48 protein-coding genes and 1 tRNA gene (1 of these 49 running past the window's edge) are annotated in these 57,671 nt (G+C 72.6%); 38 read left to right on the forward strand and 11 right to left on the reverse strand.

Annotated elements, in window-relative coordinates:
• Positions 1 to 75 precede the first annotated feature (75 nt).
• The 5 genes from Y09_RS18225 to Y09_RS09985 form a co-directional block, all read right to left on the reverse strand.
• Positions 76 to 150 carry a 50S ribosomal protein bL37 gene (locus tag Y09_RS18225; protein ID WP_369801468.1) on the reverse strand — a complete coding sequence of 25 codons (75 nt, stop codon included), beginning with the start codon at positions 148 to 150 and terminating at the stop codon, positions 76 to 78.
• Between the two features lie 249 nt (positions 151 to 399).
• The gene (locus tag Y09_RS09970; protein ID WP_010549618.1) at positions 400 to 1,044 is read right to left on the reverse strand and encodes a GDSL-type esterase/lipase family protein; all 645 of its coding nucleotides are present in this window, start codon (positions 1,042 to 1,044) and stop codon (positions 400 to 402) included.
• 86 nt (positions 1,045 to 1,130) lie between these two features.
• The gene (locus tag Y09_RS09975; protein WP_053917574.1) at positions 1,131 to 4,973 is read right to left on the reverse strand and encodes a multifunctional oxoglutarate decarboxylase/oxoglutarate dehydrogenase thiamine pyrophosphate-binding subunit/dihydrolipoyllysine-residue succinyltransferase subunit; all 3,843 of its coding nucleotides are present in this window, start codon (positions 4,971 to 4,973) and stop codon (positions 1,131 to 1,133) included.
• Positions 4,974 to 5,096: 123 nt separating this feature from the next.
• Positions 5,097 to 6,206, reverse strand: a complete 1,110-nt coding sequence (locus tag Y09_RS09980) for a HAMP domain-containing sensor histidine kinase (protein WP_053917575.1) — start codon at positions 6,204 to 6,206, stop codon at positions 5,097 to 5,099.
• Positions 6,203 to 7,024, reverse strand: a complete 822-nt coding sequence (locus tag Y09_RS09985; RefSeq protein ID WP_053917576.1) for a response regulator transcription factor — start codon at positions 7,022 to 7,024, stop codon at positions 6,203 to 6,205. The genes Y09_RS09980 and Y09_RS09985 overlap by 4 nt, the downstream gene beginning before the upstream one ends.
• Before the next feature lie 396 nt (positions 7,025 to 7,420).
• Here Y09_RS09985 and Y09_RS09990 point away from each other — a divergent pair, with 396 nt between their 5' ends.
• From Y09_RS09990 to Y09_RS10000, 3 genes are all read left to right on the forward strand, one after another.
• A complete protein-coding gene (locus Y09_RS09990) occupies positions 7,421 to 8,347 on the forward strand; it encodes a M23 family metallopeptidase (protein ID WP_234695695.1) in 927 nt (308 codons plus the stop codon).
• On the forward strand, positions 8,344 to 9,402 hold the full coding sequence (gene tsaD, locus Y09_RS09995) for a tRNA (adenosine(37)-N6)-threonylcarbamoyltransferase complex transferase subunit TsaD (protein ID WP_053917578.1): 1,059 nt from the start codon (positions 8,344 to 8,346) through the stop codon (positions 9,400 to 9,402). Before Y09_RS09990 ends, tsaD begins: the two co-directional genes overlap by 4 nt.
• 78 nt (positions 9,403 to 9,480) lie before the next feature.
• Positions 9,481 to 9,553, forward strand: a tRNA-Arg gene (locus Y09_RS10000).
• 55 nt (positions 9,554 to 9,608) lie between these two features.
• On the opposite strand, the gene Y09_RS10005 is transcribed toward Y09_RS10000, so the two are convergent.
• Positions 9,609 to 11,885 carry a bifunctional alpha,alpha-trehalose-phosphate synthase (UDP-forming)/trehalose-phosphatase gene (locus Y09_RS10005; RefSeq protein WP_053917579.1) on the reverse strand — a complete coding sequence of 759 codons (2,277 nt, stop codon included), beginning with the start codon at positions 11,883 to 11,885 and terminating at the stop codon, positions 9,609 to 9,611.
• A 332-nt stretch (positions 11,886 to 12,217) separates the two neighbouring features.
• Between Y09_RS10005 and lysA the strand changes: the two genes are divergently transcribed.
• The 22 genes from lysA to Y09_RS10115 all read left to right on the forward strand — a co-directional run bounded on the left by lysA (position 12,218) and on the right by Y09_RS10115 (position 35,901).
• Positions 12,218 to 13,630 (forward strand): diaminopimelate decarboxylase, encoded by a 1,413-nt coding sequence (lysA, locus tag Y09_RS10010; RefSeq protein WP_053917580.1) that lies wholly within the window; start codon positions 12,218 to 12,220, stop codon positions 13,628 to 13,630.
• 151 nt (positions 13,631 to 13,781) lie between these two features.
• On the forward strand, positions 13,782 to 15,137 hold the full coding sequence (locus Y09_RS10015) for a homoserine dehydrogenase (RefSeq protein WP_053917581.1): 1,356 nt from the start codon (positions 13,782 to 13,784) through the stop codon (positions 15,135 to 15,137).
• A 4-nt stretch (positions 15,138 to 15,141) separates the two neighbouring features.
• Positions 15,142 to 16,200: a threonine synthase gene (thrC, locus tag Y09_RS10020; RefSeq protein ID WP_053917582.1), complete on the forward strand. Its 1,059-nt coding sequence runs from the start codon at positions 15,142 to 15,144 to the stop codon at positions 16,198 to 16,200.
• Positions 16,197 to 17,111: a homoserine kinase gene (thrB, locus tag Y09_RS10025; protein WP_053917583.1), complete on the forward strand. Its 915-nt coding sequence runs from the start codon at positions 16,197 to 16,199 to the stop codon at positions 17,109 to 17,111. The genes thrC and thrB overlap by 4 nt, the downstream gene beginning before the upstream one ends.
• Before the next feature lie 342 nt (positions 17,112 to 17,453).
• Positions 17,454 to 19,613, forward strand: coding sequence for a transcription termination factor Rho (gene rho / locus Y09_RS10030; protein WP_053917584.1), 2,160 nt, complete (start codon positions 17,454 to 17,456; stop codon positions 19,611 to 19,613).
• A gap of 272 nt (positions 19,614 to 19,885) precedes the next feature.
• Positions 19,886 to 21,904: an aldo/keto reductase gene (locus Y09_RS10035; RefSeq protein ID WP_053917585.1), complete on the forward strand. Its 2,019-nt coding sequence runs from the start codon at positions 19,886 to 19,888 to the stop codon at positions 21,902 to 21,904.
• On the forward strand, positions 21,901 to 22,881 hold the full coding sequence (locus Y09_RS10040) for a LacI family DNA-binding transcriptional regulator (protein ID WP_053917586.1): 981 nt from the start codon (positions 21,901 to 21,903) through the stop codon (positions 22,879 to 22,881). The genes Y09_RS10035 and Y09_RS10040 overlap by 4 nt, the downstream gene beginning before the upstream one ends.
• A gap of 192 nt (positions 22,882 to 23,073) precedes the next feature.
• Entirely contained in the window at positions 23,074 to 23,286 is a 213-nt protein-coding gene (gene rpmE / locus Y09_RS10045; RefSeq protein WP_010549604.1) for a 50S ribosomal protein L31, read from the forward strand.
• Positions 23,287 to 23,429: 143 nt separating this feature from the next.
• On the forward strand, positions 23,430 to 24,566 hold the full coding sequence (prfA, locus tag Y09_RS10050; RefSeq protein WP_053917587.1) for a peptide chain release factor 1: 1,137 nt from the start codon (positions 23,430 to 23,432) through the stop codon (positions 24,564 to 24,566).
• On the forward strand, positions 24,563 to 25,561 hold the full coding sequence (gene prmC, locus Y09_RS10055; protein WP_082358750.1) for a peptide chain release factor N(5)-glutamine methyltransferase: 999 nt from the start codon (positions 24,563 to 24,565) through the stop codon (positions 25,559 to 25,561). Before prfA ends, prmC begins: the two co-directional genes overlap by 4 nt.
• Positions 25,558 to 26,595 (forward strand): L-threonylcarbamoyladenylate synthase, encoded by a 1,038-nt coding sequence (locus Y09_RS10060; protein ID WP_053917588.1) that lies wholly within the window; start codon positions 25,558 to 25,560, stop codon positions 26,593 to 26,595. The genes prmC and Y09_RS10060 overlap by 4 nt, the downstream gene beginning before the upstream one ends.
• Positions 26,592 to 27,716, forward strand: a complete 1,125-nt coding sequence (locus Y09_RS10065; RefSeq protein ID WP_010549600.1) for a glycosyltransferase family 4 protein — start codon at positions 26,592 to 26,594, stop codon at positions 27,714 to 27,716. Before Y09_RS10060 ends, Y09_RS10065 begins: the two co-directional genes overlap by 4 nt.
• Positions 27,700 to 28,179, forward strand: a complete 480-nt coding sequence (locus Y09_RS10070; protein ID WP_053917589.1) for a hypothetical protein — start codon at positions 27,700 to 27,702, stop codon at positions 28,177 to 28,179. The genes Y09_RS10065 and Y09_RS10070 overlap by 17 nt, the downstream gene beginning before the upstream one ends.
• Before the next feature lie 133 nt (positions 28,180 to 28,312).
• Entirely contained in the window at positions 28,313 to 29,209 is an 897-nt protein-coding gene (gene atpB / locus Y09_RS10075) for a F0F1 ATP synthase subunit A (protein WP_082358751.1), read from the forward strand.
• A 110-nt stretch (positions 29,210 to 29,319) separates the two neighbouring features.
• Positions 29,320 to 29,547 (forward strand): ATP synthase F0 subunit C, encoded by a 228-nt coding sequence (gene atpE / locus Y09_RS10080; RefSeq protein WP_010549597.1) that lies wholly within the window; start codon positions 29,320 to 29,322, stop codon positions 29,545 to 29,547.
• A 10-nt stretch (positions 29,548 to 29,557) separates the two neighbouring features.
• Complete coding sequence (locus Y09_RS10085) at positions 29,558 to 30,103, forward strand: F0F1 ATP synthase subunit B (protein ID WP_010549596.1); 546 nt, start codon at positions 29,558 to 29,560, stop codon at positions 30,101 to 30,103.
• Between the two features lie 9 nt (positions 30,104 to 30,112).
• A complete protein-coding gene (locus Y09_RS10090) occupies positions 30,113 to 30,925 on the forward strand; it encodes a F0F1 ATP synthase subunit delta (protein WP_053917590.1) in 813 nt (270 codons plus the stop codon).
• A gap of 83 nt (positions 30,926 to 31,008) precedes the next feature.
• Positions 31,009 to 32,634, forward strand: coding sequence for a F0F1 ATP synthase subunit alpha (atpA, locus tag Y09_RS10095; RefSeq protein ID WP_053917591.1), 1,626 nt, complete (start codon positions 31,009 to 31,011; stop codon positions 32,632 to 32,634).
• Between the two features lie 72 nt (positions 32,635 to 32,706).
• A complete protein-coding gene (locus tag Y09_RS10100; protein ID WP_029360186.1) occupies positions 32,707 to 33,621 on the forward strand; it encodes a F0F1 ATP synthase subunit gamma in 915 nt (304 codons plus the stop codon).
• A 62-nt stretch (positions 33,622 to 33,683) separates the two neighbouring features.
• A complete protein-coding gene (gene atpD, locus Y09_RS10105) occupies positions 33,684 to 35,156 on the forward strand; it encodes a F0F1 ATP synthase subunit beta (protein ID WP_053917592.1) in 1,473 nt (490 codons plus the stop codon).
• Entirely contained in the window at positions 35,153 to 35,434 is a 282-nt protein-coding gene (locus Y09_RS10110; RefSeq protein WP_053917593.1) for a F0F1 ATP synthase subunit epsilon, read from the forward strand. Before atpD ends, Y09_RS10110 begins: the two co-directional genes overlap by 4 nt.
• Positions 35,435 to 35,451: 17 nt before the next feature.
• Complete coding sequence (locus Y09_RS10115) at positions 35,452 to 35,901, forward strand: DUF2550 family protein (RefSeq protein ID WP_053917594.1); 450 nt, start codon at positions 35,452 to 35,454, stop codon at positions 35,899 to 35,901.
• An 87-nt stretch (positions 35,902 to 35,988) separates the two neighbouring features.
• Here Y09_RS10115 and Y09_RS10120 read toward each other — a convergent pair whose 3' ends face one another.
• A complete protein-coding gene (locus Y09_RS10120) occupies positions 35,989 to 37,227 on the reverse strand; it encodes an N-acetylglucosamine-6-phosphate deacetylase (RefSeq protein WP_053917595.1) in 1,239 nt (412 codons plus the stop codon).
• Positions 37,228 to 37,261: 34 nt separating this feature from the next.
• Complete coding sequence (gene nucS / locus Y09_RS10125; RefSeq protein ID WP_010549588.1) at positions 37,262 to 37,969, reverse strand: endonuclease NucS; 708 nt, start codon at positions 37,967 to 37,969, stop codon at positions 37,262 to 37,264.
• Positions 37,970 to 38,201: 232 nt separating this feature from the next.
• On the opposite strand from nucS, the gene Y09_RS10130 reads away from it, so the two are divergent.
• The 3 genes from Y09_RS10130 (at position 38,202) to Y09_RS10140 (ending at position 41,307) form a co-directional block, all read left to right on the forward strand.
• Complete coding sequence (locus Y09_RS10130; RefSeq protein WP_053917596.1) at positions 38,202 to 39,179, forward strand: hypothetical protein; 978 nt, start codon at positions 38,202 to 38,204, stop codon at positions 39,177 to 39,179.
• Positions 39,176 to 40,264, forward strand: a complete 1,089-nt coding sequence (locus Y09_RS10135; RefSeq protein ID WP_053917597.1) for a hypothetical protein — start codon at positions 39,176 to 39,178, stop codon at positions 40,262 to 40,264. Before Y09_RS10130 ends, Y09_RS10135 begins: the two co-directional genes overlap by 4 nt.
• A 149-nt stretch (positions 40,265 to 40,413) precedes the next feature.
• Complete coding sequence (locus tag Y09_RS10140) at positions 40,414 to 41,307, forward strand: co-chaperone YbbN (protein WP_053917598.1); 894 nt, start codon at positions 40,414 to 40,416, stop codon at positions 41,305 to 41,307.
• 112 nt (positions 41,308 to 41,419) lie between these two features.
• Here the strand turns inward: Y09_RS10140 and glgB are convergent, their stop codons facing one another.
• The 3 genes from glgB to glgX all read right to left on the reverse strand — a co-directional run bounded on the left by glgB (position 41,420) and on the right by glgX (position 47,978).
• Complete coding sequence (gene glgB / locus Y09_RS10145) at positions 41,420 to 43,642, reverse strand: 1,4-alpha-glucan branching protein GlgB (RefSeq protein ID WP_053917599.1); 2,223 nt, start codon at positions 43,640 to 43,642, stop codon at positions 41,420 to 41,422.
• Position 43,643: 1 nt separating this feature from the next.
• Positions 43,644 to 45,671, reverse strand: coding sequence for a maltotransferase domain-containing protein (locus tag Y09_RS10150; protein WP_053917600.1), 2,028 nt, complete (start codon positions 45,669 to 45,671; stop codon positions 43,644 to 43,646).
• Positions 45,672 to 45,767: 96 nt separating this feature from the next.
• Positions 45,768 to 47,978, reverse strand: a complete 2,211-nt coding sequence (glgX, locus tag Y09_RS10155) for a glycogen debranching protein GlgX (protein WP_053917601.1) — start codon at positions 47,976 to 47,978, stop codon at positions 45,768 to 45,770.
• 320 nt (positions 47,979 to 48,298) lie between these two features.
• On the opposite strand from glgX, the gene Y09_RS10160 reads away from it, so the two are divergent.
• The 10 genes from Y09_RS10160 to Y09_RS10205 form a co-directional block, all read left to right on the forward strand.
• Positions 48,299 to 49,489: a MoxR family ATPase gene (locus Y09_RS10160; RefSeq protein WP_234695696.1), complete on the forward strand. Its 1,191-nt coding sequence runs from the start codon at positions 48,299 to 48,301 to the stop codon at positions 49,487 to 49,489.
• Between the two features lie 24 nt (positions 49,490 to 49,513).
• Entirely contained in the window at positions 49,514 to 50,410 is an 897-nt protein-coding gene (locus tag Y09_RS10165; RefSeq protein WP_053917603.1) for a DUF58 domain-containing protein, read from the forward strand.
• Positions 50,397 to 50,912 (forward strand): hypothetical protein, encoded by a 516-nt coding sequence (locus Y09_RS10170; RefSeq protein ID WP_053917604.1) that lies wholly within the window; start codon positions 50,397 to 50,399, stop codon positions 50,910 to 50,912. The genes Y09_RS10165 and Y09_RS10170 overlap by 14 nt, the downstream gene beginning before the upstream one ends.
• Positions 50,909 to 51,925, forward strand: coding sequence for a VWA domain-containing protein (locus Y09_RS10175; RefSeq protein ID WP_234695697.1), 1,017 nt, complete (start codon positions 50,909 to 50,911; stop codon positions 51,923 to 51,925). Before Y09_RS10170 ends, Y09_RS10175 begins: the two co-directional genes overlap by 4 nt.
• Complete coding sequence (locus tag Y09_RS10180; protein WP_053917606.1) at positions 51,925 to 52,920, forward strand: VWA domain-containing protein; 996 nt, start codon at positions 51,925 to 51,927, stop codon at positions 52,918 to 52,920. The genes Y09_RS10175 and Y09_RS10180 overlap by 1 nt, the downstream gene beginning before the upstream one ends.
• Positions 52,917 to 53,876 (forward strand): hypothetical protein, encoded by a 960-nt coding sequence (locus Y09_RS10185; protein WP_053917607.1) that lies wholly within the window; start codon positions 52,917 to 52,919, stop codon positions 53,874 to 53,876. Before Y09_RS10180 ends, Y09_RS10185 begins: the two co-directional genes overlap by 4 nt.
• Positions 53,873 to 55,066 (forward strand): cysteine desulfurase family protein, encoded by a 1,194-nt coding sequence (locus Y09_RS10190; RefSeq protein WP_053917608.1) that lies wholly within the window; start codon positions 53,873 to 53,875, stop codon positions 55,064 to 55,066. The genes Y09_RS10185 and Y09_RS10190 overlap by 4 nt, the downstream gene beginning before the upstream one ends.
• Before the next feature lie 113 nt (positions 55,067 to 55,179).
• A complete protein-coding gene (gene mnmA / locus Y09_RS10195; RefSeq protein WP_053917609.1) occupies positions 55,180 to 56,295 on the forward strand; it encodes a tRNA 2-thiouridine(34) synthase MnmA in 1,116 nt (371 codons plus the stop codon).
• Positions 56,292 to 57,416, forward strand: coding sequence for a hypothetical protein (locus Y09_RS10200; RefSeq protein WP_053917610.1), 1,125 nt, complete (start codon positions 56,292 to 56,294; stop codon positions 57,414 to 57,416). The genes mnmA and Y09_RS10200 overlap by 4 nt, the downstream gene beginning before the upstream one ends.
• Positions 57,417 to 57,467: 51 nt before the next feature.
• Positions 57,468 to 57,671 carry the 5' portion of an NAD-dependent DNA ligase LigA gene (locus tag Y09_RS10205; RefSeq protein ID WP_082358753.1) on the forward strand. 2,367 nt of this gene lie beyond the right edge of the window, so 204 of the gene's 2,571 nt are visible here — the first part of the coding sequence; the start codon lies at positions 57,468 to 57,470; the stop codon falls past the right edge of the window.

Consider the following 57,671-nt stretch of genomic DNA (forward strand, 5'->3'; position numbering starts at 1 on the left):
CCCCCCCCGGACATGACGAAGGGCTCCTCCCATCGGGAGGAGCCCTTCGACATGTCGCCATCGGCGACGGCGCGGTCAGCTGTTGGGCCGCTTGCCGCGATTCGCGCTGTTCTTGCGGCGAGCCTTGCGCTTGCGTCCTCGCTTGCTCATCACGCTCTCCTTCCTTCACCCGGAATGAACCCGTCGATCATGCCATATCGGAGGCTCCGCGCGGAGCCTCATCCGAGCCCCTCGCAGCACCTGAGTCGGACCTCACCCGCCCGCGCCCCGAGCCGGCCGGCTGCTTCCTCGCGCAGAGATCTGCCACTCGATGGGGGAGGAGGCTGGCAGGGCCGTCCGAGGCGCCCTGGGCGGACGAGCGGTGTGCGGGCGGCCGGAGAGCCGACCCACCCGACGAGGTCAGCGGGAGGTGCCGAGCCAGGAGCCGAAGCCGCTGTGCAGCACCAGCCAGGCGATGAGGCCGTAGCCGGTCTGCCCGGGGTGGTCGCCGGCGGAGCGGGCGAGGTCGCTCTCCCACTGGTCGTGGCCCACCAGCCCGCCGACGGTGTCGACGTAGGGGATGCGGCGCCGCGCGCAGACGTCCTCGAAGGCACCGGAGAGCTCGCGCACGCCCGCGGTGGTGGCCGGGTCCCGGCTCGGGGCGGGGCCCACCACGAAGGCGGGGATGCGCAGACGCTCGAGGCCGTCGAGGATCTTGGCGAGGTTCAGGCGCGAACGGGCCAGGGAGATCCCGGCCTCGACGTCGGCGCGGCCCATCGCGAGCACCACCCGGTGGTCGACGGAGCCGTCGGCGCGGCCCTGCTCGGAGAAGCGACGCTTGACGTCGGCGTCCCAGCGCTCGGCCAGCTCCGCGGAGGTCTCGCCCGGCAGCGCCGCGGAGAACACGTCGATGCGGCAGTCGGCACCCTGCTCGCTGGCCACGGCCCGGCCCAGCCAGCCCAGCGCTCGGGCGTCGCCGATCCCGGCGAGGAGCTCGTCGCCGAGCGCGATGATCCGGATCCGGGAGCCCGGATCCGGGACGGGCGAAGTGGGCACGGTCTGCACCGGGACCTCCTGGAAGGGGACGGGGTCGGTTCACTCTAACGGCGGCGCGGGCCACGGGCGAACCAGTGCCCCGCGCCGAGGGTCGCTCAGGCCTCGAACGCGCGGGTGAGCAGATCCTCCTGCTCGGCCTTGTGCGCGGAGGTCGAGCCGGTGGCCGGGGAGGCCGAGGCCGGACGGGCCACGACCCGCAGGGTGCGCCCCACCTCGACGGCGAAGTTCATCGCCATGAAGCTCCAGGCGCCCTGGTTCTGCGGCTCCTCCTGGACCCATACCAGCGGCGCATCGGGGTAGACGTCCAGCGCGGTGCGCAGCTGCGCCTCGGGCAGCGGGTAGAGCTGCTCGACGCGGACGATCGCGGTGTCGGTCGCGTCGAGCTTCTCGCGGCGCGCCACGAGGTCCCAGTACACCTTGCCCGAGGCGAGCAGCACGCGGCGCACGCCGGCCCGGTCCACGGTCGTGTCCGGCAGGACCGGCTCGAAGGTGCCGGAGGTGAAGTCCTCGACCGCGCTGACGGCCGCCTTGTTGCGCAGCATCGACTTCGGGGTGAAGACGATGAGCGGCTTGCGCGGCTCGGTGAGCGCCTGCTTGCGCAGCAGGTGGAAGTAGCTCGCCGGGGTGGACGGCGCCGCGACCCGCATGTTCTCCTCCGCGCACAGCTGCAGGAAGCGCTCGATGCGGGCGGAGGAGTGGTCGGGCCCCTGGCCCTCGTAGCCGTGCGGCAGCAGCATGACCACGCTCGAGTTCTGGCCCCACTTCTGCTCGGAGGCGGAGATGAACTCGTCGATGATCGTCTGGGCGCCGTTGACGAAGTCGCCGAACTGCGCCTCCCACAGCACCAGCGAGTTCGGGCTCTCCACGGAGTAGCCGTACTCGAAGCCCAGCGCCGCGAACTCCGAGAGCGAGGAGTCGTAGACGTTGAAGCGTGCCTGGTCGTCGCTGAGATAGGACAGCGGGGTCCAGGTGTCTCCGCTCTCGTGGTCGATCAGCACGCTGTGGCGCTGCACGAAGGTGCCGCGGCGCGAGTCCTGGCCGGCCAGGCGCACCCGGCGGCCCTGCATCAGCAGCGAGCCGAAGGCGAGCAGCTCGCCGTAGGCCCAGTCGATCCCGCCCCGCGAGGACATCTGCGTGCGGCGCTCGAGCACCTGGCGCAGCTTGGGGTGGACGGTGAAGGACTCGGGGACCTCCGCATGCGCCTGCCCGATCCGCGCCACGACCGACGCGTCGACCGCGGTGACGGCCTGCTCGGGCGCGTCGCCGCCCTGCTGCGCCTCCGGCAGGTCCAGGCCCTGCACGTTGGCCTCCGCGGGCTTCGCGGAGCCGGCGTCGGAACGGGTCGAGGCGAAGGCCTCGTCGAGGTGCTCCTGGAAGTTGCGCACCAGGCTCTCGGTCTCCTCCTCGGTGAGGTCGCCGCGCTCGACGAGGGTCTCCATGTACTGCTTGCGGGTGGAGACCTTCTCGTTGATGAGCTTGTACATCTCCGGCTGGGTCATCGAGGGGTCGTCGCCCTCGTTGTGGCCGCGGCGGCGGTAGCAGACCATGTCGATGACCACGTCGCGGTGGAACTTCTGGCGGTACTCGAAGGCGATCTCGGCGACCCGCACGCAGGCCTCGGGATCGTCGCCGTTGACGTGGAAGATCGGCAGCTGGGTCGACTTCGCGACGTCCGTGGAGTAGAAGGACGAGCGTGAGGAGTCCGGCAGCGTGGTGAAGCCGATCTGGTTGTTGATGATCACGTGGATCGTGCCGCCGGTGCGGTAGCCGCGCAGCTCGGAGAGGTTCAGCGTCTCCGTGACCACGCCCTGGCCGGCGAAGGCCGCGTCGCCGTGGACGAGCACCGGCAGCACCGGGAACTCCTCGGGGCGCTCGAGGCGGTCCTGCTTGGCGCGGACGATGCCCTCGAGGACGGGGTTGACGGCCTCGAGGTGCGAGGGGTTGGCCGCGAGGTACACCTTGGTCGACTTCCCGTCGTGGGAGGTGTAGGTGCCCTCGGTGCCCAGGTGGTACTTCACATCGCCCGAGCCGAGCTTCTCGCCGTAGTTGCCCTCGAACTCCTGGAAGATCTGGCCGTAGCTCTTGCCGGCGAGGTTGGAGAGGACGTTCAGGCGCCCGCGGTGCGACATGCCGATGGCCACCTCGTCCAGACCCTCATGGGCGGCGCCGTGCAGCACCGTGTCGAGCATCGGGATGACGGCCTCGCCGCCTTCGAGGGAGAACCGCTTCTGGCCGACGAACTTCGTCTGCAGGAAGGTCTCGAACGCCTCGGCGGCGTTGAGGCGCTCCATGATGTGGGTCAGCTCTGCCTTGTCGAAGGGCTCGCGCGGGGCCTCCATCCTGTGCTGGATCCAGGCGCGCTCCTCCGGGTCGGAGATGTGCATGTACTCCACGCCGATGGTGCGGCAGTACGCGTCTCGCAGCACGCCGAGGATGTCCCGCAGCGTCATCTGGTCCTTGCTGCCCAGGCCGCGGGTCGGGAAGGTGCGGTCGAGGTCCCACAGCGTCAAGCCGTAGGTCTCCACGTCGAGGTCCGGATGGTTGCGGACCTTGTACTGCAGCGGATCGGTGTCCGCCATGAGGTGCCCGCGCACGCGGAAGGAGTGGATCAGGTCCATCACCCGGGCGAGGCGCTCCGAGGTGGTGAGGCGGAAGGGGTTGTCCGGCACCCAGCGCACGGGCTGGTAGGGCAGGCGCAGCGAGGCGAAGACGCGGTCGTAGAAGCCGTCCTTGCCCAGCAGCTTGTCCGCCATCCGCTTGAGGAACTCGCCCGAGGCGGCGCCCTGGATGATGCGGTGGTCGTAGGTCGAGGTCATCGTCATGACCTTCGAGACGGCGAGCTCGGCGAGGGTCGCCGGGCTCGCGCCCTGGAACTGGGCGGAGTAGTCCATCGCGCCGACGCCCACGATCACGCCCTGGCCCTTCATCAGGCGCGGGATCGAGTGGACGGTGCCGATGCCGCCGGGGTTGGTCAGCGAGACGGTGGTGCCGGTGAAGTCGTCCATCGTCAGCTTGCCGGCGCGGGCCTTCTTGACGACCTCCTCGTAGGCCCTCCAGAAGCCGCGGAAGTCGAAGCGCTGCGCCGCCTTGATGTTCGGCACCACGAGGCCGCGGGAGCCGTCGGGGCGGGGCATGTCGATGGCGAGGCCGAAGTTGACGTCCTCGCGCTTGAGCAGGAGCGGCTTGCCCTTCTCGTCGACGTCGAAGCCGTTGTTCATGTCGTTGATCTCGGTGACCGCCTCGACCATCGCCCAGCCGATCAGGTGGGTGAAGGAGACCTTGCCGGCGCGGTGGCGCTTGAGGTGGTTGTTGATCACGATGCGGTTGTCGAACAGGAGCTTGACCGGCACGTCGCGCACCGAGGTCGCGGTCGGGACGGTGAGGGACTCGTCCATGTTCCTCACGACGGCGGCGGCCGGTCCACGCAGCTTCGTGGGCTCCGGCTCGTGCAGCTCGACCGCGGGGATCTGCGCGGTGGTCGTGGGGACCTTGGCCGGACGGTCGGAGGTCGTGGAGACCGCGGGAGTCCTCGGGGCGGGCGTCGAGGTGGGTTCGTTCACGGCAGGGGATTCCTTCGCGGGCGTCGAGGCGGCCGACGGGGCGGCCGGGGAGGAGGGAGCGGGCGTCGGCGACGCGGCCGGAGCAGGGGCGGGAGCCTCGTGGCCGGTGTCGTCAGGGACGGCCGCGGCGGCGGGCGCCGCATCGGGGGTCGAGGGAGGAGCCGCCGCGGGCGGCGTCGTCGCCGCCTCGGAGGTCTCCGGGGTCGGGCCGGGAGCGTCGGGGGCCTCGGTGCGTGCCGAGCTGGTGGAGGCGAAGTGCTCCGCCCAGCTGGGGTCGACGCTCGAGGGGTCCTCCCGCCACTGCTCGCGGAGCGCGTCCACGAGCCACTGATTGGGGCCGAACTCCGCGGAATCGGAGTCCTGTGTCTGCTGTGACACTCTGAGATCGCCAGCCTTCTCACAATCGAGAGATACGGATGGCTCCAGCGTAACGGCCCGCGGATCCCAGCGCGCGCCGCGGCGCAGGTCGCGCGCGGCTCGGGACGCCGGTGGTGGGGGACATCACGCCTCCGGTCCGGGATCGGGGATCACGACCCGGATCAGGGAGGAGCGCCCCTCCTGCGCTCCGGTGCTGCGGGGGTCGTCCAGCACCTCGATCGTGCCTCCATGCAGGCCCACCGCCCAGCGCGCGATCGCCAGGCCCAGGCCCGTCCCGCCGGAGGAGTCCGCGGCTCCGCCGCGCTGGAAGCGCTCGAAGACCCGGTCACGGTCCTCGCGCGCGATGCCGGGCCCCTCGTCGTCGACGTCGATCCGCACCCCGTCGTCCTCCCCGGTGCGGGAGGCGCTGATGTGGATGCGTCCGCCGGCGGGGGAGTGGCGGGCGGCGTTCTCCAGCAGGTTGTGGATCACCTGGTGGAGCCGGGCGGCGTCGGCCGCGACGGAGAGGTCGGGCGGGTCGACGTCGACGATCCAGCGCACGTCCCGCCCTCCGGCGGCGAGGGCGGCGGCGTCGACGACCTCGTGGAGGAAGGGGGTCAGCTCGACCTCCTCGAGGTCGAGGTGGATCACCCCGGCGTCCAGCCGAGAGAGGTCCAGGAGGTGGTCGACGAGCTGGGAGAGCCGCTCGGTCTCGGTCAGGGCCACCTCGAGCGCGGCGGGATCGGGCTCGGTGACGCCGTCGACGAGGTTCTCCAGCTGGGCGCGCAGGCCCGCGACGGGCGTGCGCAGCTCGTGGGAGACGTTCGCGACGAGGTCCCGGCGGGTGCGGTCGGTCTGCTCGAGCTCGGCGGCCATGACGGAGAAGGCCTCGGCCAGCTGCCCCACCTCGTCGCGGCTCGTGGTGCGCACCGGTCCGCTGTAGTCCCCGCGCGCCATCGCCTGGGCGGCCGCGGTCATCTGCCGCAGTGGAGAGGTCATGCCCCGGGCGAGCAGCTGGGTGGAGACCAGCGCGGCGATCACGACCAGCGGCAGGGACAGCAGCGGCTCGATCCCGGCGCGGATGCTCACCTGCGTCAGCAGCGCCGCGACGGTCACGCTCACGCCCACCAGGATCCCGAGCTTGACCTTGAAGGAGCGGAAGCGGTCCAGCGGGCGCACGTCGAGCCGCTCGGGGACCCGGCGGCGGGCGTGCGCGGCGGGGGCCTCCACGCCTCCGGGGCGGGGCCCGCTCACGAGTCCGAGGTCGGCTCGTGCGGGGTGGGCATCGAGTGCAGGTCCGTCACGGCGCTCTCGGAGCCGGCGGCCGGGGCGTCCTCCTCGGGATCCTCCGGGATCTCGAGCGCGTAGCCGACGCCGTGCACGGTGCGCACGAGATCCGCGCCGAGCTTGCGGCGCAGCGCCTTGACATGGGAGTCGACGGTGCGGGTGCCGGTCGCGTCGACCCAGTCCCATACGTCGGCGAGCAGCTGCTCGCGGGTGAGCACGGTGCCGGGGGCGTTGGCCAGGCACAGCAGCAGGTCGAACTCGGTGGGCGTGAGGTGGGCGGGCACCCCGGCGCGCATCACCCGTCGGCCGGCGCGGTCGATCACGAGGTCCCCGAACTGCAGCGCCTCCTGCTTCTCCGTCTCGCCCGGTGCGGGCGGGCCCGCGCGGCGCACCCGGCGCAGCAGCGCCTTCAGCCGGGCGACGAGCTCGCGGATGGAGAAGGGCTTGGTCATGTAGTCGTCGGCGCCGACGCCGAGGCCGACGAGCATGTCGGTCTCGTCGTCGCGCGCGGTGAGCATGAGCACCGGGACCGGCTCGTCGGCCTGGATCCGACGGCACACCTCGAGCCCGTCGAAGCCGGGGAGCATCACGTCGAGCACGACGAGGTCCGGGCGCACCTCGGCGACGGTGCGCACGCCGGAGGGGCCGTCGAGGGCGGTGGAGACCTCCCAGCCCTCGGCGGTGAGCCGGTCGGCGATCGCGCGGGTGATCGTGGGCTCGTCCTCGATCACCACCACGCGCACGGGCGAGGAGTCGGCGGCTGAGCTGCGGTCCGGGGTCGACATGGGGCTCACTCTAGACGGCGTCCCCCGGGCGATCCCGGAGGCGGAGGGCACCCCACGACTCCTGCACAGGACCCCCACGGCGCCTGCCGGAACGCTCCGCGGAGGGCCGCGCGCACCCCGGGGCGTCCGCATCGCGGACCCCGAACGACCCGCAGGAGTGACACGCGCCCCTCCCGGAAGGCCCTCCCGTCAAGATCTCCCCACCTTTCAGCCGACATGGCAAAAACTTGGCAATGACCCGGTCGCCTCGCTCGCTCAACGCGCTGACCTGCACATAGGTTGGTCGACGTTGTTCAGCGACGCGTACTTCCCCGTCCGGCGTCGCGCACGGGACAGCTGCCGTGCCCGAACGGATACACGGACGAGACTCGCAGTCGAAACGGAAGAGGATCTCAGGTGGCGAATCATCGCGCTGATGGACGCGCCGCGGTGCGCAAGCACCGTACGGTCGGAGGAACGCACCGCGACCACGCGCTGCCCACGGGTGCCGTGAAGGCGGGCGTCCTCGGCGTCCTCGCCACCGCCACCATCGCCGCTCCTCTCGCCGCCGCCGCCGCGGGCATCGACGAGGCCGCCCTGGCCGAGCCGATCGCTCAGGCCCCCGCCGCCGCACCGCAGGCCGCCGCCGCGATCTCCCCCGTGGCCCTGCCCGGCGCGACCGACGCCGCGGCCGCGACCACCGAGGCCGCCGTCGAGGCGCGCGCCGCCGAGGGCGACGCCGCGAGCCGCTCCGAGGAGCGCACCGCCCCCGCCGCCGCGGAGGACGAGGCCGAGAGCACCGGCATCGAGGTCTCCGTGCCCGAGCCCGAGCCCGAGCCCGTCGTCACCGAGGCCGCCGCGGGCGCGGAGGGCGCCGCCGGCACCGCCTCCTCCGAGGGGACCGACTCCGTCGAGGGCTCCGACTCCGCTGAGGGCGAGGCCGTCGTCGGCAGCGACTCCGGCTACATCCGCCCCTCCTCCGGCCCCATCACCTCCGGCTACGGGGGCCGCATCCACCCCGTGCTCGGCTACTACAAGGGCCACGACGGCGTCGACTTCGGCGCCGCCTGCGGCGCCCCGGTCAAGGCCGCCAAGTCCGGCACCGTCGTCGCCGTCGAGTACCACCACGCCTCCGGCAACCGCGTGAAGATCGACCACGGCAACGGGGTCGTCACCGGCTACTACCACCTCCAGGGCTTCAACACCTCGGTCGGCGCGACCGTCGCCCAGGGCGACACCGTCGGCTACGTCGGCTCGACCGGCCGCTCCACCGGCTGCCACCTCCACTTCGCGAAGATGGACGAGGCGGGAAACTACTCCGACCCGATGTCGCTGCTGCGGTGACCTCCTCCGGCGCGCCCGTCGTCCTCGGGGTCGAGTCCTCCTGCGACGAGACCGGCTTCGGGATCGTCTCGGACGGGATCCTGCTGGGCCAGGGCCTCGCCTCGAGCGCCTCCCAGCACGCGATGTTCGGCGGCGTCGTCCCCGAGATCGCGGCCCGCGCGCACCTCGACGCGGTCGTCCCGACGCTGCAGATCGCCCTCGACGACGCCGGCGTGCAGGCGCGGGACATCACCCATGTCGCCGTGACCTCCGGTCCCGGCCTCGCCACCGCCGTCCACGTGGGGCTCGCCGCCGCGAAGTCCATCGCCTGGGCGCTGGACAAGCCTCTGTACGGGGTGCACCACCTCGCCGGCCATGCCGCCGCCGACACCCTCGAGCACGGCCCCCTGCCCGAGCAGTCCATCGTCCTGATCGTCTCCGGCGGGCACACCTCGATCCTCGCTGTCGGCGACCTCGTGCGCGATCCGATCGAGCACCTCGGCGACACCCTCGACGATGCCGCGGGGGAGGCCTTCGACAAGGTCTCCCGCCTGCTGGGTCTCGGCTACCCGGGCGGGCCTGCGATCTCCCGCGCCGCGGTCGGCGGCGATCCCGCCGCCTTCGCCTTCCCGCGCGCCATGCTGCGGCCCGGGGATGCGCCCTTCACCTTCTCCTTCTCCGGGCTCAAGACCTCCGTGGCCCGCACCGTGGAGACCCTCGAGCGCGCCGGCGAGCCCGTGCCCGTCGCGGACATCGCCGCCTCCTTCGAGCAGGCCGTCGTCGACGTGCTGGTCACCAAGTCGCTGCGCGCCGTGCAGGAGCGCGGGCTGGACACCCTCGTCATCGTCGGCGGGGTCGCCGCGAACGCCCGCCTGCGGGCTGTCGCCCAGGAGCGCTGCGACGCCGCCGGGGTCGAGCTGCGCATCCCGCCGCCGCGGCTGTGCACCGACAACGGCGCGATGATCGCCGCGGTCGGCGACCTGCTGGTGCGCTCCGGCGCCGCGCCCAGCGGCCTCTCCATCGCCGCGGACCCCTCCGCCGTGCTCCACGGGGCCCAGCTCCCGCTGCTGCGGTGAGGTCCCTCTCACACCCTCGGTCGCTCGCGCTGCCGGCGTGCTCGATCGCCCCCAGGTGTTGCTAGACTCCTGGAGTCCGCCCGCGTAGCTCAGTGGATAGAGCGTCTGCCTCCGGAGCAGAAGGTCGTAGGTTCGAATCCTGTCGCGGGCACCGAGTTCCGAGCCGCGTCCCCGATCGGGGACGCGGCTCGAGTCGTCCCGGGGGCTCAGCGCTGCTCGCCGCGCAGCTCCCGCAGGCGCTGCAGCACCTCGCGCGCCGCGACGGTGTCCGCGATGCGCAGGGCCGCCGCGGAGTCGCCGCCGCCCACCTTCAGCGTGACGTCCTGCTCCTCGGCCGCGGCGAAGACGGACTCGTCGGTCACGTCGTCGCCGAGGTAGAGCCAGGCGTCGGAGGCGCTGGCCCGGGCGAGCGCATCGACGGCGACGCCCTTGGACGTGTGCACCACCGAGAACTCCACGACCTCCTTGCCGGGGGTGACGGTCACGTCCGGCAGGGTGGTGGCGTACTCCAGCGCGGACTCGGTGGCGTTGATGCCGCCTCGGCCCCGGGCGCTGCGGGTGTGCAGCACCGCGGCGGTGGGCTTGGTCTCCACCTCGGTGCCCGGATGCGCTCGTGCGATGCGGCGCAGAGTCGCCGTGATCGTCGCGAGCAGCTCCTCCTTCTCCGGTGTCATCGACAGCGCCGAGCGGTCCAGCACCTCGGCCTGCATCCACGGCGGCAGCGCACCGACCTCCGCGCCGTGCGAGCCGACGAGCACCACCGAGCTCGGCATCTGCGTGTGCCGGTCCAGATCCTCCAGTGCGCGGCCGGAGACGAGCGCCACCGCGACGCCGGGCATCTCGGCCAGGTCCCGCAGCGCGCCGAGCGCCTCGGCATCGGGCTGGACCGCATCGCGGTCCTCGACGATCGGGGCGAGCACACCGTCGAAGTCCGAGGCGATCAGCAGACGCGGAACGTCGGCGAAGGCGCGCAGCGCCTCGTCGATCTCCTCGGGCGCGCTGGGCTCGTCGCCGCGCAGCCTCACCACGGGCACCGCGGCCTGCGCTTCGCGCCCGGCGTGCTCGAGGTTCTCGAGGAAGTCGTGCGCCCAGGACTGCACGTCGTTCTCCATCACCTGATGGCGCAGGGAGCGCATCGCCTCCTCCTGCTCCTCCTCGGGCATCGCCAGGGCGCGCAGGATCGCGGACTTCAGCTCGTCGATGTCATGGGGGTTCACCAGGACCGCCGCGCGCAGCTCGTCCGCGGCGCCGGCGAACTCGCTCAGCACCAGCACACCCTGCAGGTCCGGACGGGAGGCGACGTACTCCTTGGCGACGAGGTTCATGCCGTCCCGCAGGGCGGTGACGAGCACCACGTCGGCGGCCATGAACAGCGCGGTCATCTCTCGGCGATCGAAGGAGTGGTGCTGGTAGGACACGGCCGGCCGGCCCAGCGGTGCGTGCTCGCCGTTGATGCGGCCGACGGTCAGCTCGACCTCGTCCCGCAGCTGCCGGTAGGCCTCCACCCGCTCCCGCGACGGCGTCGCGACCTGGATCATCACCGTGTCGTGGGGATCGATCAGACCGTCGTCCAGCAGCTCCCCCCAGGCCTTGAGCCGGTGGCGGATGCCCTTGGTGTAGTCGAGCCGGTCCACCCCGAGCACCACCTTCGCCGGGTCGCCCAGGTCGTGGCGCAGGGCCCGCGCACGCTCGCGGATCTCCTCGTCCTCGGTGAGCGCGGAGACGGCGGAGGAGTCGATCGAGATCGGGAAGGTGCGCACCTCGACCTCCCGCATCGGGGCGGCGCCGACGCCCGGCACCGAGATCGTCAACCCGTCCACGTGGTAGCCCAGCAGCTTCCGCACCGCGGCGACGAAGTTCAGCGAGTCGCTCTCGCGCTGGAAGCCGATCAGGTCCGCGCCGAGCAGCCCGCGCAGGATCGAGTTGCGCTTGGGCAGCTGGGAGAACAGCTCGACGGAGGGGAAGGGGATGTGGTTGAAGAAGCCGATCCGCGCGTCGGAGCGCTTCTCCCGGATCATCCGGGGCACGAGCTGCAGCTGGTAGTCGTGCACCCAGATCGTGCCGCCGGGGGCGGCGACGGGTGCGGCGGAGTCGGCGAAGCGGCGGTTCGTCGCGAGATAGGAGTCCCACCAGCCGCGGTGGAACTCGGGATCGACGATCACGTCGTGGTAGAGCGGCCACAGGGTCGCGTTGGAGTAGCCCTCGTAGTAGCGCTCCACGTCCTCCTGTTCGAGCCGCACCGGGTACAGGCTCATCCCGTCGGCCTCGAAGGGGGCGGGCGGCTCGCCCGGCGATCCGGCCCAGCCCACCCAGGCGCCGGAGTCCACCGTGCGCATCACCGACTCCATCGCGGTGACCAGGCCGCCGGGGCTGGTGACCCATTCGGTGGCCCCGTCGGGGAGGGTGCGGGAGTCGACGGGCAGGCGATTGGCGACGACGACCAGCTCGTGCGAGCGGTCCTGGGGGGTGGGGGTGGTGGGCACCGGTACTCCTTCACGGGTCGAGCACTGAGGCGGCGGAGCGTCGCGTCGGGCTCTCATGAACGGGCCCCCGCGGCACCCGCGTCGATGCTGCGAGCCTATCAAGTGCGATCGCTCACGCGCCGTCCGCCCCGGACTGTGCACTGGGTCCTCACCAGGCCCTTCATGCGCCCGCGACCAGTGCGGACGATGTCCGACCGAACGGTGGGCGGGCCGGCGCGAGCTGTTCGCGGTGCGGACCCGCGCCCGCTCGGGCGGGCCGGGCTCGTACGATTCCGGGGCGCCGACGGCGCGGCCCGCCCGTGCGGCGGGCTCGAGCGAGACCAGGAGCCCCCATGCGCGCCCACGAAGCCGGTGCCCTCCACGGCAACGACGCGGCCCCCACGTGGCTGCCCTATCCCAGCGACGTCAACACCCTGATCGACGGCCTGTGGTCCCGCACCGCCCGCCGCACCGAGGACGGCGCGGTCGAGGTGGGCGGGGTGAGCGTCGCCCGGATCGCCGAGGAGGTCGGCACCCCCGCCTTCGTGCTCGACGAGGACGACTTCCGCCACCGCGCCCGCGCCTTCCGTGACGCCTTCGCCGAGGCCTTCCGCCCCCATGCCGGGGCCGACGTCTACTACGCGGGCAAGGCCTTCCTGTGCGGCGCCGTCGCCCGCTGGGTCGAGGAGGACGGGCTGGGACTGGACGTGTGCACCGGCGGCGAGCTCGCCGTCGCCCTGCGCGCCGGCTTCCCCGGCGAGCGGATCGCGCTGCACGGCAACAACAAGTCCCTCGCCGAGATCCGCCGCGCCCTCGAGGCGGGGGTGGGCCGGATCGTCGTGGACTCCCTGGACGAGATCGACCTGGTCGACGCGGTCGCCGCCGAGCTCGGCCTGCGCGCCGCCGTGATGCTGCGGGTGACCACGGGCGTGGAGGCGCACACCCACGAGTTCATCGCGACCGCACACGAGGACCAGAAGTTCGGTCTCTCCCTCACCGGCGGCACGGCCTTCGAGGCCGTGCGGCGGGTCCTGGAGGCCGAGCACCTCGAGCTCGTCGGCCTGCACTCCCACATCGGCTCCCAGATCTTCGACACCGGCGGATTCGAGGTCGCGGCCCGGCGCGTGCTGGACCTGGTCGCGCAGGTGCGCGACGAGCTCGGGCACACGATCACCCAGCTCGACCTCGGCGGCGGCTTCGGCGTCATGTACAACACCCAGCACACGCCCTCGACCCCGGAGGCCCTCGCCAGCGGGATCGCGGGGATCGTGGAGAAGCAGTGCCACGAGCTCGAGCTCGAGGTCCCTCACGTCTCCTTCGAGCCCGGCCGCGCGATCGCGGGCCCCTCCACCCAGACGCTCTACACCGTCGGCACCGTCAAGGACGTGCGGCTGGGCGGCCCGCACCACCGCGTCTACGTCTCCGTCGACGGCGGCATGAGCGACAACGTCCGCACCGCCCTGTACGACGCGGACTACTCCTGCCTGCTCTCGGGCCGCGTCTCCGAGGAGCAGCCCGAGGTGGTGCGCGTGGTCGGAAAGCACTGCGAGAGCGGCGACATCGTGGTCAAGGACGAGTACCTCCCCGCCGACGTGCGCCGCGGCGACCTGGTCTCCGTCCCGGTCACCGGCGCGTACTGCTACTCGCTCGCCTCGAACTACAACCACGTCCCGCGCCCGCCCGTGATCGCGGTGAAGGACGGGGAGATCCGCACCCTGATCCGTCGCGAGACGGAGGAGGACCTGCTCGGCCTCGATGTCGGCTGAGCCCGCCCCTCCCGCGAACCGCCCGCCCGGCCGGCCCGCCGTGACCAGGACGCCCGCGTTCATACGCGGTCACGCGGGCGCGGCCACCTCGGCTACAGTGCACACGCCCGCCCCTCCCGCCCGTCGGCCCCTGTGGAAGGACCCTTCGCAGATGTCACAGACCGTCCCGCAGCCTCCGGCGAGCCCGGACAGCTCCTCCCTCCCCGCCCTGCGCGTGGCCGTGCTCGGCGCGGGCACGGTCGGCACCGAGGTGCTGCGCCTGATCGCGCAGCAGGGGGACGAGCTCGCCCACCGCATCGGCGCCCGCCTCGAGGTCACCGGGGTGGCCGTGCGCGACCGGATCAAGGACCGCGGCGAGCACGTGCCCGCCGCGCTGCTCACCGACGACCCCAGCGCCCTGGTGCGCGAGGCCGACCTCGTGATCGAGGTGATGGGCGGCATCGAGCCGGCCCGTGCCCTGCTGCTGGAGGCGATGGAGCACGGCGCGAGCGTGGTCACCGCGAACAAGGCGCTGCTCGCCCAGGACGGCGCCTCCCTCTACGAGGCCGCGGACGTGCACGGCGTGGACCTCTCCTTCGAGGCCGCCGTCGCCGGCGCCATCCCGCTGGTCCGTCCGGTGCGGGAGTCCCTCGCCGGGGACCGGATCCAGCGCGTGATGGGCATCGTCAACGGCACCACGAACTACATCCTCGACGCCATGACGCGCACCGGCGCCGACTTCGGCGACGCGCTCGCGAGCGCGCAGGAGCTCGGCTACGCCGAGGCCGACCCGACGGCCGACGTCGAGGGCCACGACGCCGCGGCGAAAGCATCGATCCTCGCGTCGCTGGCCTTCCACTCCCGGGTGCGCCTGGCCGACGTGCACTGCGAGGGCATCACCTCCGTCTCCGCGCAGGACATCGCCGCCGCCGGGCGGATGGGCCGCACGATCAAGCTGCTGTCGATCGTCGAGCGGGTCGAGGAGGAGAACGGGGAGCGGATCTCCGCCCGCGTCTACCCGGCGCTGATCCCCGACTCCCACCCGCTGGCCTCCGTCTCCGAGGCGTACAACGCGGTGTTCATCGAGGCCGAGGCGGCCGGCTCCCTGATGTTCTACGGCCAGGGCGCCGGCGGCGCGCCGACCGCCTCCGCGATCCTCGGCGACGTCGTCTCCGCGGCACGCTCCCGCGTGCACGGGGGAGTGGGGCCGCGCGAGTCCCGCTACGCAGAGCTCGAGTCGATCCCGCTCGAGGAGCTGCGCAGCGCCTTCTACATCTCGCTGACCGTGCAGGACCGTCCCGGCGTGCTCGCCGAGATCGCCGGGACCCTCTCGGGCTACGGCATCTCGATCTCGACGATCCACCAGGAGCTCCTCCACTCGCGGGAGGAGGGCTCCCAGGCCCTCGCCCACATCGGGATCAGCACCCACCGGGCGCTCGAGAGCGCGATGACCGCGTCGCTGGACATGTTCTCCGCGACCGCGACCGTGCTCAGCATCGACTCCGTCCTCCGCATCGAAGGAGATTGACCCCATGGCCCATCAGTGGCGCGGCGTCCTCGCCGAGTACCGCGAGCACCTGCCCTTCGAGGACGGTGACACCCTGCTGACCCTCGGGGAGGGCGGCACCCCGCTGGTCCCCGCCCCTGCGCTCTCCGAGCGCGTCGGCGCCGAGGTGCACGTGAAGGTCGAGGGTATGAACCCGACCGGCTCCTTCAAGGATCGCGGCATGGTCTCGGCGATGTCGCGGGCCGTCAGCGACGGCGCGACCGCGGTGGTGTGCGCCTCGACCGGCAACACCTCCGCCTCCGCCGCGGCCTACGCGACCGCGGCCGGGATCACCTGCGCGGTGCTGATCCCGCAGGGCAAGATCGCCGCGGGCAAGCTCGCCCAGGCCGTGGTGCACGGCGCGAAGCTGATCCAGGTCGACGGCAACTTCGACGACTGCCTCGAGATCGCCCGCAAGCTCGATGCGGAGCACCCTATCGAGCTGGTGAACTCCGTGAACCCCTTCCGGCTGCAGGGGCAGAAGACCGCCGCCTTCGAGGTCGCCGACGCGCTGGGCCGCGCCCCCGACATCCATGTCCTGCCCGTCGGCAACGCCGGGAACATCTCCGCCTACTGGATGGGCTACAAGGAGTACCGCGAGAAGGGGATCACCGACTCGCTGCCGGCGATGTGGGGCTTCCAGGCCGCGGGCGCCGCCCCCTTCGTGGCCGGCCATCCGATCACGGAGCCCGAGACGATCGCGACGGCGATCCGCATCGGCGCCCCCGCCTCCTGGCATCTGGCCGTCGAGGCCCGCGACGACTCCGGCGGCCTGATCGACGCGGTCTCCGACCAGCAGATCCTCGACGCCCAGAAGCTGCTCGCCGGCGAGGTGGGGATCTTCGTGGAGCCGGCCTCCGCCGCCGGCGTGGCCGGGCTGCTGCAGCAGGCCGAGCGCGGGCAGGTGCCCGCCGGTGCGACGATCGCGATCACCGTGACCGGCAACGGCCTGAAGGACACCGACACCGCCCTCACCCAGCACGACCTCACCCCGACGGTGGTGCCGGTGGACATCGCGGCGGCCGCGGAGGCCATCGGGCTGTGAGGATCCAGCACACGCAGGTGTCCGTGCAGGTCCCCGCGACCTCCGCGAACCTCGGCCCGGGCTTCGACACCCTGGGCCTGGCGCTGGACCTGTGCGACGAGCTGAGCGTCCGGGCGACCACCGGCGGTCTCGAGATCACCGTCGACGGAGAGGGCGCGGGCTCCGTGCCCCACGGCGAGGAGCACCTGGTGGTGCGGGCCCTGCGACGCGGCCTCGACCACGCCGGCGCTCCCCAGAGCGGGCTGGCCCTGCACGCCGTGAACCGGATCCCGCACGGCCGCGGGCTGGGCTCGAGCGCCGCGGCGACCGTGGCCGGGCTGCTGCTCGCCCGCGGGATGATCTCGGAGCCGGAGGCGCTCGACGACGAGACGGTGCTCCAGCTCGCCACCGAGTTCGAGGGCCATCCCGACAACGCCGCGCCCGCGCTGCTGGGCGGACCGGTGCTCTCCTGGATGCAGGGACCTCTCGCGCGGGCGGTGCCGCTGCACCACGCCGCGGACGTGCTGCGCCCCGTGGTGCTGCTGCCCACCGCGACGCTGTCCACCCACCGGGCTCGGGGCCTGCTGCCCGCGGAGGTGCCGCACGCCGACGCCGTGTTCAACGCCTCGCGGGCCGCGCTGCTGGTCCACGCCCTGGCCGGAGCGCCGGAGCTCCTGATGGAGGCGACCGAGGACCGGCTCCACCAGGAGCAGCGCGCCCCCGGCATGCCGGAGAGCGTCGAGCTGATGAGGGTGCTGCGCCAGGAGGGGCATCCCGCAGTGGTCTCGGGCGCCGGCCCCTCCGTGCTCGTGATGGCGGGCAGCCGCCGCGAGCTCGCACCGCTGGTGCGCCGCTTCGTCCGCGATCCCGCGGGCTGGCGGATCGCCGAGGTGGCGCTGCGTGAGCAGTCCTCGGCCCCTGTGGTAGGTTGACCCTGCGTCCAGGCGACATCGCACGACGCTGATCCCTGCACTTTGGTCCCCTCGGGGGATCCTCTGCGCAGATCTCCGCGCCCCCGATGTGCTCGCTGAGCTGTCTCTCCGAGCAGCGCCGCGCACGGTCCCCGCATCTCCTCGTCGAGATGCCCCATGGGTCCGTTCGCCGCCCTCGACGCACCCCGAAGCACACCGGCAGGTCGGTCGCGGATGCCCCGCACCGCGGACGAACCCCCTGCACGGACCCGCCGCCGCAGCGCCCGGGCACGTTCCCCGGCCCTGAGCGGCATCCAGACCAGACATGAACCGGCGCGGCCGGTTCGACAGGAAGGAACCCGGGTGAACGACACCACCTCCGGCGCGGATCTCGCGGCGAAGAAGCTCCCCGAGCTGCAGGCCATGGCCGCCGAGCGCGGCATCAAGGGTGCCCGGCGACTGCGCAAGGGCGAGCTGATCGAGGCGCTCCGTGGGGGAGCGGTCCCCGCCTCGGCCGGCGCCTCCGCCCCTGCTCAGAGCGCCCCGGCGCCCGCCGCGGAGCCTGCCGCTCCGACGTCGGCCGCCTCGACGCCCGCCGCCTCGGCACCCGCCGACGCCGCCTCCTCCGCTCCCGAGGCCGCCGGCACGTCCGACGCGGCCTCCGAGCGTCCCCGCACCCGCTCCCGCTCCCGCAGCACCCGCGAGGCCTCCGCCCCCGAGGCGACCGCCCCCGATCTGGGCATCGAGCTGCCCGACCGCAGCGCCGCCCGCGAGGACTCGGGCACGCAGCAGGGCGGCCGCGGCCGCCGCGGTGACCAGCAGGACCAGGGCGGACGCGACCAGCAGGGTCGCGACCAGCAGGGTCGTGACCAGCAGGGTCGTGACCAGCAGAATCGCGACCAGCAGAACCGCGACCAGCAGAACCGCGACCAGCAGAACCGCGACCAGCAGAATCGCGACCAGCAGCAGCGCGGTGGCCAGGGCCGCGGCGAGCAGCAGAACCGCGACGGTCAGCAGAACCGCGACGGTCAGCAGAACCGCGACGGTCAGCAGAACCACGGCCGGAACAACGAGCAGGGCGGGTCCCCGCGCCGCCGCCTCGAGGACATCGAGCTTCCCGACCGATCGGGCGAGCAGCAGGACGGCCAGGGCGGCGACGGCTACGACGACGACCGCCGCGGTCGCTCGCGCAGCCGCAGCCGCTCGCGCGACCGCAAGCGCCGCGGCCGCGGCGGCGAGCAGGGCGGTCAGGGCGGCCAGAACCAGCAGGGCGGTCAGGGCTCGCAGGACGACAACGAGGTCCGCGAGGGCGACGAGCTGATGACCATCGCGGGCATCCTCGACATCCGCGACAACCACGCCTACGTGCGCACCACCGGCTACCTGCCCGGCCCGAGCGACGTCCATGTCACGATGAACCAGGTCCGCAAGTACGGCCTGCGCAAGGGCGATGCCGTGACCGGGCAGGTCAAGGCGCCCCGCGAGGGCGAGGAGCAGCACGTCGAGCAGGTCCAGCACCACGGCGGCGGCCGCAACCGCCGCGGCAAGGGCGGCCAGAACCAGGGCAAGTTCGCCGCGCTCGTGCAGGTCGACACCGTCAGCGGCATGCCCGTCGAGCGGGCCCGCCAGCGGGTGGACTTCTCCAAGCTCACCCCGCTGTACCCGGACGAGCGTCTGCGCCTGGAGACCGCGCAGAACTCCGTCGCGCCGCGGATCATCGACCTCGTCTCGCCGATCGGCAAGGGCCAGCGCGGCCTCATCGTCGCGCCCCCGAAGGCCGGCAAGACGATCATCATGCAGCAGATCGCCAACGCGATCACCGCGAACAACCCCGAGGTCCACCTCATGGTCGTGCTCGTCGACGAGCGCCCCGAGGAGGTCACCGACATGCAGCGCACGGTCAAGGGCGAGGTCATCGCCTCGACCTTCGACCGCCCCGCCTCGGACCACACCATCGTCGCCGAGCTCGCGATCGAGCGCGCGAAGCGCCTGGTGGAGCTGGGCAAGGACGTCGTGGTGCTGCTGGACTCGCTCACCCGCCTCTCCCGCGCCTACAACCTCGCGGCCCCGGCCTCCGGTCGGATCCTCTCCGGCGGCGTGGACGCCTCGGCGCTGTACCCGCCCAAGCGCTTCTTCGGCGCGGCGCGCAACATCGAGCACGGCGGCTCGCTCACCATCCTCGCCTCGGCGCTGGTGGAGACCGGCTCGAAGATGGACGAGGTGATCTTCGAGGAGTTCAAGGGCACCGGCAACATGGAGCTGCGCCTGTCCCGCCACCTCGCCGACAAGCGGATCTTCCCGGCGGTGGACGTCAACGCCTCCGGCACCCGCCGCGAGGAGGTGCTGATGGGCAAGGACGAGCTCTCGATCATGTGGAAGCTGCGCCGGGTCCTCGGCGCCCTCGAGCAGCAGCAGGCGCTCGAGCTGCTGCTGGAGCGGGTCAAGAAGACCCAGTCCAACACCGAGTTCCTCATGACGGTCCAGAAGAACACCCCGAGCGTGGGGGCGCGCAGCGGCGAATGATCCCGCTGCCGCCACAGCCGACGGACGGGCCGGGAGCGCTGCCCTGCGCAGCGGTCCCGGCCCGTCCGTGCGTGAGCGGTCGTTCCGGGGCGCGCCGTCCCGGCGGGGACGGGCGCATCCGATCCGGCGAGCTCCGGGGAAGCGCTTGTGACCGGTCGTCGAAGCGGCTACCGTAAGGGATAGTGAACGTTCACGACGAGCGGGCCCTCCAGGTTGCGTCGCCGAGCGACCACGGCCGACGACGCCCGCCCCCATCGAAGGATCCCGCACCCATGAGCACCTCCTCCACCCCGTTCCGCTGGGCCGTCCTCGGCCCCGGGGCGATCGCCCGCCGCTTCGCCTCCCAGCTGCCCGACTCGGCCGAGGGCGTCCTCGACGCCGTCGGCAGCAGCTCGCCCGAGCGGGCCCGCGCCTTCGCGGAGGAGTTCCCGCTCGAGGGGCCCGCGCTCGTGGGCGACTACGAGCAGGTCCTCGCCAGCGACGAGGTCGACGCCGTCTACGTCGCCACCGTGCACACCGGCCACGCCCGTCTCGCAGCCGCCGCCCTCGAGGCCGGCAAGCACGTGCTCGTCGAGAAGCCGCTGACCCCGAACTCCGGCACCACCATGGCGCTGCTCGACCTCGCCGCCCGCTCCGGGAAGGTGCTGCTCGAGGCGTACATGTACCGCTTCCACCCCCAGACCGTGCGGGTCCTCGAGCTCGTGGCCGAGGGCGCGATCGGCGAGCTCGTCCACGTCGACGCCTCCTTCGCCTTCGACACCGGATCCCGCAGCGGCCGCCTCTTCGACACCGCCACTGCCGGCGGCGGGATCCTCGACGTGGGCTGCTACCCGCTCTCGCTCGCCCGCTTCGTGGCCGGCGCCGCCGTGGGCCGTCCCTCCGTCGAGCCCGCCTCGCTCACCGGCCGCGGCACGATCGGGGAGACCGGGGTCGACGAATGGGCCGTCGCCGAGCTGAGCTTCCCCGGCGGCGCGACCGCCTCCCTGCGCACCGGCGTGCGCCTGGCCGATCCGCAGTCCGCGACGATCACCGGCTCCCGCGGCGTGATCCGCCTGTCGGACCCGTGGGGCCTCGGCGAGGAGCAGGTCATCGAGCTCGACGTGGTGGGGGAGGAGCCGCGCCGGCTCGAGATCCCCCGCGCCTCCGCCTACGCGCTGGAGGCCGATGCGCTCGTCCGCGCGGCCCGCAAGGGCGGTGAGGTCCCCGAGCTCACCGCCGAGAGCTCCCTCGGCCAGGCCCGGGCCCTGGACGCCTGGCGCGAGGAGCTCTCGCTGCGCTTCCCCTTCGAGGCCGACACCGCCGACATCCCCACCCTCACCGGCCGGCCGCTGCAGGCCGGCAGCGTGCCCACCGGCGCCGGTGTGCCCATGGCCTACGGCAGCATCCCGGGCGTGGACAAGCAGGTCTCCCGCCTCGTGATGGGCTGCGACAACCAGATGAACCTCGCCCACGCCTCGGCGATGTTCGACGCCTTCTTCGAGATGGGCGGCACCACCTTCGACACCGCCTACATCTACGGCGGCGGGTACATCGAGAAGCTCGTGGGGCAGTGGGTCCGCAATCGCGGCGTGCGCGAGGACGTCGTGATGATCACCAAGGGCGCGCACACCCCGCACTGCGATCCCGAGTCGATCACCCGCCAGCTCGAGGAGTCCCTCGAGCGGCAGGGCACCGACTACGCGGACCTGTACATGATGCACCGCGACAACACCGACATCCCCGTCGGCGAGTTCGTGGACGTCATGGACGAGCACCTGCGCGCGGGCCGGATCCGCGCCTACGGCGGCTCGAACTGGACCCCGGAGCGGGTCGACGAGGCCAACGCCTACGCGAAGGCCAACGGCCGCACGGGCTTCACCATCCTCTCGAACCACTTCGGCCTCGCCGAGGCGCTGGACGTGCCGTGGGCCGGCTGCGTGCACGCCACCGACCCTGACTCCAAGGCCTGGCTCGAGGAGCGGGGCATCGCCCTCCTGCCCTGGTCCTCCCAGGCCAGGGGCTTCTTCACCGGCCGCGCCCACCCCGAGGACCGTTCCGACGCCGAGCTCGTGCGCTGCTACTACAGCGAGGAGAACTTCGAGCGCCTCGCCCGCGCGGAGGAGCTCGGCGCCGAGCGCGGCGTGCCCGCCACCGCGATCGCGCTCGCCTTCGTGCTGCACCAGCAGTTCCCGACCTTCGCCCTGTTCGGGCCGCGCAGCATCGGCGAGATGCGCTCCTCGACCCTCGGACTCGGCGTCGAGCTCAGCGCCCAGGAGTCGGCCTGGCTCGACCTGCGCTCCCCGTCCCGATGAGCAGGCAGGGCCGGCGGGCGACGATCATCGACGTCGCCGCCCGCGCCGGGGTCTCTCGGCAGACGGTCTCGCGGGCGCTGAACGACATGCCCGGCATCAGCGACGAGACCCGGGAGCGGGTGCTCGCCGCCGCGAAGGAGCTGAACTACCGGCCCTCCCGCTTCGGGCGGGGGCTGGTCGAGCAGGGGCCGACGACGCTCGGCCTCGTCGTCGGCCGGTTCTCGAACACCTACTACGCGGAGCTCGGTGCGGCTGTGGTGCGCGCCTGCGCCCCGCACGGCTGGAACGTCGTCCTGGCCGAGGCGGACGACGCCCCGCAGCCCGAGAAGGTCGCCGCGGACCTCTCACGTCGCGTGGACGCGCTGGTCGGCTACGGCGTGGCGACCGCCGGGATCCGCGGGGGCGGCATGCCGATCGTGCAGGTCGACGGCACGCCCGAGCAGATCGACCAGGCCGGCGTGCTCGAGCTGCCGCGCACGGAGGCGATGGCGGACCTCGCCGCGCACCTGCGGGAGCGGGGCGTGCGGCGCCCCGTCGTGCTCGGCCACGGCACGCGGGAGACCGACGAGCGCACCCGCGCCCTCGTCGGCGCCCTGTCGGGCCTCGCCCCGGGCGGGGAGGTGCCCGTGCGCACCGTCCATCCCCACGATGGGCACGAGGAGGCGCTGCCGGAGCTCCTCGCCGGGGGCACCGACGCGCTGGTGGCCTTCAACGACGAGCTCGCCGTGCGGATGCTGCGCGCCCTGCGCCGCTCCGGCATCGAGGTCCCCTCCCGGGTGCGCGTGACCGGGGTGGACGGCCTCGAGATCTCGACCCTGGTCTCCCCGGAGCTGACCACGCTCGCCCTGGACATCGACCGCGTCGCCCGGGAGGCCGTCGAGCTGGTCGCCGGGATGCTCGAGGGGACGGTGCCGCTGCGGGGCGAGGAGGCCCACCGCCGGGTCGACTACCGGCTCGTGGTGCGCGAGTCGACCTGAGCGCCCCGCGGGCGGGACTGCAGGGCGGGGCCCCGCGCCCGACGGGCGCATCCGCCACCGGCTGCTGCGATGTTGCGCACGCCGCACCGGGAGCCCTCGCCCCGCCCCGCCCCGGCGTGGCAGACTGTGACGTCGGTTCTGGTTCACGGCGCCCGCCGGGCACCGACCCAGCGACCCCGAGCAAGGAGAGACATGAAGGCTGACATCCACCCCGCATACGTCGAGACCCAGGTGACCTGCACCTGCGGCAACACGTTCACCACCCGCAGCACCAAGACCGACGGCGCCATCAGCACCGAGGTCTGCTCCGCGTGCCACCCCTTCTACACCGGCAAGCAGAAGATCCTGGACACCGGGGGCCGCGTCGCCCGCTTCCAGGCCCGCTACGGCAAGAAGAACTCCTGACCGGAGTGTCAGCGGCGAGGGTCACGGCCGCCTGCGCGGCCTGATCCACGCACAGCAGGTCTCCGACGCCGGTGCGCGCCCCAGGGCGTGCACCGGCGTCGTCGCGTGCAGGCGGGATCTGCAGGAACCGGGGAGGAGCACGGATGAGCGAGCACGAGGACGGCGACCGACTGGCGACCCTGCGGCGGGAGCACGCCTCCCTGCAGGCATCGATGGCGGACCCGACGCTGCACGACGACCCGGCCCGGGCCCGTCGCGTCGGCCGACGCTATGCGGAGCTCGAGGGGATCCTGGAGGCCGCGGACCGCGTGTCCTCCACCGCCGAGGACCTCGCCACCGCCCGTGAGCTCGCCGAGCTGGGCGAGGACGACGAGGAGCTCGCCGCCGAGACCGAACGGCTCGCCGAGCGCCTCCGGGCCGAGCGCGCGCACCTCGAGGACCTGCTCGCCCCCCGCGACCCCGACGACTCCCGCGACGTGATCCTGGAGATCAAGGCCGGCGCCGGCGGCGAGGAGTCCGCGCTGTTCGCCGCCGAGATGCTTCGGATGTACCGCTCCTTCGCGGAGGCCCGCGGCTGGCGCACCGAGGTGCTGACCTCCTCCGAGACCGAGCTCGGCGGCCTGAAGGACGTCACCGTCGCGATCGCCGCCCGTGGCGCCGGCGCACCGGGAGAGGGCGTCTACGCGCACCTCAAGCACGAGGCCGGGGTCCACCGCGTCCAGCGGGTCCCGGTCACCGAGTCCCAGGGTCGCATCCACACCTCCGCCGTCGGCGTGCTGGTGCTGCCCGAGGCCGACGAGACCGACGAGTCCGAGCTGCTGGCCGAGGCGATGGCGCCCGCGAACCTGCGCATCGACGTCTTCCGCTCCTCCGGCCCCGGCGGCCAGAGCGTGAACACCACCGACTCCGCCGTGCGGATCACGCACGTGCCCACGGGACTGGTGGTCTCCTGCCAGGACCAGAAGAGCCAGCTGCAGAACCGCGAGCAGGCCCTGCGGATCCTGCGCACCCGGCTGCTGGACGCGCGCCGCGCCGAGCAGGAGGCGGCCTCCTCCGCCGCGCGCCGCTCCCAGGTGCGCACCGTCGACCGCAGCGAGCGGATCCGCACCTACAACTTCCCCGAGTCGCGGGTCGCCGACCACCGCACCGGCTACAAGGCGAACAACCTCGCGCAGGTCCTCGCCGGCGACCTCGGCTACCTGATCGACTCCTCCCGCCGCGCCGAGCGCGAGGCCCGGCTGGCCGAGGCGGCCCGCGAGGGCACGGAGGATCCGGCGTGAACGGCACGGCGGAGGGCGCCGAGCAGACCCGGGCCGACGGCGGGAGCCCCGGCGGCCGGGCACCTGATGGAGAGGCTCAGGGGGGAGGGACCCCCGGAGGACGGACGCGCCTCCGCCTGCGCGCCGCCCTCGCCGGGACCACCGCGCGCCTCGGCGCGGCGGGCGTCCCCTCGCCGAGCGTTGACGCCCGGGCGCTGATCGCCCACGCCGCACGCACGGACCGGCCGCTCGTCCTGCTCGACGAGCTCCCGGAGGACTTCGACGCGCGCCTCGAGGCCGCGACCGCACGGCGCGAGGCGCGCGAGCCGCTGCAGCTGATCCTCGGCAGCGCCCCGTTCCGCCGCCTCGAGCTGCGGGTGCGCCCCGGCGTGTTCATCCCGCGTCCGGAGACGGAGCTCGCCCTGGACCTGCTGCGCGAGCACGCGAGCGGGCCGCTCGAGCAGATCGTGGACCTCTGCACCGGCAGCGGCGCGCTCGGCGCGGCCGTGCTCGACGAGCTGCCCGGCGCCCGCGTGCTGGCGGTCGAGGTCGACGGCGCCGCCGCGGAGCTCGCCGCCGAGAACCTCGAGCTCGCCGGTCCCGGCCGCGGCCTGGTGCTGTACGCCGACCTGCTGGGGGAGGTCCCGGAGCTCGCCGCGGCGGCCCCCGTCGACGCCGTCCTCTCGAACCCGCCCTACATCCCCGACGGCGCCGTGCCCCAGGACCCCGAGGTCCTCGCGCACGACCCGCACCGCGCCCTCTTCGGCGGGGGAGAGGACGGTCTCGCGGTCCCGCGCGCCGTCGTGGCCTGGGCGGCGAGGCTGCTGCGACCCGGCGGCCTGCTCGTGATGGAGCACGCCGACGTGCAGGGCGGGGCGACGCGCGCCCTCGCCCGCGACCACGGCGGCTTCGAGGGGATCCTCACGGCCCCCGACCTCACCGGACGCGACCGTTTCCTGATCGCGCGCCGTCGTGCATCGGAGTCGCAGGACGGACATGGGAGACTGTCAGGGTGAGCGTGCACGACACCCAGAACCCAGAAACCCGCGAGGACGCCCTCGCCGCCGCCGTCGACGCCGTGCGGGGCGGTGGTCTCATCGTCCTGCCGACCGACACCGTCTACGGGATCGGCGCCGATGCGTTCACCCCGCAGGCCGTGCAGGACCTGCTCGAGGCGAAGGGCCGCGGCCGCGACACCCCGCCGCCCGTGCTGATCGGCGACCACGCCGTGCTGATGGCGCTGGCGACCGACCTGCCCGAGTACGTCGAGGACCTCGCCGAGGCGCTCTGGCCCGGTGCGCTGACCATCATCCTCACCGCCCAGCCCTCGCTCACCTGGGACCTGGGCGAGACCCGCGGCACCGTCGCCCTGCGCATGCCGGAGGACGAGACCGCGCTCGAGCTGCTGCGCCGCACCGGCCCGCTCGCCGTCTCCAGCGCGAACCGCCACGGCAAGCCGGCGGCGACCTCCGTGCTCGACGCCGCGACCCAGCTCGGCGACGCGGTCGAGGTGTACCTCGACGGGGGCGCCGCCCGGATCGGCGCGAGCTCCACGATCCTCGACGCCACCGTCACGCCTGCCGAGATCGTGCGCGAGGGCGCCATCACGAAGCAGCAGATCATCGACGTGGTCGGCGACATCTTCACCGCCCCCGAGCCCTCCGAGGAGGAGGACGCGGCAGGGGAGCAGGGCGAGGACGGCGAGCCCGGGACCTCGACGGAGAGCGCCGAGGGCGCCTCCGACGCCGCACCCGCCGGCGAGGCCGACGGGGACGCCCCCTCCGTCCTCGACCTGCCCTCCGAGCCCGAGCTCGAGAGCGTCCCGCAGGGCCCGGCCGAGACGCCGCTGGCCGCTCCCGGCGAGGACGCCGCCGCGCCGTCGGACGTCGCGCCCTCCACCTCCGAGCCCTCGACCACTGAGGCCTCGACCGCCGGATCCTCGGGCTCCGGGTCCCCGGCCTCCGAGCCCTCGACCTCCGGGTCGACGGCCGCCGCGCCGGAGGACCGGCCGGACGACGGCCCCGCCCGCCCGGAGCACATGCCCGGGTGAGGATCTACCTGTTCCTGCTGCTGCTCGCGGCGGCGGTCACCTTCCTGGTGACGCCCGCGGTGCGGCTGCTGGCCCGGCGCGCCGGGGCGATGACCGCGGTGCGGGAGCGCGACGTCCACGACGCCGTCACCCCGCGCCTGGGAGGGCTGGCGATGCTCACCGGCGTGGTCGCCGCGATGCTGATCGCGAGCAACGTGCCCTTCCTCGAAGGGCTCTTCCACGATTCCCGCCAGCCCTGGGCCATTCTCTCCGCCGCGGCGCTGGTGTGTCTGCTCGGCGCGGCCGACGACCGCTGGGACCTCGACTGGATGACCAAGCTCGCCGGCCAGGTGCTCGCCGCGCTGCTGCTCGCCTGGCAGGGGGTGAGCCTGGTGACCCTCCCGATCAACGGCATGACCGTCCTGTCGGGGCGCGCGGCGCTGATCCTCACCGTCCTCGTGGTGGTGGTCAGCATGAACGCCGTGAACTTCGTCGACGGCCTGGACGGCCTCGCCGCCGGCGTGATGGCGATCGGCGGCTCCGCCTTCTTCTACTACGCGTACATGCTCACGCGCGACACCTCGGCCTCCGACTACTCCTCGCTCGCCGCGCTGCTGACCGCCGTGATGATCGGGGCCTGTCTGGGCTTCCTGCCGCACAATCTCACGCGAGCCCGGATCTTCATGGGGGACTCGGGCTCGATGCTGCTGGGCCTGCTGCTCGCGGCCTCCACCATCGCCGTCACCGGCCAGGTCGACCCCGTGACCCTCTCCGGCGCAGACTTCTTCGGCCAGTTCCTGCCGATCCTGCTGCCGATCGGCGTGATGGTGATCCCCATCCTCGACTTCGGCCTCGCCGTGGTGCGACGGATCGGATCGGGGAAGTCCCCCTTCCACGCCGACAAGGCGCACCTGCACCACCGCCTGCTGGGCCTGGGGCACTCCAAGCGCACCGCGGTGCTGATCATGTACACCTGGACGATCGTGATCTGCGTGGGCCTGCTGCTCCCGCTGATGGCCCCGCGGCACGTGGTCGGGATCTTCTGGGCGATCGGGATGCTCCTGGCCGTCCTGCTCACCTTCGACCCGCTCAGATGGCGGCCCGGCCGCCACCGGAAGGACTCCGATGCCCGCTCAGCCTGAGACCCCCGCCTCCTCGAGCCCGCGCTCCCCGCGGCGGGCCGCGAGCGACCGCTCCATGCAGCGCGCGACGCTGATCGCCGCCGGCGTCGGCCTGGTCGCCGATCTCGTCCTGCTCGCGATCGCGGCGATCCGCCCCGAGAGCGCCGCCCTGTTCGGCGCGCTGGTGGGCACCGGGCTCACCCTGGCGATCGTCCTCCCGACCGTCGCGATCACCTTCGCCGGGCCCCGCCTCACGCCGGTGAGCATGGCCGCGACCGTGCTGGGCTCCTGGGCGGTCAAGATGTTCGCTGTGATCCTGGTCCTACTGCTGGTCAGGGACGTCGAGTCCGTCTCGAGCACATGGATCGGGCTCGCACTGCTGGTCGGTGCGGTCTCGGCCGTCCTCATCGAGGCCGTGGTGCTGGCCCGCACTCGGCAGCCGCTCGATGTGGACCCTGCCGCGAGCCCCGACGAGCACTCCTAGGACCCAGGCCGGAAGGCGATCCTCTGTTATGCTTCACGAGGTGTTCGAGCGCTGATCACGGAGCATAACCGGGAGCGGGCAGAGCACTGATCGACCAGCCGGGCCGCCCCGTCCACGTCCATCGTTGGACACCATGGAGGCCGCATCCGGGACGGCACCGATCGAGAATGACACCGAGGCACGGCACCCCGCTGTCGGCCCCAGACCACGGGAGATCGAGCTGGACACCGCAGACCTCAGCCCCACGCTGCACGCCGAGGAAGACTCGTTCTTCCACATCCCGACGCTGGGTGAGTTCTTCCCCGACGCGATCCTCTTCGAAGGCACCGTCTTCGAGTTCAACCGGGTCCAGCTCGTGCGTCTCATCGTGCTTGCGGCCGTGCTCATCTTCATGTGCATCGTCGCCTCGCGCGCAAAGCTGGTCCCCGGCCGGGTCCAGAGTGCGGTCGAGCTCGTCATCGACTTCGTCAACAACAACATCATCGCGAACACGCTGGGGCTGAAGGACGGCAAGCGCTTCGCCCCGATGCTGATCACGATGTTCGTGTTCATCTTGTCGATGAACCTCGCCGGAGTCGTCCCCGGCCTCAACCTCGCCGGGACCTCGGTCATCGGCCTGCCGCTGCTGTTGGCGCTGTGGACGTTCGTGACCTACGTGGGCGCCGGCATCCGCAAGCACGGCTTCCTCGGCTACCTCCGCGCCGAGACGATGCCCCCCGGCATCCCGTGGCCGATCTACATCCTGCTGATCCCGATCGAGCTGCTCCAGGTCGTCGTGATCCGCTGGGCCTCACTGACCATCCGACTGCTGGCGAACATGGTCGCCGGGCACATGATGATCGTGGTGTTCATCGGCATGACCCACGCGCTGCTGTTCTCGGGCGACTGGCTGATCGCGATCTCGCCCTTCGCCGGCGCGATGGCGATCGGGATCTACGGATTCGAGATCTTCGTGGCCGCGTTGCAGGCCTTCATCTTCACGATGCTGACCGCCGTGTACATCCAGCTCGCCACCTCCGACGAGCACTGACCCCCGCTGCGGCGGCAGGTCACCCGGCCCCGCCGAGCGCTCCCCGACCTTCCCGACCCCCAAGAACCTGATCGTCGCCCCCAGCGCGGCACAACGAAAGGAAACACCCCATGGAGTCCACCATCCTCGCTGAGGTGACCGGCAACATCGCGACCCTCGGATACGGCCTCGCCGCGATCGGCCCGGGCATCGGCCTCGGCATCCTCGTCGGCAAGACCGCCGAGGCGCAGGCCCGTCAGCCCGAGATGCGCTCGCAGCTGCAGACCACCATGCTGATCGGTGTGGCGTTCACCGAGATCCTCGCGCTGCTGGCGATCGTCACCGGCCTGATCTTCTGAGGCAGAGTCGATGATTCTTGCCGAAGGAGCAGACACCGTACCCGGCTGGCGGCTGCTCATCCCGCTCCCGGAGGAGATCGTCTGGTCGGCGATCTTCCTGCTGATCTTCGCGGGCGTCTTCATGAAGTTCGTGCTCCCGCGCATGAACGCCGTGCTCGACGAGCGCAGCGAGAAGATCGAGGGCGGCATCCGCCATGCGGAGCAGGTCCAGGAGCAGGCTGACCAGCTCAGGAACGACCAGGAGCAGGAGCTCGCGGCGGCGCGTCAGGAAGCCGCTGCGATCCGCGAGAAGGCGCGCGCCGACGGCCAAAAGATCGTCGACGAGGCCCGTGCCCGTGCCGAGGCCGAGAACGAGCGCCTGCTCTCCGCAGGACGCCAGCAGCTGAGCGCCGAGCGGGTAGCCGCCTCGACGGAGCTGCGCGGTGAGGTGGGAACCCTCGCCAGCGATCTCGCCTCGAAGATCGTCGGGGAGTCCCTCACCGACGACGAGCGCTCCCGCCGTGTGATCGACCGGTTCCTGGACGACCTCGAGTCGAGCCAGACCACCACCCGATAAGGACCCGTGATGCGAGGAACCTCCTCCACCTCCTTCGCCGAGGTGCTCCGACAGGCAGAGGCCGCCCCCGCGGCCGACGCCGTGCCGGACACCGAGGCCGAGGAGCTGTTCTCGGTGGCCGATGCCATCGATTCCAGCAACCAGCTGGTGCGCATGCTCTCCGATGCCGGCCGCCCCGCGGCCGTCAAGGAGGCCGCCGTGCGCTCGCTGTTCGAAGGCCGGGTCGGGCCCCGCACCCTCGAGCTCGCGCTCGAGGTCGTGCGGCGACGCTGGTCCGAGCAGGAGGACATCCTCGACGCCCTCGAGCTGCTCGGGGTCTCGACCCTCCTCGACCTCGCCCTGCGCGAGGGAGTGCTGGAGCAGATCGAGGGGGAGCTCTTCCAGGTCTCCCGCCTGATCGACAGCAGCGGGGACCTCACCTCGGCCCTCGACGGGGCTCGGGACGAGCCCGCTCGTCGGGCGGTGCTGCTGCGCCGGCTGCTGGAGGGCCGCGTGCACTCGCTCACGGTCATCCTCGCGGCGCGCGCGGTCGGACGTCGCAGCGAGCTCAAGCCGGCCCGTCGTGTCGAGGAGTTCGCGCGGTTCGCCGCGGACCGTCGCCGGCGCGCCTTCGCGGAGGTCGCCAGCGCCGTCCCGCTGAACGAATCGCAGCAGGCCCGCCTCTCCGCGGTCCTGACCGGCATCTACGGCCGTGAGGTGCAGCTGAACCTCCAGGTCGACCCGGAGGTGGTCGGCGGGCTCCGGATCCAGGTCGGCGACGACCTCTACGACGCCACCGTGCTGGCCAGGCTCTCGCGGGCCCGGTCCTCGCTCGTGGCCTGAACCAGCCCTCGACGCCCCGGCGTCCCCCAGCACTGACCAGACACTCCCCATCGCGGGGAGACCGAGAGGAAGCGAAGCACCAGATGGCGGAGCTCACGATCAGCCCGGAGGAGATCCGGAACGCCCTGGACACCGCAGTGTCCACCTACCAGGCAGGCGCCACCGAGCGCGAGGAGATCGGTCGCGTCAGCGAGGCCGCCGACGGCATCGCGCGCGTCGAGGGCCTCCCGAACGTCATGGCCAACGAGCTCGTCCGCTTCGAGGACGGCACCCTCGGCCTCGCCCTGAACCTCGAGCTGCGCGAGGTCGGCGTCGTCGTCCTCGGCGAGTTCAGCGGCATCGAGGAGGGCCAGCAGGTCCGCCGCACCGGCCAGGTGCTCTCGGTCCCTGTCGGCGACGGCTACCTCGGCCGCGTCGTGGACCCGGTCGGTGCCCCGATCGACGGCCTCGGCGAGATCGAGACCGTCGGCCGCCGCGCCCTCGAGCTGCAGGCGCCCGGCGTGATGCAGCGCAAGGCCGTCAAGGAGCCGATGCAGACCGGTCTGAAGGCCATCGACGCGATGACCCCGATCGGCCGCGGCCAGCGTCAGCTGATCATCGGCGACCGCCAGACCGGCAAGACCGCGATCGGCATCGACACGATCCTGAACCAGAAGGCCAACTGGGAGTCCGGCGACCCCTCGAAGCAGGTCCGCTGCATCTACGTCGCCGTCGGCCAGAAGGGCTCGACCATCGCCTCCGTGCGCGCCACCCTCGAGGAGGCCGGCGCGCTGGAGTACACCACGATCGTCGCCGCCCCCGCCTCGGACCCCGCGGGCTTCAAGTACATCGCCCCCTACACCGGCTCGGCCATCGGCCAGCACTGGATGTACGAGGGCAAGCACGTCCTGATCGTCTTCGACGACCTCTCGAAGCAGGCCGAGGCCTACCGCGCCGTGTCGCTGCTGCTGCGCCGCCCGCCGGGCCGCGAGGCGTATCCCGGCGACGTGTTCTACCTGCACTCCCGCCTCCTCGAGCGCTGCGCCAAGCTCAGCGACGAGATGGGCGGCGGCTCGATGACCGGCCTGCCGATCATCGAGACCAAGGCGAACGACGTCTCGGCGTACATCCCGACCAACGTCATCTCGATCACCGACGGCCAGTGCTTCCTGCAGTCGGACCTGTTCAACGCGAACCAGCGCCCGGCGGTCGACGTCGGCATCTCGGTCTCCCGCGTCGGCGGCTCCGCGCAGACGAAGGCCATGAAGGCGGTCTCGGGCACCCTGAAGCTCTCGCTCGCGCAGTTCCGCGACCTCGAGGCCTTCGCGATGTTCGCCTCCGACCTCGACGCGGCCTCGAAGCAGCAGCTGCACCGCGGCGCTCGCCTGATGGAGCTGCTCAAGCAGTCGCAGTACTCGCCCTTCCCGATGGAGGAGCAGGTCGTCTCGATCTGGGCGGGCACCAAGGGCAAGTTCGACGACGTCGAGGTGGAGGACGTCCGCGACTTCGAGGCCCAGCTGCTGGAGCACCTGCGCCACAACGGCGGCGTGCTCGAGACCATCCGCACCACCGGCAAGTTCGAGTCCTCGACCGAGGAGGAGCTCTCGAGCATCCTCGACCAGGTCAAGCAGGACTTCCTGGCTGGGAAGGGCGAGGGCGCCGCGCGCACCGACGAGAACGGGCGCATGGGCGCCGGCGAGATCGAGCAGGAGCAGATCGTCCGAGGCTGATGCGAGCTGCCGCCGTCCCGCACGGGGCGGCGGCACCCGCCGGCCACGCACCGATCTCGCACGAGGAGAGCAATGGGAGCCCAGCAGAGGGTATACAAGCAGAGGATCCGCTCCGCCCAGGGGATGAAGAAGATCTTCAAGGCCAAGGAGATGGTCGCGGCCTCGCGCATCGCCAAGGCGCACGCCAGGGTGGAGGCGACCACGCCGTACGCCGAGGCGCTCACCCGCGCGATCGGCTCGGTGGCGACGCACTCCACGGAGATCTCGCACCCGTTCCTGGACAGCGAGCGGCACGAGACCGGCCGCGTCGGCATCCTGATGATCACCGCGGACCGAGGCATGACCGGCCCCTACTCGCACAACGTGATCCGGGCCGCCGAGCAGCTGGCCAACACGCTGCGCGACGAGGGCAAGACCCCCGTGATGTACGTCGTCGGCCTCAAGGGCGAGTCGTACTACCGGTTCCGCAACCGGCCCCCGCACCGCGCGTGGACGCCGTACAAGGAGAACGAGATCCCGGAGCTCGGGCGGGAGATCGCCTCGGTGCTCACCGAGGACCTCCTCACCGAGGACCCTGAGGTCCACCTCGATGAGATGTACGTGGTCGGCACCCGCTTCGAGTCCCGGTTCCTCCAGCGCACCACGTCCGTCCGCATGGTGCCGATGGGCCTGGTCGAGGCGGGCGCCGAGCAGGACGCGCCCACCTACCCGCTCTACGAGTTCGTGCCGGACGCGGACGCGGTGATCGAGGAGCTGCTGCCCCGGTACATCCGCTCGCGCATCACCAACATCCTGCTGCAGGCGATGGCCTCCGAGCACGCCTCCACGCAGCGTGCGATGAAGACCGCGACCGACAACGCCCAGACGCAGATCGACAAGTTCACCCGGTTGGCGAACTCCGCCCGCCAGGCGGAGATCACCCAGGAGATCACGGAGATCGTCGGCGGCGCCGACGCGCTCTCGGGATCCGGCCGCACCGAACGCTGAGACATCCGCCGACAGATTGTGGCCGACCTCGCCCCAGCGTCGGCTCGACATGGAGAGAACACATGACCACCACCACTGACAGCCAGGCCCCCGTCGCCTCGGCGCCGACCGCCACCGGGCGCGTCGCGCGCGTCACCGGCGCCGTCGTCGACATCGAGTTCCCCCCGGGGAACATCCCCGACCTCTACAACGCGCTGACCATCCAGATCGAGGACACCGGCTCGGGCCTCGAGGCGTCGACCCTGACCCTCGAGACCGCCCAGCACCTCGGCGACGGCATGGTGCGCGGCATCGCGCTGAAGCCCACCGACGGCGTGGTCCGCGGCCAGGCCGTGACCGACACCGGCGCCCCGATCTCGGTGCCGGTGGGCGACGCGACCCTCGGCACCGTGTTCGACGTGATCGGCACCCCGCTGAACAAGCCCGCCGATCAGCTGCAGATCTCCGAGCGCTGGCCCATCCACCGCAAGGCACCGAACTTCGACCAGCTCGAGTCGGCCACCCAGATGTTCGAGACCGGCATCAAGTCGATCGACCTGCTCACCCCCTACGTCAAGGGCGGCAAGATCGGTCTGTTCGGCGGTGCGGGCGTGGGCAAGACGGTGCTCATCCAGGAGATGATCTACCGCGTGGCCAACAACCACGACGGCGTGTCGGTCTTCGCAGGCGTCGGCGAGCGCACCCGTGAGGGCTGGGACCTCATCGAGGAGATGACCGAGTCCGGCGTCATCGAGAAGACTGCCCTGGTCTTCGGCCAGATGGACGAGCCGCCGGGCACCCGTCTGCGCGTCGCGCTCTCGGCCCTGACCATGGCCGAGTACTTCCGCGACGAGCAGGCGCAGGACGTGCTGCTGTTCATCGACAACATCTTCCGCTTCACCCAGGCGGGCTCCGAGGTCTCCACCCTGCTGGGCCGCATGCCCTCCGCGGTGGGCTACCAGCCGAACCTGGCCGACGAGATGGGCGTTCTCCAGGAGCGCATCACCTCGACGCGCGGCCACTCGATCACCTCGATGCAGGCGATCTATGTCCCGGCCGACGACTACACCGACCCGGCCCCGGCGACGACCTTCGCCCACCTCGACGCCACCACGGAGCTCTCGCGAGAGATCGCCTCGCGCGGCCTCTACCCGGCGATCGATCCGCTGGCCTCGACCTCGCGGATCCTCGACCCCCGCTACGTGGGCCAGGACCACTACGACACCGCGGTGCGCGTGAAGCAGATCCTCCAGCGCAACAAGGAGCTGCAGGACATCATCGCGATGCTGGGCGTGGACGAGCTGTCCGAGGAGGACAAGGTCATCGTCTCGCGGGCACGCCGCATCCAGCAGTTCCTCTCGCAGAACACCCACCTCGCCAAGCAGTTCACCGGCGTGGACGGCTCGGACGTCCCCATGAAGGACACCATCGAGGGCTTCAAGGGCATCTGCGACGGCGAGTTCGACCACATCACCGAGTCGGCCTTCTTCAACGTGGGCGGCATCGACATGGTGCTGGAGAACCAGCACCGCATCGACAAGGAGCTCGGCGCGTGAGTGCGCTCGAGGTCACCTTCGTCACCGCCGACCGGACCGTCTGGACCGGGCAGGCCTCGCAGGTGGTCGTGCCCGCGATCGACGGCTCGATGGGCATCCTGCCGCAGATGCAGCCGACGCTCGCGATCCTCGGCGACGGCGTCATCCGGATCCACGACCTGGACGGCCATGTCGACGAGCGCTCCGTGTCGGGCGGCTTCGTCTCCGTGGACTCCGACGTCGTGACCATCGGCGTCGATGATGCGGAGGCCCAGGCGCCGCACGCCGACCGGATCTGAGCGGCGGCGCATCGCAGATGGACGACAAGGGCATCCCGATCCTCCTGGTGGGGGTCGGGATGCTCGTCGTTCTGGTGGTGCTCGCAGTGCTGCTGGTCGCCCAGCGCCAGGTGCTGGGCTCGCGCACCCGGGGTGCCTTCGAGTGCTCGCTGCAACGGCGGGGGATCGTGGGCGGTGAGCGCTGGCAGCACGGCATGATGCGCTTCGGCACCGACCGCCTGCGCTGGTTCCGTGCGTTCTCGGTGCGGATCGGTCCCGAGGTCGTGATCCGCCGCGGTGAGATCGTCGAGGTGAACCGGCGCCGGCTCCCGGCCCGTGTCGAGGGCGGCCAGGAGGCCTACCTCCTCGCCTTCACCCTGCGCGACCGCCGGGAGGTCCACGCGGTCGTCGACCTCGTGCCGGGCGCGGCGCTGAACTCCTGGCTCGAGGCCGCGCCGACGGGGCTCGTCATCGGCGACGCGGACTGAGCCGAGCGGACGGCGGCGAGGCCGAGCGGACTCGGGCGGCGACGGCCCCGGACCACCGGGCCGGACGGAGCCCCGGCAGGCCCGGCCTCAGACCTCTTGGCCGCCCCGCAGCACCGTGACCGGGCGCAACTGCCGGTCCACCATCAGCACATCGGCCCGTCGACCGGCGGCGAGGGAACCGATCTCGTCCTCGAGCCCCAGCACCCGGGCAGGGACGGTCGAGGCCGCGCGGACCGCGGCGACCAGCTCGACGCCCGCCTCGAGCACGGCCAGGCGCAGCACTTCGACGAGGTGCGCGGTCCCGCCCGCGATCGCGCCGCCCTCGGTGAGCGTGGCGACGCCCGCCTCGACGGTGACGTCGAGCGCGCCGAGCCGGTAGCGGCCGTCTGCCATCCCGGCGGCGGCCATCGCGTCGGTGACCAGCACGACGTGGTCCTCGGCGGCGATCGAGAAGACGTGCGCGACGGTGCGCGCATCCAGGTGCACGCCGTCGGCGATCACCTCGACCACCATCTCCCCGCGCGAGGCGGCATCCAGCGCCGCGAGGGCCGGGCCCGGGTCGCGGTGGTGGATCGGGCGCATGCCGTTGAACAGATGGGTCGCCGTGGGCAGCGGGGAGCGCCCGCGGCTTCGACGCAGCGCCGCGATCGAGCGGTCGACGGCGCGGGTCATCTCCGCGCTGCCGCCGTCGGTGTGGCCGAGCGAGGGGACGGCGCCGCTGCCCGCGAGCACGTCGATCACCTCGTCGGCCCCGGCGGACTCGGGGGCGACGGTCATCGTCGCGAGAGCGCCGCCGGCGATCTCGGCGAGCTCGCGCACCAGCGCCGGGTCGCCGTCGGTGAGATGGGCGGGGTTCTGCGCCCCGCGGCGGGCCTCCGAGAGGAAGGGACCCTCGAGGTGGATCGCGGCGATCTCCCCGTCGCGATGGAGACCGGCGAGCTGGGCGACCTTCTCGCGCAGCGTCGCGGCGTCGGCGGTGACGAGGGAGGCGACGAGGGAGGTGGTGCCGTGCCGGCGGTGCTCGAGGACCGCGGCGAGCATCTCTTCGGCGCCCTCGGAGTCGGGGAAGGAGGCGCCGCCGCCGCCGTGGCAGTGCAGGTCCACCAGCCCCGGCAGGATCAGCCCGTCGTGCTCGAGGACGCGGCTGTCCTCGGGCAGGAGCCCTGCGGGCGCGTGGGCGGCGGGGCCGGCCCAGAGGATCCGCTCCCCGGCGCAGAGCACCAGGGCGTCGGGGACCAGCCCCTGCTCGAGCACGGCGGTGCCGCGCAGGGCGAGATCCGCGGTCGGCGCGGAGAGGTCGGTCGGCACGGGCACGTCGGTGGGCATGCGCACTCCCGGGGTGGGACGGAGGGGACGGGGCTCAGAACAGGCGCGACTCCGCGTCGTCGATGCCGCGCAGGGCGTCGTAGTCGAGGGTGACGCAGTCGATGCCGCGGTCGCCGGCCAGCACCTTCGCCTGCGGCTTGATGGCCTGGGCGGCGAAGATGCCGCGCACGGGGGCGAGCAGCGGGTCGCGGTTCAGCAGGTCGAGATAGCGGGTGAGCTGCTCGACGCCGTCGATCTCGCCGCGGCGCTTGATCTCGATCGCGACGGTGCCGCCGTTCTCGTCGCGGGCGAGGATGTCCACGGGGCCGATCGCGGTGAAGTACTCGCGGCGCACCAGCGACCAGCCGTCGCCGAGCGTCTCGATGTTCTCGGCGAGGAGCGCCTGCAGATGCGCCTCCACGCCGTCCTTCTGCAGTCCGGGATCGACGCCGAGCTCATGGGAGGAGTCCTCGAGCACCTCGTGCAGCCGCACCCGCAGGCGATCGCCGGACTTGTCGTGGACCACGTCCCACTGCTCGATCCAGTCGCCCTCGGGATCGGACTCCGCCTCGGCGTCGTCACGGCGCGAGGTGGTCAGCGTGCAGGGCGGGCTCATCCAGTTCAGGGGTTTGTAGCTCCCGCCGTCGGAGTGCACGAGCACGCTGCCATCGGCCTTGACGATCAGGAGCCGGGGAGCGAGCGGCAGGTGGGCGGTGAGTCGACCGGTGTAGTCGACGGAGCAGCGGGCAACGACGAGACGCACCCCGACAGGGTACGACACCTGCGGCGGGCCTCTGCCGACGCGGCGGGGCGCGCCCGGAGCCGCGACGGGGGAGCGGCCCGGCGCCGATGAGAGAGCGATGAGAGGGGTGTGAGAGGTGCTTCACCCCGGGTGCCCATGCTCACGGGGGCCTGGTCGCCGGCGCGCCGTGCTCGTATCGTGGAGCGGTCCCGTGTCCGGGGCCTGGCGGCCCCCATCGAAGGAGCAATCCACCGTGCAACGACTCCTGGCCGTCCTGCTGGTCCTGATCGGTCTGATCGGGCTCGTGCTCGGCCGTCTGGGCGAGACCACCTGGGCCCCCGAGACCGAGACCACCGCCACGGCGACCCTGGAGGATCCGGGCCCCGCCGTCGTCATCGACCCCGGCGTGCTCTACGTGGGCGGCGAGGAGGGCGAGGTCGTGATCGAGGGCGCCTCCGACGTCTCCGTGATCACCGCCTCGAACAGCGACATCGACGCCTATCTCGAGGGCGTCCACCACACCCGCGTCACCGGCGCCTCCGACTGGAGCACGCTGAGCACCGAGGACGTCGAGCCCGACGGCGCCGCGGAGATCTCCGACCCGACCGGCTCGGACCTCTGGCGCTCCGTGGACACCTCCGCCAGCCCCTACACCCTGGACATCGCCGAGTTCTGGGCCGCGGAGAACGGCGAGAACGAGCAGGTCTACCGCTCCCTGTTGATCGTCACCGACGGCACCGCCGCCGGCGCCGACAAGATCTCGATCACCTGGCCGGTGGACGAGGAGAACGAGTGGGTGCCCTACGCCTACGCCGGCGGCGCCGCGATCGCCGTGATCGGCCTGGTGCTCCTGGTCGTCTCGATCGGCCGCCGCGGCGACGAGGACGAGGACGAGCTGCTCGAGGAGCGCCAGGAGGCGCGCTCGAGCGAGGCGCGCACGTCGCTCGCCACGGGCGGCGCCGCGGCCGGGGCCGCGGCGGGAGGCCTCTCCGAGGGCCGGGACGGCGCCGATACCGATACCGATACCGACGGCGCCGACGCCCCGCGCACCGAGGACCCCCTGGACGCCCCCGGCGCCCGCGAGGTCGGCGAGCAGAGCGTGTGGTCCTTCGGCGACCGGGCCGACGACGCGGGGACCGGCGCCGACGGCACCGCCTCCGACGCCGGCTCCGACGGCGGCTCCCTGGGCGCGGACCCCTCCGGCGACGACGCGGACCAGGAGCGACGATGACCCCCCAGACGCTGCGCGGCACCGCGCGGAAGGACACCGTGATGAGCACTCGACCCGTCGGCCGCCGTGGCCTCCTGCTCGGAGCCGGTGGCGTGCTCGCCACCGGACTGCTCGCCGCCTGCGGCTCCGAGCCCTCCGCACCGCCCGCACCGCCCACCGGCAAGCAGCTCGCCGAGCCCACACCCGTGCAGACCACCGAGCAGATCGAGGAGATCGTGCCCGAGGTCAGCGCCGCCGTGGTCGCGGCCGACGAGGCGAAGGACGCCGCGAAGCTCGCCCCGCGCGTCTCCGGCTCCGCCGCGGAGTTCCGCAAGGCCGTCTACGGCCTGATCGAGAAGGCCCCCGAGTGGGCCGAGGACCTCAAGGTCCCCGGCGCCGGGACGATCGTGCCCATGAGCTCGGTCAGCGCCGAGTTCCCGCGCGTCGCGATCGCGCTGGTCGAGGACTCCGTGCAGGACGGCGTGCCGTACTTCCTGGCGATGCAGCAGAAGGACGCGAAGTCCGGCTACACCGCCTGGGGCTGGGCCCAGCAGGCGGTCGGCGTGGACATGCCCACCGTCCCCAACGCCGTGGTCGGCTCCGAGGCACTCACCGCCGACGCCGAGGGCCTGGTCATGACCCCGGCGCAGGCGCTCGAGCTCTACGCGAAGGTGCTCACCGACGGCGACGCCGCGGACCCCGACGACAAGCTCGCCGCGAACCCCTTCCAGACCGGCACGCACGAGCGCATCCAGGCCGAGCGCACCGAGCTGAACAAGGGCGTGGAACGGGACGAGGCCGGCACCATCCGCGAGACCTACTCCGTGCGCGACGGCGAGCTCGCGGGCCTGCGCACCGAGGACGGCGGCGCGATCGTGATGGCGACGCTGATGTCCTCGCGCAAGGTCGCGATCAAGGACGGCGCGACCATGCGCTACGCGGAGGACAACAAGTACACCAAGGTGATCGGCACGCGCGAGTTCACCAAGCAGTACGTGCGCGAGTTCGGCACCCACGTGGCGCTCTACATCCCCTCGGCCGACGCCGGGGGACAGGTCCAGCCGATCGGCGCGACCCAGACCGCGCTCGCCGCCAGCGGGGAGTGACCCGCCGGCGGTGACGCCCGCGAGAACGTGCGGCCGCGGGGCCGTGCCGCGGGGCCGTGATCCGCGTCCGGTCCCGCCGGCCCCGGGTCCGCTCCCGGGAGCCACTCCCTAGACTGGGACGGTCACGCACCCGTCGAAGGAGTACCTCCGTGTCTGATCCGTACGGCATCATCGATCTCGCCGCGCTCAAGCAGCCCGCCGGCGGCGCCGGGGCGACCGACGCGGGGGAGCCCTCCGCGCACGAGGTCGCCGTCACCGAGCAGGGCCTCGAGCAGCTCATCGCCGACTCGCAGCAGGTCCCGACCCTCCTGCTGGTCACCAGCGGCCGGGTCCCCGAGGGCCCGACCTATCTCGCCGCACTGCGCCGCGGCGTCGACGCGAAGGGCGGCGCGCTGCGCCTGGCCGTCGTCGACGCCGACACCCAGCAGCGGGTCGCCGCCGCGCTGCGGGTCCAGCAGCTGCCCACGCTGCTGCTCCTGCTGCAGGGCCAGCTGCAGCCGATCGTCGACACCGTGCTGCCCGAGACGGAGATCGACGGCCTGCTGAACCAGGTCGTCGACGTCGCCCGCCAGCAGGGGATGGAGCTGCCGGGCGGCGAGGCCGAGCAGGCCGCCGCTCCCGAGGAGCCGCTGCCGCCGCTGCTGGCCGAGGCCTACGAGGCGATCGAGCGGGGCGACCTCGACGCCGCCGTCGCCGCCTACCGCAAGCAGCTGCAGGAGAGCCCCGCCGACGGCGAGGCGAAGGCGGGCCTCGCCACGGTCGAGCTGATGCGTCGCACCCAGGGCGCGGATCTCGCCGCCGCCCGTCAGGCCGCGGCCGACGCCCCCGCCGATCTCGACGCCCAGCTGCTGGTGGCGGATCTCGACATGCTCGGCGGCCACGTCGAGGACGCCTTCACCCGCCTGCTGGACCAGCTGCGTGGCGCGGACCAGGAGACCGAGGACGCGGTGCGCACGCGCCTGCTGGAGCTGTTCGAGGTCGCCGGGGCCGACGACCCCCGCGTGGCCCCGGCCCGCAAGCGCCTCGCGAACCTCCTGTACTGAGCCGCGCCGGGCGCCGCCCTGCGCTGCACGTCATGAGCCGCTGTGCTCCACTCCTGGAGCACAGCGGCTCATGGCGTTGCGGCAGCCCTGGGGCGGGCCGCGCCCCTCGTGCTCAGCCCTCGCGCAGGCGGGCGGGGGCGAGGACCACGGCGCCGAGCGGCGGCACCGAGAGGCGCACCGAGTGGTCGCGCCCGTGCTGGGGGAGCGGCTCGGCGTGGACCCGTCCCAGGTTCCCGACCCCGCTGCCGCCGTAGACCGGGGCGTCGGAGTTCAGCACCTCGAGCCAGTCCCCGCCCTCGGGCAGCGGGATGCGGTGCTCGTGCCACGGCTCGGGCGAGAAGTTCACGACCACGACAACGGGGTCGCCCGCCTCGTCGCGTCGGACGAAGGAGAGCACGTTGTGCTGCGCGTCGTCGCCGATCAGCCACTCGAAGCCGCCCGGGTCCTGGTCCCGCTGGTAGAGCGCCGGGAACTCGGCCTGGACGGCGTTGAGGTCGCGCACGAGCTGCTGCGCCCCGCGGTGCAGCGGGTACTCCAGCAGCCACCACGGCAGCCCGGCCTGCTCGGACCACTCGGTGCCCTGGGCGAACTCGATCCCCATGAACACCAGCTGCTTGCCCGGATGGGTCCACTGGAAGGTGAGATAGGAGCGCAGCGTCGCGGCCTGCTGCCAGTCGTCGCCCGGCGCCTTGCGCAGCAGCGAGCCCTTGCCGTGCACGACCTCGTCGTGGCTCAGCGGCAGGATGAAGTTCTCCGAGTACTGGTAGACCATCGAGAAGGTCAGCTCGCCGTGGTGGTACTGGCGGTTGATCGGGTCCTGGCCCAGGTACTGCAGGGTGTCGTGCATCCAGCCCATGTTCCACTTGAACCCGAAGCCGAGGCCGCCGGTCTCGGTGGGGCGGGTGACGCCCGGGAAGGAGGTGGACTCCTCCGCGATCATCACGATGCCGGGCGCGCGCTTGTACGCGGTCGCGGTGGTCTCCTGCAGGAAGGCGATGTTCTCGAGGTCCTCGCGGCCGCCGTGGCGGTTGGGCACCCACTGTCCGTCCTCGCGCGAGTAGTCGAGATAGAGCATCGAGGCGACCGCGTCGACCCGCAGCCCGTCGACGTGGAACTCCTCGAGCCAGTAGCAGGCGTTGGCGACCAGGAAGTTGCGCACCTCGTGGCGACCGGTGTCGAAGATGTACGTGCCCCAGTCCGGGTGCTCGCCGCGGCGGGGATCGGCGTGCTCGTACAGCGGGGTGCCGTCGAAGCGGCCCAGCGCCCACTCGTCCTTGGGGAAGTGGGCCGGCACCCAGTCCATGATCACGCCGATGCCGGCGCCGTGGAGGGTGTCGACGAGGTGGCGCAGCTCGTCGGGGGAGCCGAGCCGGGAGGTGGGCGCGTAGTAGCCGGTGACCTGGTAGCCCCAGGACCCGCCGAAGGGGTGCTCGGCGACCGGCATGAACTCGACGTGGGTGAAGCCCATCTCGGCGACGTATGCGGTGAGCTCCTCGGCGAGCTCCCGGTAGCCCAGGCCCGGCCGCCAGCTGGCCAGGTGCACCTCGTAGATCGACATGCGGGAGGAGACCGCCTCGGCGGAGGCGCGCTCGGCGAGCCAGTGGTCGTCGGTCCACTCGAAGTCGCTGACGGTGATCACGGAGCCGGTCGCGGGCGGCACCTCGGCCGCGCGCGCCATCGGGTCGGCCTTCTCGCGCCAGGTGCCGTCGGCCCCGAGGATCCGGAACTTGTAGACCTCGCCCGCCCCGACCCCGGGCACGAACAGCTCCCAGACGCCGGAGGTGCCCAGCGAGCGCATCGAGTGCAGGCGACCGTCCCAGCTGGTGAAGGAGCCGATCACCTGGACGGCGCGGGCGTTCGGCGCCCAGACGGCGAAGGAGGTGCCCTCCACCCCGTCCACGGTGCGCACGTGCGCGCCCAGCGCCCGCCACAGCTCCTCGTGGCGGCCCTCCCGGATCAGGTGCAGGTCGAGCTCGCCGATCGTGGGCAGGAAGCGGTAGGGCTCCTCGAGGTCGACCCAGTTCTCCCCGGCGGACCAGGTGACCCGGATCCGGTAGGAGGGGACCTCCGCGAGCGGCAGGGCGACGGTCCAGATCCCGTCGTGCTCGTGCTCCATCGCGTGGGCGGAGCCGTCGGGCAGGAGCACCGCGACCTCGCTCGCGAAGGGCTTGAGGGTGCGCACCGTGACGCCGCCCTCGTACTCGTGGGCGCCGAGGACCGCATGGGGCTCGTGGTGGCTGCCGGTCGCCGTCGCGCCGAGCTCGTGCTCGCCCAGCGGCATCACCGGGACGGGACGGTCGGCGCTCTCCGTGGTGCTCTCCGTGGTGTGGGACATGTCAGCTCTCCTCGGGGTGGATGATGCGCAGCACATGGGCGGGCCGGTCGGCGGCGCTCAGGATGACGAAGGGCTCCCGGTCCCAGCGGAACCGCTCACCGGTGAGCAGGTCCTCGACCTCGAAATCCCCCTCGACCCCGAGCGCGTCGAGCTCGAGGTGCAGGCGGGTGGAGGCGTCGCGGTCGTGGGCGGTCAGCGAGACGACCAGCACCGTGTCGGGGCGGCCGGTGCCGCTCGCGTCGGCGTCGAGGTGCTTGGAGAAGACCAGCACCTGGGGGTCGCCCGCCTCGTGGAAGCGGATGGTGGTGAGGGTCTGCAGCGCGGGGTGCTCGCGCCGGATCCGGTTCAGGGTGCCCAGCAGCGGCTCGAGGCTCTCGCCGCGGGTGAGAGCGCCGGCGTAGTCGCGGGGCTTGTACTCGTACTTCTCGTTGTCGATCTGCTCCTGCGCGCCGGGCCGGGGGACGTGCTCGACCAGCTCGTAGCCGGAGTAGATGCCCCAGGTCGGCACGAGCGTGGCGGCGAGGATCGCGCGCAGCACGAAGGCGTGCCGCCCGCCGGAGCTCATGTACGGGGTGAGGATGTCGTGGGTGGTGGGCCAGAAGCTCGGGCGCATGTAGGGCGCCGCCTCGACCAGCTCCTCGAGGTACTCCTGCAGCTCCTCGGCGCTCTCGCGCCAGGTGAAGTAGGTGTAGGACTGGTGGTAGCCGACCTTGCCCAGGGTGTGCATCATCGTCGGCCGGGTGAACGCCTCGGCCAGGAAGATCACCTCGGGATGCTTCTCGGCGAACTCCGCCAGCAGCTCCTCCCAGAAACGGACCGGCTTGGTATGCGGGTTGTCGACGCGGAAGAGGGTCACGCCGTGCCTGACCCAGTGCTCGAGCACGTCGCGGATCGCGGCGTAGAGCCCCTCGTAGTCCGTGTCGAAGCTGAGGGGGTAGATGTCCTGGTACTTCTTCGGCGGGTTCTCGGCGTAGGCGATGGTGCCGTCCGCCCGCACCACGAACCACTCGGGGTGCTCCTGCACCCACGGGTGGTCGGGGGAGCACTGCAGGGCTATGTCCATCGCCACCTCGAGGCCGAGCTCCTTCGCCCGGGCGACGAAGGCGTCGAAGTCCTCGATCGTGCCGAGATCGGGGTGGATCGCGTCGTGGCCGCCCGCGGGCGAGCCGATCGCGTAGGGCGAGCCGGGGTCGCCCGGCCGCGTCTCCAGGGTGTTGTTGCGCCCCTTGCGGAAGGTGGTGCCGATGGGGTGGATCGGGGTCAGGTAGGCGACGTCGAAGCCCATCTGTGCGATCCGGTCCAGGGAGCGGGCGGCGGAGCGCAGCGTGCCGGAGGTCCAGCCGTGCTCGGGGTCGAAGTGCGCGCCCTCGGAGCGGGGGAAGAACTCGTACCAGGAGCCGTACAGGGCGCGGCGGCGCTGCACCTCGAGGCGGAAGGGGCCGGCGACGGTGACGCCCTCGCGCAGCGGCCGCTCGGCGAGGATGCCGCGCAGGTCGGCGGCGAGCGCCGGGGCGATCCGGGCGGTGACCGGCAGGCCGGGGGAGCGCAGCGACTCGAGCGCGGCGGAGACCACCGGCCCGTCGGAGGCCGGTCGCGTGCCCTCGGCGATCTCGGCGAGCACCCGCTCGAGCACGAGCACGCCCTCGTCGCAGGTCAGCTCCGGGTCGACGCCGGCGGGGATCTTCACCTCGGCCACATGGGCCCAGGTGTCGTAGGGGGCGGAGAAGGCTTCGATGCGGAAGGTCCAGGTGCCCAGCTGGTCGGGCCGGATCGTGGCCTCCCACAGGTCCAGACCCGGGTTCGTCGAGCGCAGCCGCCGACGGGTCTCGACCCCGGTGGGGGAGATCAGCACCAGCTGCACGCCCATCGCGTCGTGGCCCTCGCGGAAGGCGTTGGCGCGCACCGCGACGGTCTCGCCCTCGACGCATCGGGCGGGGAACCTCCCGCCGTCGACGACGGGCTGCACGTCCATGATCGGGATGCGGCCGATCCCGGCGTCCAGCCCCGTGCGGAAAGTGGTCTCGGACATGGCCTCTCCTGCCTGAGCGCTCCCTGGTCACAGGGGGCTCTGCGACGATCGCGGTGACTGACCTCACGATAGCCGCTCGGGGAGGGGCGGCGTGACTCAGGGAGCGATGCCGAGCACCACGACGCCGCCGGGCGCGACGGTGACCGTGCGGTCACCGACCGGTCCGGGCGGCAGGTCCTCGGGGGACTCCAGCGCCGTGTCCAGCAGCACCTTCGCCGGACCCTGCGGCCAGGGGGCCTCCGGCAGGCGCACCTCGGTCGCCTCCGCGGCGCCGGAGAGGATCACCAGCAGGTGCTCGGCGCCCTCGCGGCCGTGGACCGCCGGGCGCAGCATGACCAGCACGTGGCGGGCGGGGTCCATCCACTCCTCGTGCGCCATCGGCGCCCCGGTCTCGTCGAACCAGGCGATCTGTCCGGCGTCGAGCTGCTCCGGGTCCGCCGGGCGCAGGAAGTGCGGGGTCCGCAGCTGGGGGTGCTCGCCGCGCAGCTGCAGCAGGCGCACCACGGTCGCGCGCAGCCTCTCCGCCGCTGCGGTGCGGCGCCAGTCCACCCAGGAGATCTCGTTGTCCTGGCAGTAGGCGTTGTTGTTGCCGCGCTGGGTGCGGCCCCGCTCGTCGCCCGCGGTGAGCATCGGGGTGCCCGACGCCAGCAGCAGCGTGGCCAGCACGCTGCGGGCGGTGCGCCGGCGGGCGGCCTCGATCTCCTCGCGGTGCGGAGCGCCGGGCGGGAGCTCGCCCTCGTGGCCGTGGTGGAAGGAGCGGTTGTCCGAGGTGCCGTCTCGGTTGTCCTCGCCGTTGGCCTCGTTGTGCTTGGACTCGTAGGCGGTGAGGTCCCGCAGGGTGAAGCCGTCGTGCGCGGTGACGTAGTTGATCGAGGCCCAGGGAGCGCGCAGGCTGCGCCCCTCGGGCAGGCCCGGCGGGTCCTGACGGGTGAACATGTCGGAGGAGCCGGCCAGGCGCGTGGCGAGGTCGCGGACCCCGCCGATCCCCGGCTCCCCGGTGCGCTCGCGGGCGGCGCGGTCGGCCAGCCAGAAGGAGCGCACGTCGTCGCGGAAGGCGTCGTTCCACTCGGCGAAGGGGGCGGGGAAGTTCCCCGTCTGCCAGCCGCCGGTGCCCACGTCCCACGGCTCGGCGATGAGCTTCACGTCCCGCAGCGCGGGGTCGGTGACGATCGCGCGCAGCAGCGGATGGTCGGCGCGGAAGCCGCGGTCGTCGCGGCCGAGCGTGGTGGCGAGGTCGAAGCGGAACCCGTCCACGTGCACCTCCTGCACCCAGTAGCGCAGGGAGGCGAGGACCAGGTCCATCGTGTGCACGGAGCGGGGGTCGAGGGTGCCGCCGGTGCCGGTGACGTCCTGGGGGACGCCGTGGTCGGTCCAGTAGTACTCGAGGTTGTCCAGGCCGCGCAGCGAGAGGGAGGGGCCGTCGCCGCCGCCCTCGGCGGTGTGGTTGTAGACCACGTCGAGGATCACCTCGAAGCCGGCCGCGTGCAGGCGGCGCACCATGGTCTTGACCTCCTCGAGCACCGCCTGGGCGCCGGCCTGCTGGGCGGCGGCGGTCGCGAGGGAGGGCTCGGGGGCGAAGTACGACATGGTCGAGTAGCCCCAGTAGTTCGCCAGCCCCAGCCGGGTCAGGTGCGGCTCGTCCATCGCGGCATGGATCGGGAGCAGCTCGATGCTGGTCACGCCCAGGTCGCGCAGGTAGCCGGTGACGGCGGGGTGGCCGAGCCCGGCATAGGTGCCGCGCTGCTCCGGCGGCAGCTCCGGGTGCAGCCGGGTGAAGCCCTTGACGTGCAGCTCGTAGAGCACGGTCGCGTCCCAGTCGCCCATCGGTCGCAGGTCGTCCTGCCAGTCGAAGGCGTCGTCGACCACCACGGACCACACGGCGGAGTCGCCGCTGTCGACCTCGCTGCGCTGGGGGACCTCGTCCCGGCGGTCCAGCATCGCGTCGACCTCGAAGGGGAAGAAGGCGCTCAGCAGAGGGGAGGAATGGGAGACGCCGCGCGCCCGGGGATCCAGCAGGAGCTTGCGCGGATTGGCGAGCATCCCGCTGCCGGGGTCCCACGGGCCGTCGACCCGCAGCCCGTAGCGGGTGCCGGGGGTCATGCCTGTGACGTGGTCCCAGTGCAGGCCCCCGTCGTAGTGGCGCAGCCTCTGGCGGTGCTCGGCGGCGCCCTGGCGGAGGCACAGGTCCACCGCTCGGGCTCGGGGGGCGGCGACGGCGAAGGTGCCCCGTCCCTGCTCGTCGACGACGAGGCCGGGGGAGGTGGGGGCGACGGGCGGGGTCGCGCGGTCGAAGCGGTCTGCAGGCACGGGCCCAGTGTCCCAAACCGGCCTCCGCCGTCCCACTCGAGGTGGGCGGGGTCTCCCGGGCGGAGGCCGATCCCGTGCACGGCAGATCCCCTCCGGGGCGGGCGCGTCGGCGGGCGGCGTCCCCGCCCGGTGCCGTCGGACCGCTAGGATCGGTGCGGTGGTGCGGCCCCGTCGCCGACGGGGAGGCGCCGCCGGCTGGGCCGCGGGCGCCTCGGCGTCCGACCGCCTCGGGGGAGGGGCCGGAGCGCCCCTGGACCTCTGCACGGCGGTCACCAGCACCGATGGTACGAATCGATCGCATGACGGGGGATCCGCAGCGCATGAGCATTCCACCCACCCAGCAGCCCGGGTCCTCGGCGCGCCCCCCGGCGCCGCCCGCCCGCCCCGCGCCGCAGGGCTCGGCCCCGAGCGCCTCAGGACCGAGCGCCTCCCGACCGGGCGCCCCGACTCAGGGCGTCCAGGGCCAGGCGGCCCAGGGCCACAGCGCCCCTGCGCGACGGCCCGGCGGCTTCGCCCCCGCCGCCCGCGCGATCTCCCCCGGCGATCTCGAGCGCAGCGGCGCGATCGTCTCGACGATCACGAGGGTGTTCCAGTCGCGCGTGGTGGGCCAGGAGAACCTGCGCCTGTCGCTGCTGACCGCGCTGGCCGCCGGCGGGCACGTGCTGCTGGAATCGGTGCCGGGCCTGGCGAAGACCACCGCCGCGAGCGCGCTGGCCTCCTCGATCACGGGCTCCTTCGCCCGTATCCAGTGCACCCCCGACCTGATGCCCAACGACATCATCGGCACCCAGATCTTCAACTACGGCTCGGGCACCTTCACCACCCAGCTCGGGCCGGTCCACGCGAACGTGGTGCTGCTGGACGAGATCAACCGCTCCAGCGCCAAGACGCAGTCGGCGATGCTCGAGGCGATGCAGGAGCGGCAGACCTCCATCGGCGGCGAGGTGTACCGCCTGCCCGAGCCGTTCATGGTGCTGGCGACCCAGAACCCGATCGAGGAGGAGGGCACCTACGTCCTCCCCGAGGCGCAGATGGACCGCTTCCTGACGAAGGAGATCCTCACCTACCCGCGCCCCGCCGAGGAGCACGAGATCCTCGACCGCTCCACCGCCGGCAGCCTCACCGGCCCCCGCGAGGCCGTCGGCACCGTCACCCTCGAGGACGTCCGCTTCCTGCAGCAGATGGTCGACCAGGTCTACGTCGACCCCGCCGTGAAGCGGTACATCATCGACCTGGTCTTCACCACGCGCGGCTCCGGCCCCCGCCCGGTCCCGAACCTCACCCAGTCGGTGCGCGTCGGCGCGAGCCCCCGCGGCTCCCTCGCGCTCATGCGGGTGGGCCAGGCGCACGCCCTGCTGCACGGCCGCGACTACGTCACCCCCGACGACGTGCGCGCCATGCGCTACGGCGTGCTGCGCCACCGCCTCGTGCTGACCTTCGACGCGCTCGCCAGCGGCATCAAGCCCGAGCAGATCATCGACGCGGTGTTCCACGCCGTGCCGATGCCCTGACCGGCCGCGCACGAAGGGACCGCGATGGCGACCTCGCTCCTCACCCGGGTCAAGGCCCGGGTGGACCTGCACACCTCGAACCGGGCGCGCGGCCTCATCCAGGGCCGCGGCCGTTCGCTGTTCAAGGGCAGCGGCGAGGACTTCGATGACCTGAAGTACTACCAGCCCGGTGACAAGATCTCCGACATCGACTGGAAGGCCACGGCCCGCTCCGGCGAGCCGCTGATCCGCCAGTTCAACGAGGAGCGGGTGCGGCACCTCTCGATCGTGGCGGACACCTCCTCGTCGATGGCGGCGACCGCGGCCGACGGCTCCTCCAAGCGGGACGCGATGGTCCTCGCCGCCGGGATGGTGTGCTTCCTGGCCCAGAAGAGCGGCGACCTGGTCGGCATGGTCGGCGGCAGCGAGTCCTCCCCGCTCCAGCTGCCCTCCCGCTCCAGCGACGGTCATCTCGAGCTGCTGCTGCGCACCATCCAGCAGGGCACCACCACGGCGTCCCCGAGCGCGGACAGCGCCTGGCTTCTCGAGCGCGCCTTCCGCGTCACCACCCGCTCGACGCTGATGACCCTGATCACCGACGAGGCTCATCCCTCCGTGGAGGACTTCACGCTGCTGCGCCGCCTGACCACCCGCCACGACCTGCTGGTGATCCGCATCGCCGATGCGGACCCGCTGCAGGGCGAGGAGCTCGACCACGACGTGGTCGACGTCGACGTCCCGCGCGAGATCGCGTCCATGGCGCGCACCTCGGCGAAGGTCGCCCGGGACGTGGCCGCCTACCGCCGCGCCCGCAGCGAGGGCATCACCGAGATGCTCGACCGCCTCCACGTCAGCCACCTGCTCACGCGCGGCGAGACCACGGTCGTGGACGACATGATCGCGATGCTGCGCGCCCGGGAGTACCGCCATGCCCGTGCCTGACCCGCTGCTGCGCCCCGCCGCGCGTCTGCTCGCCGAGCCCGCGCCCGGCGAGATCATCGACCCGCCCCAGTACTCGATCGCCTGGGTGATCCTCGCGGTGCTGTGCGTGCTGGTGATCATCGCCCTGGTCGTGGGGACGCTGAAGATCACCCGCGCGATCGAGAAGCGGATCGCCTACCGCTTGCGCCCCAGCGACCTCGAGTCGCTGAAGGCCGAGTTCCTGCGCGCCGTGAACGAGCTCGCCGACCGGCACGAGGCCGAGGAGCTCGGCGCCCGTGAGGGCCACCACGAGCTCACCGGCGTCATGCGCCGCTTCGTGGGGCGCACCACCGGCCACGACGTCACCAGCCAGGACCTCGCCACGCTGCGCGCCGATCAGCGCACTCGCGCGGTCGGCGAGCTGATCGCGGATCTCTACGAGCCCGACTTCGCCCTGGCCTCGGACCGCGAGCTGCGGGAGTCGGTGCGGCGCGCGCGGGAGGTGATCCGGGAATGGTCATGACCTTCTGGTGGGTCACCGCCCTGCTGCTGCTGGCCGCGATCGTGGTCTGGGCGATCACGTTCTGGAACCGTCGCTCCCTGCGCCGCTCCCCGGTGCTGATCGCGAACTCGCAGTACATGGACCGGATCCCGAGCTTCGCCCGGGCCCAGCGGGCTGCGCGCGTGGTGCGCGCCGCCCAGGTCGGCATCGCCGTGCTCGCGGTGCTCGCCGCCTCGCTGCTCTCGGGCCGGATCGCGAGCGAGCGGATCGAGACGCCCGAGTTCGCCAGCCGCGACATCGTGCTGTGCCTGGACGTGTCGGGCTCGATGTACGAGTACGACACCGAGATCCTCTCCACCTTTGCGGAGATGGTCGACTCCTTCGAGGGGGAGCGGGTGGCGCTGACGATCTTCAACTCGACCAGCCGCACCGTCTTCCCGCTGACCAACGACTACGACCTCATCGAGCGCGAGCTGCGCGAGGGCGCGGAGGCGATCGACTTCGACGAGTTCGGCTACCGGCTCGGGAACAAGGACTATCCCGAGGAGAAGGTGCGCCAGTACGTCGAGTTCGTCGAGGGCACCAAGGGCATCCCCGACGAGGCCTCTATCGTGCCCGACGGGCTCGCGTCCTGCGCGCAGGTCTTCGACCAGGCGGAGCAGGACCGGTCGCGCTCGATCATCTTCGCGACCGACAACGAGGTCAACGGCGAGCCGGTGTTCACCCTGCAGGAGGCGACCCAGCGCGTCGCCGACCGCGAGATCGACCTGTACACCTTCTATCCCGGCGCCTACGAGTGTGGCCCCGGCTGCTTCGAGGAGCTGAAGACGGCGACCGAGGACCAGGACGGCGAGCTGTACGAGTCCTCCGACCCCCAGGCGATCCCCTCGATCATCGGCGAGATCCAGAAGAACCAGGCCGAGGTGCTCGGGGCGGAGCCGTCCGTGGTGCGCACCGACCATCCCGCGATCGGCTTCACCTTGACCTTCCTGTCCCTGGTGGGGATCCTCGTGCTGGGCTGGAGGTCGCGCTGATGCACCTCGAGATGCTGATGCCCCTGTGGGCGATCATCCCGCTGTTCGGGGCGATGCTGGTGCTGTGCACGGTGATGCTCGTGCGCCGTCCCCGCCAGCGGGGTGCCTGGGCGCGGCGCACCCTGATGGTGCTGCTGCTGCTCGTGGTCGCGCTGCGTCCGGTGACCCCGATCGAGGGGGAGGAGACCCAGCGCATGAACGCGAACGTGTTCTTCGTCGTGGACCGCACCGGATCGATGAACGCCGAGGACTACGCCGGCGAGCAGCCGCGCCTGGAGGGCGTGAAGCAGGACATGCAGCAGGTGATGTCCATGACCGAGGGCGCCCGCTACTCGATCATCGCCTTCGACTCCACCGCCACCGAGCAGCTCCCGCTGACCACCGACGCGGGCGCCGCGAAGGCCTGGGTCGACACCCTGACCACCGAGCCCACCGCCTATTCGACCGGCTCCAACGTGGACCGGCCGCTGCCGTCCCTGCTGAGGGAGATCTCCGACGCGAAGCGCGAGGACCCCGACTCGTCCGTGCTGGTGTACTTCTTCTCCGACGGCGAGAACACCGACGAGCAGGAGTCGGAGTCCTTCTCGCAGGCTGCCGGCTTCGTCGACGGCGGCGGCGTGCTCGGCTACGGCACGGCCGAGGGCGGGCCGATGAAGATCCAGGGCGGCGAGGAGGACGGCGAGTACATCACCGGCTCCGACGGGCAGCCCGGCATCTCCACGATCGACGAGCAGCAGCTGCAGACCATCGCGGGCGAGCTCGGCGTGCCCTATCTGCACCGCACCGACCCCGAGGCCCCGATCGAGGGCACCATGGACGGCATCACCCTGCGTCCGGTCCCGACGGAGTCCACCCGGGGCGTGGCGAGCTTCGAGGACTGGTACTGGCTCGCCTCGATCCCGCTGACGGCCCTGCTGATCTGGGAGCTGGGGGAGATGACCTACCGGCTCCCGCGCCGGCTGGACCGCCACGACATCCGAGGAGCACAGCGATGAGCACGTCCCTCGACCCGCGCCCCGCGGCGCCGGCCCCCTACGAGTCCCGGCCGCCCGCGCTCGCGCAGGACACCCGCGGCAGCGCGAAGGACTTCGGGCTGAACCGGGCCCGGCTGCGGAAGGTGCGGATCATCGTGTTCGCGATCCTGGCCCTGCCGATCCTGGCCCTGGCCCTGCTGGCGCTGAAGTTCGTCTCCATGCCGATCGCGCAGGCCACCCACCTGGACGCCTACGGGGAGCAGGACTACCCGGCCGCGATCGAGCGCCTCGCCCCGGTGCAGGTCGCCAACTGGTTCGAGCCCTACCTCCCGCACCTCTCCGAGGGCACGGCCCTGCTCCAGCAGGGGGAGGACGCGGCCGCGGAGGCCGAGCTGCGGACCGCGCTGGAGGAGTGGAACTCCCACAGCGACCTGAACTCCCCGATGCACGCCCAGTGCAAGATCCTCAACAACCTCGCGCTCTCCATCGAGCGCCAGGCCGACCTGATCGAGGACCCCCAGGCCCGCGCCGACCGGCTCTTCGAGGCCGAGGAGCTGCTCGCCCCGTGCGCCGGCGGCGGAGGCGGCGGCGAGGGCGAGGGTCAGGGCCAGGGCGGCGGCGGTGGCGGCGAGGGCGCCGGCAACGAGGACTCCGAGACCACCGAGGAGAACGGCGAGCGGGTCGAGGAGAAGCGCCGCGGCGCCGACGAGGAGGCCGGCAACGATCCCGACGCCCGCGGCGAGGAGCAGGGCGGCGAGGGCGAGGAGCAGGGCGACACCCCGCAGCAGCAGGACCCCGGCGAGCCGAAGCAGGACGACCCCGAGGGCGACGGCCCCGAGGAGGAGAAGCCCACCGACGGCTCCTCCGAGGAGGACAGCAAGGACGACGAGGTCGAGCAGCGCAACCGTGACGCCCAGGGCGGCGACGGCGGCGACGAGACCGGAGGCTCCCCGCAGGACCCGGAGCGTCCCTGGTGACCGCCGACGCGACGAGCCCGGAGCGCGCCTATCTCGATCACGCCGCGACCACGGTCCTGCGCCCCGCCGCCCGGGACGCCTTCCTGGAGGCCTCGACCGCCTGGGGCAACCCCTCCTCGGTCCACACTGCGGGCCGACGCGCCCGCGGCGTGCTCGATGAGGCGCTGAGCCGCATCGCGGAGCTGCTCGGCGTGCCCCGCAGCTGGCTGATCATGACCTCCGGCGGCACCGAGGCGGACAACCTCGCGCTGCGCGGCGCGCCGCTCGGGGTGCTGGCGAAGGACCCGGGCCGCACCGCCGTCGCGGTCGCCGCGACCGACCATCCCGCCGTGCTCGCCACCGCCCGCGCGCTCACCGCCGGCACCGAGCCGTTCGAGCTGCGGGAGCTGCCCGTCGACCCCCGCGGCGTGCTGCGGCCCGACGGGGTCGAGCAGGCGCTGGCCGACTCCCGTGTCGGCGTGCTCAGCGCCGCGCTGGTGAACAACGAGACCGGCGCCGTCCAGGACATCGCCGCGCTCGCCGAGGCGGCCCGCGCCCACGGCACCCTCCTGCACACCGACGCGGTCCAGGCCGCCGGGCACGTGGCGCTGCCCGACTCCGAGGACGTGGACCTGATGTCCCTGTCCGGGCACAAGATCGGCGCCCCCGTCGGCGTCGGCGTGCTGGTGGCGCGGCCGGGGGTGCCCTTCGCCCCGACCAGCACCGGCGGCGGACAGCAGCGCGGGATCCGCTCCGGCACCCTGGACGCCGCCCAGGCCGCGGCCTTCGCCGCCGCGCTCGAGGAGGCGCTCGGGGAGCGGGAGCAGCGCTCCGCCGAGGTGCGGCAGCTCGCCGCGCGCCTGCGACGCGGGATCGCGGAGATCGACCCGTCCGTCCGCTTCACCCTCCCGGAGGACTCCCCGCAGTCCGGGCACATCCTCCATCTCGTGCTCCCCGGCGCGGACAGCGATGCGCTGCTGTTCCTGCTGGACGAGCGAGGGATCGACTCCTCCGCGGGCTCGGCCTGCTCGGCCGGGGTCACCCAGGCCAGCCCCGTGCTCGCCGCGATGGGCGTCTCCGACGAGGACTCCCGCGGCGCGCTGCGGCTGTCGCTGGGCTGGACGAGCACCGAGCGCGACGTCGAGCTGCTGCTGGCCGCGCTGCCGGAGGCGCTCCAGCGGGCCCGCGCCGTCGGCTCCCTGCGCCGCTGAGCACGGGGCGCATCTCACGTCCCCGGAGCTCTTGGGGAGGGGCCCCGGCTCCGTAGACTCGTGGGGATGCGCCCGCAGGGCGGGCAGGGACGCACCACGGAGGAGGACGCACCATGAAGGTGCTCGCGGCGATGAGCGGCGGCGTGGACTCCGCCGTGGCGGCCGCACGGGCCGCCGAGGCCGGCCATGAGGTGGTCGGCGTGCACATGGCGCTGTCGAAGAGCCGCGACCAGACCCGCACCGGCTCCCGCGGCTGCTGCACCGTCGAGGACGCCTCCGACGCGCGCGTCGCCGCCGAGCGGATCGGCATCCCCTACTACGTCTGGGACCTCTCCGACGACTTCCACGACCTGGTCGTGGAGGACTTCCTCACCGAGTACGCGGCCGGCCGCACCCCCAACCCGTGCGTGCGCTGCAACGAGCGGATCAAGTTCGCCTCCCTCCTCGAGCGGGCCACGGCGCTGGGCTTCGACGCGGTGTGCACCGGGCACTACGCCTCGATCCGCGCCGACGGCCCCGGCGGTGCCCCCTCCCTGCACCGCTCCCGCAACCAGGCCAAGGACCAGTCCTACGTCCTGGCCGTGATGGGCCCGGAGGCGGCCCGACGCTCCCTCTTCCCGCTCGGCGAGGACGAGACCAAGGAGGCCGTCCGCGCCGAGGCGCGCAGGCGCGGGCTCGGCGTCTCCACCAAGCCCGACAGCTATGACATCTGCTTCGTCGCCGACGGCGACACCCGCGGTTTCCTCGAGCGGCACCTCGGCGAGGCGCCCGGGAAGGTCGTCGGCGCCGACGGCACGGTGCTCGGCACCCATCGCGGCACCCACGGCTTCACCGTCGGCCAGCGCCGGGGCCTGGGCATCCAGCAGCCCGCCGCCGACGGCGCACCCCGCTACGTGGTCGACATCGACCCCGCCTCCCGACAGGTGGTGATCGGCGCGGCCGAGCTGCTCTCCCGCCGCGAGCTGGTCGCCACCGACCTGATCGCCTTCGAGCCGCTCGAGGCCGGCCGCACCGTCACCGCGCAGATCCGCGCCCACGGCGAGGCGCTGCCCGGAAGGATCCTCGAGGTCCCCGCCGCGGCGACGACACCCGCGAGCGGCGGCACGGCCGACGGCCTGCTGCGCGTCGCCCTCGACACCCCGGTGCGCGGCGTCGCGCCCGGCCAGACCCTCGTCCTCTACGACGGCGACCGCGTGCTCGCCGCAGCCACCCTGGAGCGTCGCCCATGAGCCCCCTGCTCACCCTCACCGGTGACGGCACCTTCCGCGCCCCGACCGCGGAGGAGGCCCAGCGCCTCGAGCTGCCCGACGACCCGCACCTCGCCGCGCTGCTGCGCCTGCGCGCCCTGCTGGGCGACGACCTCGAGGAGCAGATCGCGACCCGGCTCTACCTGCCCTCCGCGCTCGGCCTGGACGAGACCGACCACCTGCTGCCCGCGACCCTCGCGCTGCTCGCCGAGACCACCGGCGACCTGGTCAGCTACGGCTGGCGGCTCGGCGCCGGGACGGGGCTGGCCTGGCAGCACGCCCGCGAGCTGCGGGCCCGGGTGCTGGACGCGGCCCGGATCGCCTGGCTCGGCTACGAGGGAACGGTCATGGCCACGACCCTCGGGCCCGCGACCCTCGCCGGGGCCACCTTCCTGCAGTCCGGGGAGCGGACCCTCGCCGATCCCGGCGCGGTGCGGGACCTGCCGATGCTGCTGGCCGAGGGGCTCGTGGACCACCTCACCGAGCTGCGCGAGCGCGTGCCCGGCGGCCACCAGCACGTGCTGGTGCGCGAGGACGCGGTCGCCGCGATCCACCAGGGCCGCATCCCCACGCCCTCGGGCCGCCGGCGCTACGACCCGATCCCCGCCCCCGAGATCGCGGTGCTGTGGCGTTCGCTGTACGTGGCGCTGGAGGACTACGGCCTGGACGCCCGCGACGTGACCCTCGGCGTCGGCGCCGACATCGCCCTGCTGCGGGCTGCGCGCGAGGCGGGCGCCCGGCGCATGGCGATCGCCCCGCGCCGCCTTCCGTCGCTGTCCACCCCTGAGGGCCGCGCGCTCTGGGAGGGCATCGCCGAGGCCGCCGACGACGGCTGCGCCTTCGAGATCGTGGTCGACCCCCGCCCCGGTGGAATCCTCGCCCCCGAGCTCGAGACGATGCTGGAGACCTGGAGGCGCCTCGGGCATGCCGAGACCGATGCCGCGGGCGTCACGGTCATCGCGCACACCGGCGCCTCCCACGGCCTGCACTCCGGCCGGGTGGATCCCTCCGCCCAGCCCGAGCGCTCGACCCTGCTGGACGAGTCCGCGCTCGAGGCGATGCTGCGGATCGCGCCCACCTGGGCGGAGCGCGTCTCGGCCTGATCCCGGCCCGGGAGGGCGCGGCCCGTCGGCCCTGTGCGCGACAATGGCCCGGTGACGACGAACGAGCCTGCCCCCCGCCCCGCCGACGAGACCGCCGATGCGCAGCAGCGCATCGCCGAGCTCACCGCCCGCATCGAGCAGGCGCGGGTGGACTACTACGAGCACGACGCCCCGACCATGGCCGACGGGGAGTACGACGCGCTGGAGAAGGAGCTGCGGGCGCTGGAGGAGGAGAACCCGCAGCTGGCCTCCGAG

Origin of the sequence: Brachybacterium sp. SW0106-09 (assembly GCF_001293905.1) — a bacterium.
Lineage (GTDB): Bacteria > Actinomycetota > Actinomycetes > Actinomycetales > Dermabacteraceae > Brachybacterium > Brachybacterium conglomeratum.

Bases quoted from the DNA above. Each gene is read 5' to 3' on its own strand.
- Y09_RS10185 (WP_053917607.1), top strand. From the start codon at position 52,917: ATGAGCACGTCCCTCGACCCGCGCCCCGCGGCGCCGGCCCCCTACGAG.
- Y09_RS10035 (WP_053917585.1), top strand. From the start codon at position 19,886: ATGAGCACCTCCTCCACCCCGTTCCGCTGGGCCGTCCTCGGCCCCGGG.
- prfA (WP_053917587.1), top strand. From the start codon at position 23,430: ATGAGCGAGCACGAGGACGGCGACCGACTGGCGACCCTGCGGCGGGAG.
- Y09_RS10100 (WP_029360186.1), top strand. From the start codon at position 32,707: ATGGGAGCCCAGCAGAGGGTATACAAGCAGAGGATCCGCTCCGCCCAG.
- atpA (WP_053917591.1), top strand. From the start codon at position 31,009: ATGGCGGAGCTCACGATCAGCCCGGAGGAGATCCGGAACGCCCTGGAC.
- Y09_RS10170 (WP_053917604.1), top strand. From the start codon at position 50,397: ATGCCCGTGCCTGACCCGCTGCTGCGCCCCGCCGCGCGTCTGCTCGCC.
- glgB (WP_053917599.1), bottom strand. From the start codon at position 43,642: ATGTCCCACACCACGGAGAGCACCACGGAGAGCGCCGACCGTCCCGTC.
- Y09_RS10180 (WP_053917606.1), top strand. From the start codon at position 51,925: ATGCACCTCGAGATGCTGATGCCCCTGTGGGCGATCATCCCGCTGTTC.
- rpmE (WP_010549604.1), top strand. From the start codon at position 23,074: ATGAAGGCTGACATCCACCCCGCATACGTCGAGACCCAGGTGACCTGC.
- Y09_RS10160 (WP_234695696.1), top strand. From the start codon at position 48,299: ATGAGCATTCCACCCACCCAGCAGCCCGGGTCCTCGGCGCGCCCCCCG.
- Y09_RS10175 (WP_234695697.1), top strand. From the start codon at position 50,909: ATGACCTTCTGGTGGGTCACCGCCCTGCTGCTGCTGGCCGCGATCGTG.
- Y09_RS10085 (WP_010549596.1), top strand. From the start codon at position 29,558: ATGATTCTTGCCGAAGGAGCAGACACCGTACCCGGCTGGCGGCTGCTC.
- lysA (WP_053917580.1), top strand. From the start codon at position 12,218: ATGCGCGCCCACGAAGCCGGTGCCCTCCACGGCAACGACGCGGCCCCC.
- atpB (WP_082358751.1), top strand. From the start codon at position 28,313: ATGGAGGCCGCATCCGGGACGGCACCGATCGAGAATGACACCGAGGCA.
- Y09_RS10015 (WP_053917581.1), top strand. From the start codon at position 13,782: ATGTCACAGACCGTCCCGCAGCCTCCGGCGAGCCCGGACAGCTCCTCC.
- Y09_RS10135 (WP_053917597.1), top strand. From the start codon at position 39,176: ATGACCCCCCAGACGCTGCGCGGCACCGCGCGGAAGGACACCGTGATG.
- Y09_RS10040 (WP_053917586.1), top strand. From the start codon at position 21,901: ATGAGCAGGCAGGGCCGGCGGGCGACGATCATCGACGTCGCCGCCCGC.
- mnmA (WP_053917609.1), top strand. From the start codon at position 55,180: ATGAAGGTGCTCGCGGCGATGAGCGGCGGCGTGGACTCCGCCGTGGCG.
- Y09_RS10150 (WP_053917600.1), bottom strand. From the start codon at position 45,671: ATGTCCGAGACCACTTTCCGCACGGGGCTGGACGCCGGGATCGGCCGC.
- Y09_RS10115 (WP_053917594.1), top strand. From the start codon at position 35,452: ATGGACGACAAGGGCATCCCGATCCTCCTGGTGGGGGTCGGGATGCTC.
- Y09_RS10200 (WP_053917610.1), top strand. From the start codon at position 56,292: ATGAGCCCCCTGCTCACCCTCACCGGTGACGGCACCTTCCGCGCCCCG.
- atpE (WP_010549597.1), top strand. From the start codon at position 29,320: ATGGAGTCCACCATCCTCGCTGAGGTGACCGGCAACATCGCGACCCTC.
- Y09_RS10165 (WP_053917603.1), top strand. From the start codon at position 49,514: ATGGCGACCTCGCTCCTCACCCGGGTCAAGGCCCGGGTGGACCTGCAC.
- Y09_RS10090 (WP_053917590.1), top strand. From the start codon at position 30,113: ATGCGAGGAACCTCCTCCACCTCCTTCGCCGAGGTGCTCCGACAGGCA.
- Y09_RS09985 (WP_053917576.1), bottom strand. From the start codon at position 7,024: ATGTCGACCCCGGACCGCAGCTCAGCCGCCGACTCCTCGCCCGTGCGC.
- thrC (WP_053917582.1), top strand. From the start codon at position 15,142: ATGGCCCATCAGTGGCGCGGCGTCCTCGCCGAGTACCGCGAGCACCTG.
- Y09_RS10120 (WP_053917595.1), bottom strand. From the start codon at position 37,227: ATGCCCACCGACGTGCCCGTGCCGACCGACCTCTCCGCGCCGACCGCG.
- Y09_RS10070 (WP_053917589.1), top strand. From the start codon at position 27,700: ATGCCCGCTCAGCCTGAGACCCCCGCCTCCTCGAGCCCGCGCTCCCCG.
- atpD (WP_053917592.1), top strand. From the start codon at position 33,684: ATGACCACCACCACTGACAGCCAGGCCCCCGTCGCCTCGGCGCCGACC.